Genomic DNA, 57,508 nt, shown 5'->3' with positions numbered 1-57,508 from the left:
CGGTGGTGATCTCGGCCGCGGTGAGCGCCTTGTTGTAGACGCGGACCTCGTCGATGAGGCCGCTGAAGTACTCACCCGAACCGCTGTTGCCGCCGATCCGCAACGGACTCGTCCCGGTACGCAGGTTGCCACCGGTCGGATTGGTGGCGACCTGCGTGCCGTTCACGAACATCCGCAACGTCGACCCGTCATACGTCGCCGCCACATGACTCCAGGTGTTCAACGGCAGGTTGCTCGCCGCCGGAGCATTGGCCCCCGATGAGGTGTAGATGAACGCCGCCGGGCCGCTGCTCCCGCTGCCCATGATCGCGTAGGCCAGATCGCTGCCGAACTCCTTCATCAGCACCGTCCGCCACCCCGAGACGCTGTCCGGCCGTACCCATGCCTCCAGGGTCATCCCGCCGGTCAGCCGCAGCGACGCGGAGTCGGCCACCGTCACCCAGCTCGACGTGCCGTTGAACGACAGCGCATGGCCGTACTTGCCGGCCGACCAGGTGGCCGCGGTGGCCGTGCCGTTGTTGCCGTTGCCGGAGGCGTCGGCGACGGCGGTGCCGTTGCCCGCGTTCATCCCGTAGGCGGCCACCAGCCCGCTGACCGTGGGCGGCTGGGTCACGACGGCCGACGCCTCGTTGGACGACGGGCTGGTGTTGCTGGACCCGTCGAAGGCCACGACGCGGTAGTAGTACGTGCCCGCCGCGACACCCGAGTCGGTGAACGACGTGCTCGCGGTCGAGCCCACCTGGTTGGCGCCGGACGGGGTGAACCCGGCGGTGGCGGACCTGTGGACGGTGTACCCGGTCACCCCCACGTTGTCGGTCGAGGCCGTCCAGGTCAGCTGGGCGCTGCCCGGACCGCCGGTCGCCGCCAGCGAGGCCGGTGCGGTGGGCGCCTGGGTGTCGGGCGGTCCCGGCTGGCCGACGGGGGTGTTCATGTCGGTGGTGATCTGCGCCGCGGTGAGCGCCTTGTTGTAGACGCGGACCTCGTCGATGAGGCCGCTGAAGTACTCACCCGAACCGCTGTTGCCGCCGATCCGCAACGGACTCGTCCCGGTACGCAGGTTGCCGCCCGTCGGGTTCGTGGCGACCTGCGTGCCGTTCACGAACATCCGCAACGTCGACCCGTCATACGTCGCCGCCACATGGCTCCAGGTGTTCAACGGCAGGTTGCTCGCCGCCGGCGCGTTGGCCCCCGACGAGGTGTAGATGAACGCCGCCGGGCCGCTGCTCCCGCTGCCCATGATCGCGTAGGCCAGATCGGCGCCGAACTCCTTCATCAGCACCGTCCGCCACCCGGAGACGCTCGTGGGCCGTACCCACGCCTCCAACGTCATCCCGCCGGTCAGCCGCAGCGACGTGGAGTCGGCCACCGTCACCCAGCTCGACGTGCCGTTGAACGACAGCGCCTGGCCGTACTTGCCGGTCACGTTCCACGCGGTGTTCGCGGCCGTGCCGTTGTTGCCCTTGCCGGAGGCGTCGGCGACGGCCGTGCCGCCGCCCTCGTCCATCGCGTAGGCGGCCACCAGGCCGTCCGGTGTCTGTGACCGCTGGTAGGTCGCGGTGTAGGTCGCCGCGGTGGCGGGCGCGGTGAGGTTGTGGCTGGCCGCGCCGCCGTCGGACCAGGAGGTGAACGTGTGGCTGAAGCCGTCGGCGCTCTGCGGCGAGGGCGCGGAGACCGAGTTGTGGGAGCCCACGATCACCGTCCGGGTGAAGGGGGCGACGGTCTGCTCGCTGTTGAAGCCGAGCTGCAGCCCGGTGGGCGCGGTCTGGAAGGTCAGGTTCACCGTCTTCGGCTGGAGGGTCACGCTCTTGGTGTCGGTGAGGCCGTGCGCGTCCGTCACGGTCAGCCTGAGCTCCAGATGAGCGGGGTATTCGTGGTCCGGAGCGGCGAAGGACCCGCTCGCGCCGGTGAACGTGGTGATCTCGTGCTCGTGGCAGGTGCCGGGGCAGTGATGCATGATCAGCTTCCAGGACATCCGCGACCCCGGGATCGTGCCGTCCTGGGCGTCCGTGCCGGTGCCGGAGAACGCGATCGTGTCCCCGACCGCCCAGGTGAGGGTGGCCGACGGGGAGTTGATGGTCGCGGTCGGCGCCGTGTTGCCCACGTTGACCGTGACGGTGGCGTCCCCCAGGCCGCCGCGCCCGTCGTCGGCGCGCAGCTTCACCACGTAGGAGCCCGGCTGGGTGTAGGTGAAGGACGGGGCGGCCGAGGTGGAGTCGTCGAAGTCGCCGTCGCCGTCCAGGTCCCACCGGAAGGTGAGCGGGTCGCCGTCGGCGTCCGCGGATCCGGCGGAGGTGAAGTTCACCGCGAGCGGCGCGTTGCCCGACGTGGCGCTCGCGCCGATGACCGCGGTCGGCGGGGTGTTGTTGTAGAGGTAGCGGATGATCTGCCCGTTGGTGAAGTCGACCGCGAAGAGGTCGCCGCCGGGGCCGGTCTGCAGCTCCACGGCGGGCATGCCCGAGTCGAACGTGGTGATGGTGGCCGGGTCGGGCAGGCCGTTGGCCCCCTTCGTCATGACCCAGACGCACGATCGGCTGTAGTCGGAGAAGAACATCGCGCCGTCGTAGGTGTCGGGGTAGGGGCCGCCGTTGTAGAAGGCCACGCCGCTGGAGGAGGAGCCGCCGGACGGGCACGGGTCGTTCGGCGCGGGCCTGGAGCCGTGGTTCCAGGAGAAGTACGGCTGGGCGTGCGCCGCGGCGCCTTCCGCGTAGAGGTTCTCGCAGAGGGTCAGGTTGAGGTTGTCGTAGCCGCCCTGCCTGGCGGCGCCTTCGTAGCAGGGCCAGCCGAAGTTCTTCACCGGGCCGGTGGGGTCGGCGATCCGGTTGATCTCCTCCCACGTGTTCCAGCCGACTTCACCGGCCCAGACCTCGCCGGTGCCCGGCCGGATGGTGAAACGGAACGGGTTGCGCTGGCCGTAGGCGATGATCCTGGCCACGTTGGGGTCGCTGCTGCCGGCGTTCGGGTTGCCGGGGGCGGCCGCGCCGGTGTTCGGGTCGATCCTGATGACGGTGCCGTTGAGTGCCGCGGGGTCGCCGCCGGTGCGCGGGTCCTGCGAGCGCAGCGCGCCGCCCTCGGCGGCCGGTGGGGTGAGCGCCGTGCCGACCGGCGACGGCGGGTCGCCGCACGGGTTGTCCGGGGTGACGTCGGAGCTGGTCAGGTTGTCCTGGCCGTAGTCGGCGAAGTTGAAGCTGGCACCGTCGCCGCCGCTGGCGTAGAGCATGCCGTCGGGGCCGAACTTGAGGTCGCCGACGGAGTGGCTGGGGTGCTGCTGGCACCAGTCGGTGATCAGCGGGGTCTCGGCGACCGAGCCTCCCGAGGGCGCCAGCGAGGATAAGCGCCCGGTGATGAGGCAGCCGTCGCCGGTGGCGCCGGGCGGGGTCGGGCAGGGGTCGGCGCTCACGCCCGTCGTGCCCCAGCGCGGCGCGGTGCCGCCGGGCACCGCGTCGTAGGCGTACAGGACGTAGATGCGCGGGTCGGCCGGGAAGTTCGGGTGCAGGGCCATGCCGAGCAGCCCGCGGTCCCAGAAGTTGTGCACCTGCGTGCGCAGGTCGGCGTAGATCGCCGGTGTGGTGTCGGTGATCGAGTCGAAGACCTTGATCAGGCCGCTCTTCTCGGCGACGAACACCCGGCCGTCCGAGGCGAACTCGATGTTGGTCGGGTTGGTCAGTCCGCTGAAGACGACCTGTCTCTGGAAGCTGCCCGGCAGCGCCTGCGCCGCGGACGGCGCGATGAGCGTCAGGCCGGTGGTGAGTAGCAGGACGGAAAGGAGCGCATGGCGAAGCCGCCTCAACACGAGAACCCCCCTTGAGCCGAAACTCCCCCGAGCCCTGAACTCGATCTATCGCACCGAATCAGGCGGAAGTCACGAGGGCTGTCCACAAGTGGACAGCCACGCGTACAGCAACCACCCCAGTTCGTACGGCCGGCACTCCCGATCGACGGCGACCGGCGGATAGATCCGGTCCAGCACGCCGAGGCGCATCCCCTGATGCACCCCCGTCGCCACGGCCCGCACCCCGCGCACCAGTTTGCGGGGATCCGCCCTGGCCTCCTTGCGCCACGTCAGAGCGAGCTCCTCGAGCACGAAGGACGGCCGCTCGATCATCCAGTCGAGGCCCTTGGAGATCTCCGCCACGTAGGCGGTGCCCCCCGCGTCGGCCAGGTCGAGCAGTGCCATCGGCCCCATCGACAGCTGATGGACGCTGTAGACCGGATAGCCCTCGACCACCGACCCGGTACGGGCGTCGTAGTGCCACCACCACTCCCCCTGCGGGCCCTGCGCGTGGCAGATGCCCTCCGCCACCTGCTCGGCCGCGCTCAACGCCTCGGCGTCGCCGGTGGCGGCGTGCAGCCTGGCCAGCGCCTGCAGCGGGTAGACCTGGTCGGCGAAGCAGCCGACGTGGGCGCGGTACCGGGGGACCAGCGCCCCCTTGCCGAGCGCGTGCGGGTAGAGCCGGTTGCCCGCCAGCCCGGCCAGCAGCCGCTCACGGGCGCGCTCGGCCCGGCCGTCGGTCACGCCGGCCGCGACCAGGGCGGCCAGCGCCCACGCCGCCTCGACGGTGTAGATCGGGCCGTCCGCGTCCAGCTCCGCGAGCCGGCTCAGCGCCAGATCCAGATCGGTGTGCCCGGCCTCGGCGGCCGCCCAGCAGATCAGCGCGGCGTCGCCGACCCCCGTCACCTCCGGCAGCCGTTTGATCAGGTTGCCCACCAGGTCGAGGAGGCTGTCACCGGCCAGGGCCGCCCGCTGCCGCTGCTCCGTCAGGGTCCCCACGCCGAGCGCGACGATCGCCGAGTAACGGATGCTGCGCCCTTCCGGCACCGCCGTCCACGTCCCGTCGTCGTTCTGGCGGCCCCGGCGGGTGAACACGAACTCGCCGTCGGCGTAGCCCGGCGGCAGCCCGCGCACGGACAGGTCCACCATGCCCGTCACGAAGTCCTGATGTCCGGAGCTCAGCAGAGCGATCCGGTGATCCGTCACGTCGTCTCCTCGATCCTGCGTTTGACACCGGCCCGCTCCCGGAGCACCAGGAGCAGGAATCTGCCGTTGGTCCGCACGTAGCGCGGACCGAGCCGCAACGGCTCCTGCAGCATGCGGTAGAGCCATTCCAGGCCCAGGCGCTGCCAGCGCACCGGCGCCCTGCGGGTGTGCCCGGCCAGCACGTCGAACGAGCCGCCCACGCCGTGGATGATCCGCGCCCGGGTGCTCTCGCCCCACTCGCGGATGAAGATCTCCTTCTTCGGCGAGGTGATGCCGAGGAACAGCAGGTCGGCCTGGGATTCGGCGATCTCGGCGGCGACCTCGGCCGAGTCCTCCACCGGGAAATATCCGTTGCGCGAACCGGCGATGCCCAGCCCGGGGTAGCGCAGCCGTACCTGTGCCAGCACGCGGGCCAGCACCTCGTCGGTCGCGCCCAGGAAATAGGCGCGGTAGCCGCGCCGGTGCCCCTCGGCCATCAGCTCCGTGAACAGGTCGATGCCCGCCACCCGCTCGGGAAGCCGGTGACCGAGCATCCGCGCCGCCCAGACCACCGCCTGCCCGTCGGCCAGCACGAGATCGCTGTCGACCACGGACTGCCGTAACGCGGCGTCCGTACGCATGTTGACCACCTTGGCGGCGTTCACCACGCCGATGGTGAGCCTCCTGTTCTCCGAGACCGCCGCCACGCACCGCGCGATCACCTGACGCATGGTGAGGGCGTCCAGTGTGGTGCCGAGTATGGTCTTCCTGGAGGCCTGCTCCGGCAACCTCGTCATCCATCCCCCTGGGTGTCCATGACATATCGGTTCCGGCTCCGGAAACGTGACATCACGGGAGGACCAGCTCGGTGAGCGTCGCGCGATGGTCCGTCCGGGGCATCCGCAGGGTCTGAAAGCTCCGGATCGCGATCCGGGGGTCGGCCAGCACATGATCGATGGCCACCTTCGGGAACAACCGCGGCTGCTGGTAATAGGGCCAGGTCATGGCCAGCCCCTTGCCGGTGACGTCGGCGGCGTCCCGGTAGCCGGTGGCGATCAGGTCGCGCAGCACCGCGTGGTCCAGGGTGGAGTTGAAGTCCCCGGCCAGCACCCGCAGGCGTCCTCCGGCGGGTGGCAGCGCCCGGATGCTCGACGCCCAGCACGCCGTACGCCAGCCCTCGGAGGGCGCGCACGCGTGGACCGCGACGAGGTCCACCTCCCGCCCGCCCGGCAGGGTGACGACGGCGGGAAGGTGGCGCGGGCTCTCCACGAAGGCGGGGGCCGCGATCGGCGCGTCCCCCGGCCGCAGCGGGTAACGCGAGTAGATCGCCGCTCCCTGGGAGTCCTCCCCCGGCAGGACGATCTTGTACGGCAGCAGCCGCCCCAGCCCGAGCTCCTCCACCCGTTGCCGCATCAGGTCGGTGAACTCCAGCAGGTGCAGCACGTCCGGCCGCTCGCGCTCGACCGCGTCGACCAGGTCGGGCGGCAGCACGGAAGAGTGCAGCAGGTTGACGGCCATCACCCGCAGCACCGGGCCGCCGGCGGGCGGGTTGCCCTCCGGGATCGCGCGCGGCAGCACGATGACCGCGAAGGCGACGGTCACGACGAGCGCGGCCGCCAGCAGCGCCCCGGAGCGTAAGAAGACCGCGAACCCCAGCGGCACCAGCGCGAGCACGGCCGCGTACGGCGTGAACGACACGAGCTGGGACCAGACGAACTTCGGCTCCCATCCGCACAGGCGCAGTCCCGCCCACCCGGCGAGGCCCGCGACCATGAGCCACAGCATCGAGTCCCTCAGACGACGCTGCACCGGCGTCCACGCATCAGCACCGGCCAGGCCGCGTGCAGCGCCGCCTGCCAGTGCCGGATCGGCTCCCCCCGGGCGTGCGCGAGCACGCTGTAGGCCGGCCGCTTGGCCGGGCGGGGGAAGGCCTCGCTGGTCACCGGGCGCACGCGGTCCGGGTCGGCGCCGAGCAGGCTGAAGATCTCCTTGGCGAACCCGCACCAGGTGGTCTCGCCCGCGCTGGTGCCGTGGTAGACGCCCGGCGGCAGGTCCGACCGGGCCAGCCGGACGAGATAGTCCGCCAGGTCGGCCGCCCAGGTCGGCTGGCCGTGCTGGTCGTCGACCACGTCGACCGTGGGCCGCTCGGCCGCCAGCCGGATCATGGTCGACACGAAGTTCGCGCCGCCCGCGCCGTAGAGCCAGGCGCTGCGCACCACGTAGTGCCCGTGCTCCAGCGCCGCGTACTCCCCGGCGAGCTTGGTCCGCCCGTACGCGTTGATCGGCCCCGTCGGCGCGTCCTCCGCGTACGGCACCACGCCGTCCCCGTCGAAGACGTAGTCGGTGGAGACGTGCACCAGCCGCGCCCCCGCCAGGTCGCAGGCCTCGGCCAGCCAGCGCACGGCATGCCCGTTGACCGCCAGCGCCTCCGCCTCGCTTGCCTCGGCGTCGTCCACCGCGGTCCAGCCGGCGCAGTTGATCACGACTCTCGGCCGGTAGGCGGACACGAAGTCACGCACCGCGCGCCTGTCGCACAGGTCCAGCTCGGCCCGCCCGAGCGCGAGCACCGGCTCTCCCGTCAATGCCGCCCTGTCCAGGACGTCCGCGGCGAGCATGCCGCCGGCGCCCGTGATGAGCCACCTCATGCCGCCTCCCGGCGCAACCGATCGATCACGAGGTCCACCGGTCCCGGTGCTCGGCGTACCAGCGGACGGTGTCCTTCAGCCCCTGCTCGAACGGGATCTCCGGCCGGTAGCCGAGCGCCCGCAGCTTCGCGTCGTCCATCGAGTACCTGCGGTCGTGGCCCTTGCGGTCCTCGACGTACTCGACCGCGTCCCAGCCCCTGCCACAGGCCTGGAGCAGGCGGCCGGTCAGCTCCTTGTTGGTCAGCTCGGCCGTGCCCGCGATGTTGTAGACCTCGCCCGGCTCCCCCTTCTCGGCGACCAGCCGGATGCCGGCGCAGTGGTCCGCGACGTGGATCCAGTCGCGGACGTTGCCGCCGTCGCCGTACAGGGGGACCTTCCGGCCGCGCATCAGGTTCGTCAGGAACAGCGGGATGAGCTTCTCCGGGTACTGTCCCGGCCCGTAGTTGTTGCCGCATCTGGTGATCGAGACGTTCAGGCCGTAGGTGATCGCGTAGGCCCGGGCGATCAGATCGCCGGCGGCCTTCGACGCCGCGTACGGCGAGCGCGGGCGCAGCGGCGCGTCCTCGTCCCACGAGCCGATGTCGATCGACCCGTACACCTCGTCGGTCGACACCTGGACCACCTTCGGCACCCCGGCCTCCAGGCACGCCTGGAGGAGGGTCTGGGTGCCCAGCGCGTTGGTGCGCATGAACTCGGCCGCGCCCTCGATCGAACGGTCCACGTGCGACTCGGCCGCGAAGTTCACCACGAGGTCGTGGCCGGGGACGACGCTCCTGAGCAGCTCGGCGTCGCAGATGTCCCCGTGCACGAACTCGTGCCGCACTCCCTCAAGGTTGGCCCGGTTGCCGGCATACGTGAGCTTGTCCAGCACCGTGACGTACATATCGTGCAGATTGCGGACGAAGTGCGAGCCGATGAAGCCCGCACCGCCCGTCACCAGGATCCGGGTCATGAACTGATCTGTACCTTGCTGTGATCGCCCAGCACGAGACGGTGGGCTCTGGGCGTGTTGGGCGCGGGGGTGACCTCGACGTCATGGCCGATCAGCGACGACTCGATGCGGCCGACCCCGGCGATGGAGGCCCTGGGCAGCACGATCGAATACTCGATCTCGCTGCCGGTGACGGCGCAGTCGGCGCCGATGGAGGTGAAGGGGCCGACGTAGCTGTCACGGATCCGCGCGCCGTGGCCGATGATCACCGGGCCGACGATCCTGGACCGCTCGACCACGGCCCCCTCCGCGACGACCACCCGGCCCACCAGCTCGCTGGCGTCGTCCACCTGCCCGCGTACGCTGGGCTCGACCGACTCCAGGACCAGCCGGTTGACCTCCAGCATGTCGGTGACGTTGCCGGTGTCCTTCCAGTAGCCGGAGATCACCGAGGACTCGACGCGCAGGCCCGCCTCGATCAGCCACTGGATCGCGTCGGTGATCTCCAGTTCGCCCCGCCACGACGGCTTGAGCTCGGCCACCGCCTCGTGGACGGCCGGGCTGAACAGGTAGACGCCGACCAGCGCCAGGTCGCTCTTGGGGCGGGCGGGCTTCTCCTCCAGGCCGACCACCCGGCCGGAGGCGTCGAGCTCGGCCACCCCGAACTGGCGCGGGTCGCCGACCCTGGTGAGCATGATCTGGGCGGCGGGCCGCTCGCGGGCGAACCTGTCCACCAGGTCGTTGATGCCGCCCACCACGAAGTTGTCGCCCAGGTACATGACGAAGTCCTCGTCGCCCAGGAACTCCCTGGCGATCAGCACGCCGTGCGCGAGCCCGAGCGGGGCCTCCTGTCGCAGGTACGTGACCTGCAGCCCGAAGGCCGAGCCGTCCCCCACGGCGGACTCGATCTCCGCGTGGGTGTCGCCGACCACCAGACCAAGCTCCCTGATCCCCGCCGCCGCGATCGCCTCCAGCCCGTAGAAGAGGACCGGCTTGTTCGCGACCGGCACCAGCTGCTTGGCCGAGGTGTGCGTGATGGGCCGGAGCCGTGTGCCCGACCCCCCGGCGAGCACGAGTGCTTTCACCGCTAGTAAGCCCCTTCTCCACGGGTGACGACGGACCAGGTCTTCCAGAGGATCTGCAGGTCGAGGATGAGCGACCAGTTCTCCACGTACCGCAGGTCGAGGCGTACGGACTCCTCCCAGCTCAGGTTGGAGCGGCCGCTGACCTGCCAGAGCCCGGTCATGCCCGGCTTGACCACCAGCCGGCGGCGGACGTCGGCGCCGTACTGGCCCACCTCCTCCGGCAGCGGCGGGCGGGGGCCGACCAGGGACATCTCTCCTCGGAGCACGTTCAGCAGCTGGGGCAGCTCGTCGAGCGAGTATTTCCGCAGGAAAGCGCCTACCCGCGTGATTCTTGGATCGTTCCTAATCTTGAAGAGCACGCCGTCGAACTCGTTCGCTTCCAGAAGTGCGCTCTTGAGCCGCTCCGCATCAACCACCATCGTACGAAATTTCACTACATGGAACTCTTTGCCGCCTTTGCCGACCCTGATCTGGTGGAACAGCGCCGGCCCCTGGCTGGTGAGGCGGATCACCAGCGCGATGGCCAGCAGCGGCAGCGCCAGGAGCAGCAGGGCGGCCGCCGCGACCAGGCGATCGAAGACGGTCTTCGCGACCTGCTTGGTGCCGTCGAACTCGGGGTGCTCCAGGTGCAGGAGCGGCATCCCCGCGACCGGCCTGATGCTGATACGCGGCCCGGCCACGTCCATGAGTGCGGGGGCCACGAAGAGGTCGGTGCGCGCGGTCTCCAGGCTCCAGGCCAGCCGGCGCAGCGCGGCTCCGTCCAGCTCCGGGCAGGCCAGCACGGCCACGGCGTCGGCCTGCACGCGCTCGACCACCGTGGCCACGTCGCCGAAGGAGCCGAGCACGGGGATGCCGTCGAGGTCGATGTCCATCGCGCTGTCCGGAAGGCAGGCTCCCACCACCTGCATTCCGTGGTGCGGCTGCCGCCTGAACTGCATCACCAGGTCGAGAATCGACTCCCGGTGCCCGACCGCGATCACCTGACGCATGTAGTCGCCCACCGCTCTCCTTCGGTGGAGACGCTTACGCATCCGGTAGCGGAAGTAGAGCGTGGACAGCAGCGCCAGCGGCAGCATCGCCATCACGAAGCTGCGGGCGACCGCGGTCTGCGTCGCGTAGGCCAGGATGGCGACGGTCGCCATCAGGCCGACACCGCCGTTGAAGACGGCCTTGAACTCGTCCGTTCCCTCGCCGTTGGCACGCTGCCGGTACGCGCCGCCCATCATGAGCGCGACGGGCCAGGCGACGATCAGGCCGAGTCCGAGCATGAACTCGACCCACGGAATGAACACCCCGGCGATGAGCCTGATGCTCAGCACGCATACGCATGCCAGCAGTGCGCATGTCGTATCACCGCCTAACAGGAGCCGTAGGTACGCGCGCGTCCAGATGCTCGACGCGCGGCGTGGCACGGCCCCGAGGAGCACGACAACGGACTCCCCAGTCCCCACCCTCATAGCACCACCCTGAGAACTCTTGTGCACCGCGATAACAGGACGTTCCTTGAACCACATGGGTTGACATGTCCCACGCACAATCAAGGGCGGCGGCCCCCACTAAAGAGTAAAGATCGATTCCGGTACGGGGAATAACGTCCAATGTCCACAATCGGACGAGGGCTCAGCAGCTGAAGGGCTTGACGGAACGATCCATAAGTGCAGCGGTCTAGCTGGCAAAATGTACGGTTTACGGTGGAATTTCGGCAGGTTGCCGCCGAATCAAGCCGCTAGTCGTACTCCAGATCCGGCAATGCGGACGGCGGGTCAGGACTGCGCCAGACGACCACAACCCCGTCACGCGCGGAGTCGGCGGCCAGGGCCAGCCGATCGAGGTCGAAGTCCGGCAGATAGCGCAGCCGCGCCAGGAAGGTGGCGTCCGTGGCCGAACGCGGCACGACACAACCGTCGCCGTCGCGGTCGAGCAGGATGTAGAGGACGTCCTCCCCGGCTTCGGCTTCGGTGACGACACGGACCTCCACCACGTCCTCCCAGGCGAGAGCCTCGACGCTACCGTCCGCGTAGTGACGGGTGACGCCCTCTTCCGTGACATATACGTAGGAGTCCGGCATCGGATTGCCGTGCATGGGCGCGATTCTTGCGAGTTCAGGGGCTGTCCCGCAAGGGTTCGCACACAATGGTGCGGTTGACCCCGTCAGTGACCGCCCCACGAGTGGCTGAGATGCGCGGCCACCGCCGCCCTGGCCGCGTCCTCCGGGCCGTCGGCGATGGCGTCGAGCAGCTCGCGATGCTCGCGCACCAGGACGTCCCGGTCCGTGTAGACCTCCCGGAGCCGCACCGTCCCGAGCCGCGTCTCCGCGGCCAGGACTCCGTAGAGCCGTTCGAGCCGGGGGCTCCCCACGGCCTCGATCAGCGCCTGGTGCATCGCCATGTGCTCGGCCACGCACTCCGACCAGGGCGCGTCGGCGGGCAGGGCCGCCATCCGGTGCAGTGCGGCCTCCGCCCCGGGAACCCGCTGCCCGGCCACGGCCTGCGCCATGAGGTCTTCGAGCGGCCTGCGGACGTACATGAGATCGTCGAGGTCCGAAAGCGTCACCTCAGGGACATAAGCGCTGCGGTTGCGCTCGCGTCTCAGCAGCCCCTCGTGGACGAGGCTCGCCAGCGCTTCCCGCACGGTCGGTCTGGCGACGCCGTACGAGGCGGCGATCTCCTGCTCGGGCAGCGGGGTGCCGGGCGGGATCTCGCCGGACAGCACCCTGCCGCGCAGGGCGTCGGCGAGCGCGCCGACGGTGGAGACGGGTCTGAGCGGCAACGTCACGGCTGCGACTCTAGCTCCCTTTCCGGCAGAAGCTCTTGCTCGCGTACTTTCTCCGGGATCGCCACGGCCACCAGGCTCAGCGCGAGGAGCACCAGGCCCGCGATCGAGATCGGGGCCAGCCGCTCGCCGAGCACCACCAGGCCGAGCAGCGCCGCGACGGCCGGCTCCGCCAGGGCCAGCGTGGCGGCCGTGGCCACCGGCGTGGTCCGCAGGCCCCTGCCGTACAGGAAATAGGACAGGGCCGTGGTGCCGAGGCCCAGGTAGACGACGGCGAGCAGCCCGCGCGGCTCGCCCATCCAGGCGACCCCGTTCGCCAGCAGGACGGGCAGCATGATCAGTGCCGCGCCGCCGAACATGACCCCCATGACCGCGTTGGACTCGGTCCCGCGGCCGATCGCCCGGGCCGCCATGACCGCGTAGAAGGCGTAGACCAGGCCGCCGAGCAGCGCGAACAGCACTCCCGAGACCGTCTGCCCGCCGGCCTCGGCCCCGCCTCCCACGATGACCGCGGCGCACCCGCAGATGGCCGCCGCAGTCGCCGCGGCCCACCGCCCGCTCGGCCGGTGACCGTGGAGGAGCCAGGACAGCAACCCCGTGAAGACGGGCCCGCTCCCGATCGCCACCACGGTGCCGATGGCGACCCCCGTGCGGCCGACGGCGGCGAAGAAGCAGAGCTGGTACGCGGCCACCGCGACGGCGGCCAGCAGCAGGCCCGGCCTGATCGCCTTCCTGACGCCGGCCCCGGCCACGAGCGCGAGCACCGTCCCCCCGATGACCAGCCGCGCGGCGGCCAGCGCGACGGAGTCGGCGGAGACGAGCAGTCCTGCCGTCCCGGCCGTGCCCCAGAGCACGGAGGCAGCGACAACGGCGAGTGGTCCGTTTCTCATGCTCGCCATTGTCTGACAATTAGACAATTTCGTCCAGTTGCTGGTCGATCAGCCGCCCCGCCGGGGCCACCACCTCCCCCGCGTAGTCGTCCAGCACGGCCAGGGCGTCATGGATGTCCGGCACGCTCTTGCGCGGGAGCTCGAACAGCGTCTCGTCCTCCGCGGTGATCGACCCCTCGATGTGGAAGGCGCCGGCGAAGACGGCGATGGAGATCTCGAAACGGACCTCGCGGCCGTCGGGCAGCGTGAGGCCGGTGCCGACGCGGGCGCCCGCGGGCGGGAGGAAATAGGAGAAGGGCTCGCTTCTGGCGAACGGGTGACGTAATTCCGCGAGCATCCCTGACGCCCGGCTCAGGGCTTCCAGGAGACCGGCTGCGGCCAGGCTCTCGCTGTCCACCAAGAAAGGGTAGATCAGCGGGGCGGTACGTGGCCATTCGTCCCGCTGTTGCCCCTGCACTAAGAGCGGTGCGGGTGGGCCAGCCGCACTCTCAGGAGGTCGTGTCGGAAGTAGTACAGGCCGCCCACTTTCCGGAACACACCTCGTTGGTAGCCGTCCTCCAGGAGCGCCGTCACATCCCATGGCAGCCGGCCGGTCGCGGCGAGCAAGATGCGCGCCACGACGAAGCTCGTGCGGGAAGTCTGCAGAATCGTCATGAAGACGACCACGGCCAGCGCCGCCAGGGCGAGCGCGTACGGCGAGGCGGCGGGCCCACCGATGATCCCGAGCGTGACGGCGAAAGAGAGGATCACCGCCTGAAGAGCGATCAGGGCAGGCGACAACACCGTGAGGGCCCAGAGCGCGGCCACCGCCGCGATGCCGCTCGCGGCACCGGCCGGCAGGCTGTCTCCCGCCGCGAGGTACCAGTGAACGGCGGCGAAGCACACCGCCGCGGCGGCCCATGCCCCCCACTGGCTCCTACGCTCCGGAACCGTGTTGGCGAAGGCGTAGTAACCCAAGATGCCCAGCGCCATGGCCGTACCTGCGATGGCGCCCAGAGAGGCGTCCGCCGCGAGGCCGAATGCCGCGCCGGTGCCCAGACCGGCCACGAGACCGGTGATCACGCTGCTCGCCACAGGCGCGACCCTGTCCCCCAAGGCCGCCCCGGAGATGCCCTGAGTGCGGAAATGCCGGGCGAGGAAGGTGAGCCACCTGTGCACGTCGTTCGCGCGCCAGGGCGAGCTCGGATGCCCTGACGGGTCCGAATAGAGCGCGGGAACGATCTGCGTCAGGAGGTGGGCCTCCACCTCACGCCTGCTCGTGAAGGCGAGCAGGTCGTCCGGGTCGGCGGCGCGCTCGGCGTAGGTGACCCGGGCCAGCGACAGGGCCAGAGGGGTGGAGAGCCCGCGGGCGAGCTCTCCGTCCGGATGCGCGGCCAGTTGCGCGAACACACCGTCCCACTCGGCGAGCCGGGCGGGCTTCGTGGTGACGGTCAGGTAGTCGCGGACGGCGACGGCGTCGAGCGGCCTGAGCTCGATCACGGCCGCGGCGGTCAGGACATCGGCCTCCCTGGAGTCGATGGTGGCCAGATATTCGCCGGTACGGCTGGTCAGGAGGACCGGACGAGTGGAGCCGAACGCGGCGTTGATCTTGGTCAGGGCTGTCTCGCGATCGGCTTGCCGCATCTCGTCGAGCCCGTCGAGGACGAGCAGCAGGCGGTCCGTGCCCAGAGGCTCGTCGAAGGCGTAGTCCTCGCGGAGGCGTGAGTAGATCCAGGCGCGCAGCGACTTGTCCGACGGACTCCAGGTCGACAGTCTCAGGATCACCGGCACGGGCGCGGCCGGGTCGCCTGACTTGTCGCGGGCCGCCAGGCAGGCCAGAACGAAGCGCATGACCAGGGAGGTCTTGCCGGCGCCCGGCTCGCCGAGCGCGACCAGGCGCATGCTGGGGAGCTTGGTGTGGAAGGTCTGGTAGAGATCGTCCAGGGTGCCGTCGAGGTCGACGGGTGTGTCGTCGCCCCCGATGACCCGCCAGTGATCGCTGACCGGCGGGCCGAGCGTGCGCCACGAGACGGGCAGCGGCTGCGGGTCGAGCAGGCGTTGCCGTAACTCCTCCGACTCCCACACCTGCCGGACCCTGGCGGCCAGCCGATCGGCGCGCGCGGCCTCGACGTCCGCCGCCGGCTCGGCCTCGTCGAGGGTGCCGAGGTCGCCCACTTCCTTGGCGCGCTGCCGTAACCAGCCGATCGAGGCCGCGGCGGCGACGAGGACGCTGACGGAGAAGCCCCCGACGCTGGCCCACCGGTCGGCGTTCTCCAGTCCCTCCGAGACGAAGAACACGGCCAGGGCGATGCAGCAGGACGGCACGAGCACGATCGTGGCGACCAGCGCCCACCAGTACCACCCACGAATGTCTGAGCGTGATCGCGCCACGCCGGCGTGCCTCCGGACCATCGTGCGGACAACGGGCTGCATGCTCGGAGCCATGGCAGGTGCCGCCATCGGGTCGAGCATGCATGCGGACAATAGCGCGACGCGGCCCGCTCAGCGTCACTCGCCGGTCTGGAGCGGGGGATCTGTGGCCAGGCGAGCGTGGCGTTCGACGTCGTGACGGACGCCGTCGTGACGGAGCTTGCCGCGTTCGATGCCCTCCGGCCGGAACCCGGCCTTCGTGGCGACCCGGCACGACGCCGGGTTGTTGACGCGGTGCCCCAGCTCCAGCCGGTAGAGCCCCAGCTCGCCGAACGCCCACCGGGCCAGCTCCCCGGTGGCCGCCGCGGCGATGCCGCGCCCCCTGGCCTCGGGCAGGACCCAGTAGGACACCCAGCCGTTGTCGTGCTCGTCGAGGCGGGACACCGCGACGTTTCCGACCACCTGCTCACCCTCGGGGCCCTCGACCGTGACGGCGAACGCGTGGCCCACCCCCTGCCAGGCGGTGATCCACCCGGCGGCGTCCTTGAGCGTGACGACAGGCCAGGACGCCTGCGTCCGCAGGTCCGGCGCCCGGAAGGCCCTCAGCACGACCGGCGCGTCGTCCGCCCGCCACTCCCGCAACCGAACGCGCACAACGCCCACAATGCCCGACATTACCCGTAATGCACCTATAACGCGCCCTGCCCGATTTGATGCGCGGCCTCGAACTCGGCGACCATCGCCTTCGGCGCGGTCAGACACCAGGCCTCGGCCACCAGCTCGAACAGCTCGTCAGAGTCGATCTTGTCGAGGTGCACCACCACCCAGCCGAACCGCCCGGCCGTGAACTGCACCTCGAACACCTCGGGCCGCTCGGCCACCAGCGCGATCTGCTCCTCGATCGTGGCCTTGAGCCCGACGGTCTCGGTCGCCTCCCACAGGTAGCCGAAGCCCTTGTCGCGGACCTTGAGACCGATCCACTCGCCGCCGTGGCTCATGCGGACCCCGGGCAGCTCGTCCAGCAACTGGAGGAACTCATCGACGCTCACACCCATGCCCGCCTGTCTACCAAACCCGACCGACAGTTCCGACCGCGGCCCCGAGGGCGGCGTTCCCGATAACGTGATGCCGATGGCCGACACACGTACCAAACTGCTCGATGCCGCGCTGGAGACGCTCAAGGAGCACGGCATCGCCGGCGTCTCCGCCCGTACGATCGCCGCGGCGGCGGGCGTCAACCAGGCCCTCGTCTTCTACCACTTCGGCAGTGTCGACCAGCTCCTCGCGGCCGCCGTCGAGCACGGCTCCAAGCAGCGCATCGCCCTCTACCGCGCCCGCTTCGCCGCCGTCACCACCCTCCGCGAGCTCCTCGACCTCGGCCGCGCGCTGCACGCGGAGGAGCGGGCGGAGGGCACCGTCGCCGCCCTCGCGCAGGTCCTCGCGGGCGGCCAGACCGATCCCAAACTCGCACCGGCCACCACCACCGGCCTCAACCTGTGGATCGAGGAGGTCGAGCAGGCCCTGGGGAGGGTGCTGGCCAAGTCGCCGCTGGCGGAGTTCGTGGACGTGGCGGGCCTGGCCAAGGCCACGGCGGCGGCGTTCGTGGGCCTGGAGCTGTACGAGGGAGTGGACCCGGACGGTGCGAACCAGGCGTTCGACGCCCTGGAGAGCCTGGCGGGCCTGGTGACGGCCCTGGAGGACATGGGCCCCCTCGTACGCCGCGCCGCCCGGGCCAAGCTGCGCCGTCACTCGTAGTAGCGCACCTCCAGCACGTTGCCGTCGGGGTCGGGGAAGAACATCGTCTCGGGGGCGATGCCCTGCGCGCCGAAGGAGTTGACGCCGGAGCCCGTGATCTCGACCCCGTGCCGCTTCAGCCTGACCTGCAGCTCGTCGAAATCCTCCTTTCCGACGGCCAGGCAGAAGTGATTGATCGGATGCCCGGCGCTGCCCTTGACCCCGGTGCCCTCGTCCACTCCCATGGAGGCGTCATACGCCATCAGGTCGAGGATGGTCTCGGCCGAGATCCGTACACTCGGAAACGCCGTCTTTCCCTCGCGAAACGCCTCGACCCGCACCCCCGGCAGGCCGATAACCTGCTCGTAGAAATGCAGGGAATCGAGCTGGTCGGAGACCCAGCAGACGAGATGGTCCAGCCGCACGTCCATGCATACCTCCGCTTCTGCCGCCCCGAATCCCCCTGTCCACCTGCGGTTCCATGGTTGGACGGTGATTCAGCGGCCGATACCGGCCTGCGCCGCACTCATTTCATAATGAAAGATCCGGATGACAGCGAAGTAAACACGGCAGGTCCGGCGGCGACCGCACCGCGCCAATTGAGAAATGCGAATCCGGTGCGGATGCTCCGCGCAGAAGTGTGGACGCGGGGCCAACGCGGCGGTGGCGGTGACCGCCGCGACCCTGGCCGGCGGGGTGGTCCTCGTCTCGTCCCCCGCGCACGCCGCCGGCTGGACCTGCAGCGCGAATTGGGACACGAGATCGTTCAACCTGCCGAAGCGGTTCGACAAGTTCGTGGTGCAGGTGCGCCTCGAGCGCGACGACCGGGCTCGCCAGCCAGTCGTGCGATCTCACCGATGAGATCAACAACGAGGAGGTCAGGGTCCTGCCGGACGGCACCGAGGTGGGTGACGAGCCCGAGCAGGAGCCGGCGTCCGCCAGCGGGCCCAGCCGGAGCAGGTAGCGCTCCATCAGCACACCGTGGATGATCGCGCTGACCACGCCGGCGCGCAGCTCGGCGTCCATGCCGGGGATGACCGCCGTGAACTGGCCGAGCCTGCGGATGGCCGCGGCGCGGAAGTCCTCGGCGGCGTCGGCGTGGGTGAGCATCGAGCGCAGCACGGCCAGCGAGGCGACCGGCTCGCCGACCAGCCGCTTGTGGAGCAGGGCGAGCAGAGCGTCGGCGACCTCGTCGGGCGTGCCGGGCGCCAGCTCGTCGGGGGGCAGTTTCGCGGCCTGCGAGAACCGGCCCCGTGAGGTCGTCGAACGCGTGTTGCGGGCGGGCCTGGCGCAGGACTACGAAACGGTCCTCGGCCTGATGGCGCCCGACGGCCACCTCGAATGGCCGTACCGGCCGCCCGGGGTGCCGGCCCGGCTGGAGGCCCGCGCCTCTCTGCCATGACGCCAGGCCGGCTGATCGCCAAGGGACGGTGATCAAGCCTCGACTATCCTCACGTCGGGGAGCTGGTTCCGCTGGAGGTCGCCGGTGAGTTCTGAAGGTCTGACGCGGGCCAGGTTCCGCCTTCTCGGCCCGGTGGAGCTCCAGACCGATACCGGACACGTCGTCCTGACCGGCAAGCAGGGGGCGTTGCTGACGATCCTGCTGCTGAGCGCCAACCGCGTGGTGTCCGTCCAGCGGCTGGCGGAGTCGCTGTGGGGCGAGCCGCTGCCGAATTCCCCTTCCTCCCGCGTCAGGATGCTGATCTCCGACCTCAGGAAGACGTGCGCCGCCGCGGGGGACGAGCTGATCCGTACGCAGCGGCCCGGGTACGTCGTGCGGCTGGCACCCGACCAGCTCGATCTGGCCAGGTTCCTCGACGGTGTGGCGCGGGCCCGCAAGGCGGCGACCGCAGGTGACCCGGAGACCGCGGTGACCCGCTACGACGAGGCGCTGGGACTATGGCACGGGGCGCCGCTGGTGGGGATCGACGGCTCCTTCGTCCCGGCGGAAGTGGCCAGGCTCGAGGAGCTGCGGCTGGAAGCGATGGAGGAGCGGGGCTCGGCCATGCTCGCGACGGGCAGGCACGCCGAAGCCGTCACCGAGCTCACCGCGGTCGTCGCGGACCATCCCCTGCGCGAGTCGGCGCACGGTCAGCTCATGCTCGCGCTGCACCGCAGCGGCCGGCGCGCCGACGCCCTGGCGGTCTACCGGAGACTGCGCGAACGGATCAGCGAGGAGCTGGGGCTGGAGCCCGAACGCGATCTGCAACAGCTTCACCAGCGGATCCTCACCTCCGACAGCACGCCGGAACCCCAGCCACGTCCGGTGCTCTCGCCGATCCCCCGGCAGTTGCCCGCTCCGCCACCGCACTTCGTCGGCCGCGAACGCGAACGCGCCGAGCTGGACCGCCTCGCCCGCGACCGGACCAGGAACAGCGTGGCCATCGCCGCCATCAGCGCCACCGGGGGAATGGGGAAGACCTCGCTGGCCCTGCACTGGGCGCACGACAACAGCGACCTCTTCCCCGACGGCCAGCTCTACGTCAACCTCCACGGGTTCGACCCGGGCAGCGACCCCCTGCCGGCCCATGTGGCGCTGCGCCATTTCCTCGGCTCTCTCGGTGTCCCGGCGGCGGCCATCCCGGCCGGCGAGGAGGCTCAGGCCGGGTTCTACCGGTCGCTGGTCGCCGACCGCCGCCTGCTCGTCGTCCTCGACAACGCCCGCGACGTGGCGCAGGTCGAGCCGCTGCTGCCCGGCAGCCCCGGCTGCGTCGTCGTGATCACCAGCCGCAACCGCCTCCCGGGCCTGAACGCCACCCGCGGCGCGAGCCTGATCGGGTTGGACGCCCTCACGCCCGCCGAGACGCGCCGCCTGCTGGGCCACCACCTGGGCGAATCGAGGATCGGCGCGGATCCCGACAGCGCGGCCGCCCTCGTGGAGCACAGCGGCGGCCTCCCTCTCGCGATCAGCGTGCTCTCCGCGCGCGCGGCCATGCACCCCGGCTTCCCCCTGTCGGTCCTCGCCGAGGAGCTGAGCAGCCCCGCCACCCGCCTCGACGCCCTGCAGACCGGTGATCTGAACGCGGACCTGCGGGCCGCGTTCAAGTCCTCGTACGAGGCCCTCCACCCCGGCACCGCCCGGCTGTTCGCGCTGCTGGGTCTGGCGCCGTGGCCGGACATCAGCCTGCGGTCGGCCGCCGCGCTCGCCGGCCTGCCCGCCTCCCGCACCAGGGTGTCGCTGCGGCACCTCGAAGCCGCCAACCTGATCCAGCAGCACCGTCCCGGGCGGTATCGCACGCATGACCTGGTCCGCCTCTACTCCGCCGAACGCGCGCAGTCCGACCTGCCCGATCACGAGCGGGCGGAGGCGCTGACCCGCCTGGTCGACGCCTACGTGCTCACCGCGTGCGCCGGCGACCGGCTGCTGAACCCCAACCGTCCCTTCGCCGCGCGGATCTCCGGCGAGGCCGCGCGGGAGGAGTTCGAGGACGCCGCGTCGGCCTGGGCGTGGTTCGAGGACGAGCAGTCCAGCCTCATCGCCGTTCAGCGGCACGCCGAGAGGCTGGGCCTGGACGCGGCCGTCTGGCGGCTGGCGTGGGCGATGGACACGTACCACAAGCGGTGCCAGCACGAGCTGCGCACCCGGTCCTGGGAGACGGCCCTGGCCGCCGCCGAGCGGCTGGGCCAGCCGGGCCCCCGGGCCTTCTCCCATTGGTATCTGGGGTACGCCTACGCGCAGGACTCCCGGGCCGACGACGGCCTGGAGCACCTGCTGCTCGCGTTCGAGCTGTTCGAGCAGGAGGAGGACCTCGCCGGGCAGGCGCACACCAGCCACACCCTCGGGTTCGCCTGGCTGGAGCGGGGAGCACCCGAGCGCGCGCTCCCGCACGTGGAGAACGCCCTGCGCCTCCAGCGCGAACTCCGAGACCCCCTCTGGGAGGCCAACGCGCTCAGCGCCGCCGGCTGGTGCCACGCCAAGCTCGGCCACTACCCGCAGGCGCGGTCGTACTGCGAGCAGGCTCTGGAGCTGTTCCAGAAGCACGAGGACCTGAACGGCGAATCCGCCACCCTCGACAGCCTCGGCTACATCGCCCACTGGGCGGGACAACATGACCAGGCGCTCGATTACTACGGCCGATGCCTCGAACTACGCGAGGAACTCGGCAACGCCTACCAGCGCGCCGACACCCTCGTCCGCATCGGCGACGTCCACCACGAAACGGGCCGGCCCGCCGCCGCCCGCGACGCCTGGCAGCGAGCGCTCGATCTCTACCACAAGCAGCACCGCGCGGTCGAAGCCGGGAACGTCCAGGAGAAGATCAGGCGCCTTGCCGCACCGCCTTCCGCTCCAGCCGGACCCTCAGGTCACGCGGCACCAGCAGACCGCTGAAGTCGGGCACCATCGCCTGCTCCTGCGTCCGCGCCAGGTTCATGCCGCTGACCAGCCAGGCCGTCGCCAACGTCAGCTGCATCATGCCGAGCTGGGTCCCCACGCACACCCTCGGCCCGGCGCCGAAGGGCAGGTAGGTGTGCCTGACGGGCGCGGCACGAGGCTCCAGCCACCGTTCCGGCACCAGCTGGTCGGGGTCGGACCACCAGCGCGGATCGCGATGCAGCCGATACAGGCTGAACAGCACCTGATCCCCCGTCTTGAGACGCCACCCGTCGAGCTCGGTGTCGTGACGTACGGTCCTGCCGATCAGCCAGGTCGGCGGCCACAGCCTGAGCACCTCCTTGACGAACGCCTCGGTGTACGGCAGGTCCCCCATGACCGGGACCTCGCCGGCCGGCGCGGCCTCGGCCTCCAGCCGGGCCAGCACGTCGGGTCGCGTGCTGAGCTCGTACACGATCCAGGTGAGCGCGGCGGCCGGGACGCCCAGGGCGGCCAGCATGATCCCGCGCAGGAACCGCTCGATCTGCAGGTCGGACAGCTGCTGATCGCCCGGGGCGAGCAGCACGCCGAGGAGGTCCTGGGCGGCGGAGTCCCCGGCCAAGCGGCGGCGGCGCACGATGTCGGTCATGAGCGCCAGGAGCCGCTTGCGGGAGCGGGCGAAGCGCCGCACCTTGCGCGACGGCCACCACGGCGGGAGCTGCAGCGAGTCACGCGACAGGGGGTCGATGGCCGCGACGCTCTCGGCCAGCGTCTCCGGCACGCCTTCCGCGTCCGCGCTCAGGCAGAAGTCGGCGGTCGCCCGGCCGAAGAAGTCGGCCATCGTGGCGAGCACGTCGATGTCCCCGTCACCGACGGTCTTGAGGAAGATCTCCCGCAGGCGTTCGGCGTGCGCCTGCGCGACCCTCCTGTGCAGCCCCTGCCAGCCGGCGCGGCGGGTCGTCGTCCACAGCTCGGCGTCGGCCGCCATCCGCTCGGTGTCCGTGTTTCCCGCCAGCGGCGAATTCTCGGCCAGGAAGTCTCGGTTGGTCCTGGTGAGCAACGCATGCACCTGATCCGGTGAGGACACCACGATGGTGCGGGCGTCGAACGAGAAGACGTCCCCGTATTCACGGTGACACCGTTCCAGGAAACCGTTCCTGTCCCGGTCGTACTCCTCGGTGTTGCCGAACAACCAGTGCCCTCGGGGCCCGGGGGGCCGCTCCGAACCAGGTGCGTGCGTCACTCGTCGGCCCTCTTAGTTCCAGAAGTTCCAGTAGGTGTACATGCCTCCCATGCGGACCCGGCCCACGAGGCGGACGGTTGCGTGTCGGATGTGCTTCATGCGTTACCTCCGTAGCGCGACTGACGTCACTGACCACGATCGATCACGGGGCGCATGATCTCCGCATGAAACCCGCCTGCCCGCCACCGTCACCACAGGTAATGGTATAGTTACGGTCAGCTATGGAAGTCGTCAGCGGATTGCCGTGTCACGTGGCTTGCGTGATGGACGGAAACGGGCGGTGGGCCGCGCAGCGATCGCTGCCGCGCACCGCGGGCCACGAGGCGGCGGAGGCCGCCGTCGTGGACATCATCGAGGAGGCGCGTTCGGCCGGCATCAGGTGGTTGAGCCTGTACGCCTTCTCCACCGAAAACTGGCGGAGGCCGGCGGGCGAGGTCGACATCCTGATGAGGCTCGTGCGCCGGGCCATCCGCAAGCACGCACCGGCGTTGCACGCGCGGGGCGTCCGGTGCAGGTTCCTGGGCATGTCCGATCCGCGGATCCCACCCACCCTGGTCCGCGACATCACCGACCTGATGACGCTCACCAGCGACAACAGGCAGATGACACTGACGGTCGCCTTCGATCACGGCGGGCGCCGCGACATCGTGGAGGCCGCCCGCTCGCTGATCCGCGCCGACGTGCCGGCCGAGCAGGTCACCGAGGCCACCTTCGCCCGGCATCTCCCCTACTCCGACACGCCGGATGTGGACCTGGTCATCCGCACCTCCGGAGAGCAACGCATCTCCAACTTCATGCTCTGGCAAGTGGCCTACGCCGAGTGGGTCTTCCCGCAGGTGCTGTGGCCGGACTTCCGCGCGACCCACCTCTGGGAATGCCTTGACGCCTACCGATCGCGCCAGCGCCGGTTCGGCGATGTCCGTCAGTCGACCGCCGCCACGGGAGAGGAATCTCGATGAGCCAGAGCACCGCCGATGCCTTCGGGCCGGACTCGATGCTGCGCCGCCTCGTCAACGACGCGCGGTGGGGCCTCGCGGTGACCCGCGCCACGGTTCTGGAGGCCGCGCATCCGCAGATCGGCGCCGCGTTGATCGAAAACTCGACGTTCGTGGCGCATCCGTGGCGGCGGCTGCGCAACACCTTGGTGAGCATGCAGCGCGTGCTCAACCCTGACCAGCACGTCCGCACCCGGGAGGCGACCCGCCTCAACCGCCTGCACGCCCGCATGTCGGGCACCGACCCGCAAGGCCGTCCCTACGACGGAAAGGACGCCGAAGCCCGCGCCTGGGTGGTGGCGACCCTGTTCGAATCGACGGTGACGATGTACCGGCTGAGCGGCGAGTCGCTCGACGGACCCGCGCTCGAACGGCTCTATGCCGAGTTCCGTGCGTTCCTGGCCCTGATCGAGGGCGACAGCGACCGGCTCCCCGCGACGGTGCGGGAGTTCTGGTCCTACTACGACGACATGATCGACCACCGCCTGGAGAGCACCGAGGCCGTGCGCGTCATCCTCTACCGGCTCTTCGCCAACGTGCCCGCACCGCCCCTGCTGCGCAACCATCCCGCGGTGTGGGCCGCGGGCCGGACCGTGGCGGGCCCCGTAGCCGCCGCGATCACCATCGCGTCGCTGCCGGAGCCCTTCTGCCGGCGGGTCGCCCTGCCCGACCTCCCGGGGGCGCGGGCGCTCATGCACGGGGCGTACCTCACCGCCGGAATCGCCACCCGCGTGCTCCCGGACGGCTGGGTGGACGTCAACTCGCTCGTGAGCCTGCTGGATCCCGGCCACGACGGTGGTTCCGGGCCATGGCAGACCGTACGCCGCAAGGCCGGCCAGGTCGCGGCCATGGTCAGGCTCATCACCCCGGCCCCCGACGACGTCAACCCGACCACCCGCTCGGCCGACCGGTTCTTCACCGAGGTCCTGGACCAGACGGGCGACGGCTACCTCACCTGGCCCGACCTGGCGGCCATGGCAAGAGAGCTCGCCACCCGGCTCGACCTGGACGAACAGGACGAGGAGCGGCTCTACAACGCCTACGCCACCTGGTGGCGGGAGTTGCAGACCAATCTCGACACCGACGGCGACGGGCGCGTCACACGACAGGAATACGCCGCCTCGGCCGTCTCGCTGCCCGGCTCAGGGTTGATCAAGGTCGCCGACGTGCTGTTCGACGTCACCGACGGCGACGACGACCAGGCGATCGACGCGCAGGAGTTCCAGAGCTTGTTCCGCACGGCCTTCCACCGCGATCTGGCCGGCGGAGCCGACGCCTACTCGCGCGGCGCCTTCGTCAGGCAGTTCCTGTCCTTCATGTCGGGGCAGCGGCACTCGGTCGCCTACGACTCCCTCCTGTCCTAGCTTCGATCAACGGCGGAACAGGACGTCGAGTTCGCTGAAGTCCAGCGAGCCGTCCAGCGCCGTGAGACCTCCCGTGCCGAGCAGCTCCGCGGCGGCTCGCCGGGTCGCGGCGTACGCGGCCTGGGCCAACCCGGTGCCCAGGCTGACCCTGCGTACCCCGGCCTGCGCGAGCTCGGTGACACTCGGCCCACCCGCGACGGCCATCGCGTTGACCGGCAGCGGCGATGCCGCGCAGAGGGTGTTCAGCGCGTCCAGGTCGAGCAGGCCAGGAACGAAGATGCCGTCGGCTCCCGCCTCCGCGTAGGCCTCCGTCCGCTCCAGCACCTCGCCCAGCCGCCCGTCCGGTGCACCGATCCCGAACAGGAAGACGTCGGTACGGGCGTTGACGAACAGTTCCGGCAGGGCCGTGGCGGCCGCGGCCTCCCTGGCGGCGCGCAGCCTGGCGCTCTGCTCGGCCACGTCGAACAGAGGACCGCCGACGGCCGTGGAGTCCTCCAGATTGACGCCCACCGCCCCGGCCTCGACCACCGCCCGCACGGTCGCGGCGACATCCGCCGGATCCGGCCCGTACCCTCCCTCCACGTCGACCGTCACCGGCACGTCGACGGAGTCCACGATGCGCCGCGCGGCCTCCACCATCTCGCCCCGGCCGAGCCGCTGCCCGTCCCCGCGGCCCAGCGACCACGAGACGCCACCGCTGGTCGTGGCGATCGCCGTGGCGCCGGCCGCGGCGATGACGGCCGCGCTGGCGGCGTCCCAGGCGTTGGGCAGCACCAGCACGGGCTCGGTGCTCAGGGCTCGGAACTGCCGCGCCTTCCGCTGAGTCGCGGCATCGACGGAGGAGGAGATGAACATGACTGCCTTTCGCGTTGTCCTGCTTCCGGGATACTGCTGGGCAGAGGGTCGAGGATCCACTGATTAAGCTGAGACCGAATCATGGAGGCGGCATGAAGGCGCGGCTCGCCTTCTCGGTGAACGATCTGGCCGAGACCCGGTTCGCCGTCTCGCCCATGTGGGAAGTCGTCACCAGCGTCAGAGCGCTGGCCGCCGCGGTCGTGCCGCGCCCGCACCGCAACTGGGCCGACCAGGTACGCCCCCGGCTCGCCGCCGCGGGCCTCGATCGCGGCTGGCTGGCCGACATGATCCCGCCCAGCGGCCACCTCCCCGACTTCCTCAACCCGGCGCCGACGACCTCCTCTCCCGGCCTTGCCGACGAGCTGGCCGCCATCGAGGCCACCGACCCCGAGCAGGTACGGCAGGACGTCGATCGCCTGGCCGCAGAGCGCGACGGCGCTCTGCCCTCCCGGCTGCGGAGCCTTCACCGCACCCCGCAGAGCTGCCTGCCCCGGATCGTGGCGGAGATCGAGGTCTACTGGGGGCTGGCGATAGCGCCCTACTGGGCCAGGATCCGCTCGGTCCTGGAGGCGGACATCTTCCACCGGGGGCGCCAGGTGGCCGAGCAGGGCACGGCCCAGGCGCTGGACGAGCTGCACCACACGGTGCGTTGGGCCGGCGGCAGCCTCCACCTGGTAGAGCGGCACTGCGCCATCACCAGGATCGAGACCGGGGCCGGGCTGCTCCTGGTGCCGTCGGTCTTCGCCTGGCCGCGGGTGCTGACCCGCTCCGTCGCGCCCGAACCACCGCAGCTGGCCTACCCGGCGCGCGGGATCGGCCTGTTGTGGGAGCGCCGGACACATACGCACATGGAAGCCCTCGCCGCCGTGATCGGCCGGTCCCGGGCGTTGATCCTGGCCGAACTGGACACCCCCGCCTCGACCACCGAACTCGCCCAACGGTCGGGCCTTTCCGCGGCGGGCGTCTCCCAGCACCTCACCGCCCTGCGGGCCGCCGGCCTGACCAGCACTCACCGAGCGGGCCGTTCGGTCCTCTACGCCCGCACCGGCCTCGCCGACGCCCTGCTCACGGCGCAGGCGTGAAACCCCGCGCTCCCGCGTCAGCGCTGTGCGGTGCGGAGGTGGATGCGTTCGCCCTGCTTCCCGAAGAGGCTGAGCACTTCGACGCTGCCACGCCCGGCAGCGCCGAACCAGTGCGGAATCTGACAGTCGAACTCGGCCGCTTCGCCCGCTCCCATGATGAAGTCGTGGTCAGCCAGTCTCACGCGAAGCCGTCCGCGGAGCACGTAGAGCCATTCGTAGCCTGCGTGGGTCCGCAGGTGGGGCTGTTCGTCGTGCGCCGGAATGGTCATCTTGTACGCGCGTGGTTCGCCCTGATGCCGCGACAACGGGATCAGCACCCGGCCGTCCTTCCCGGTGGGCTGCTGCGGCACGCGCGGATCGAGAATCCGGGGTGCGGCGACGATCTCGTCGAGGGGGATGCCCAGCGCCGCGGTGATCGGAAGGAGCAGCTCAAGGCTCGGTTTGCGCTGAGCTGATTCGAGCCGGGACAACGTGCTGGTCGAGATGCCGGTGGCGCGCGCGAGGTCGGCCAGGCTGACGCCCTTCTTCTCGCGGGCACGTCGCAGCCGAGGGGCGATCTGCTCGATCACCCCGCTGACGCTCGGTTGCTGTTCCACGGGACGCAGTCAATCAACGTGTCCCGGAATCGGCAACGAAGTTTGTCGATTCCGGGACAGGCTCCCGATCCTCTTCGCATGAACGCAACAACGGATTCGACGCTACGGGACGCGATCGTCATCGGCGGTGGAGCCGCCGGGCTGCCGGCCGGGAACGTGGTCAACCCCCGGGCGCAGGTCGTCACCGCCGCGGGCGCCGCCGCCGCCATCGGCATGACCTCCTGGCTGCTGGAACGAGAGCTGCCCGCTGCCGTGGGTGCGATCTGATGGGCGGCATCACCGCGTCCGCGGAGACGTCCCGGAGCACTCCCTCCGACAGGTTGCCCGCCGGCGTGTACCTGCTCGCTTTCAGCCTGTTCGCGATGGGAAGTGCCGAGTTCCTGCTGGCCGGCGTACTGCCTGCCGTGGCCGCCGATCTGGACGTCACACTCTCTTCAGCCGGATTCCTGATCACTGCGTTCGCGCTGGGTGTCGTGATCGGCGGGCCACCGTTCGCCATGCTGAGTCTGCATTGGCCTCGCCGTACCGCGTTGGTGGCAACCCAGGGCCTCTTCGCCGCCGGCGTCGTCGTCGGGCTGCTGGGCGACTACCAGGTCCTGCTGCTGACGAGGGTGGTTTCGGGGATCGCCTACGCGGGCTTCTTCGCCGTCGCGTCGGTGACCGCGATCAGCCTGGTGACACCGGGCCGGAACGCCCGCGCCGCCGGAGTCGTGGTCAGCGGGCTCAGCGCGGCAATGGTCGTCGGCGGTCCCGCAGGCACGCTGCTCAGCCACTTCGTCCAATGGCGCGGCGGCTTCTGGGCCGTCGTCGTCCTGACGGCCGCCGGGATCATCGGCTGCCTCCTCGGACTCCCCGCCACCGCCCCGGACACCCGCCGGCCCAGCGTCTCGCGAGAGCTCGCCACGATGCGGAAACCGATGCTCTGGAGCATGTACGCGATCACGATCCTGACCACCGCGGCGTACATGATCACGTTCAACTATCTGAGCGCCATGCTCGCCGAGATCACCGCCGTCCCCGAGGTCTGGATCCCGGCGATCCTCGCGCTCTTCGGGGTCGGCGCCTTCGTCGGCCTGTCCATCGGCGGCCGCGTCTCCGACCGGCGCCCCCACCTCGCGCTCCTCACCGGCGCAGCCGCGATCGTGATCCTTTCGGTCGTGATGGCTGTCGTGATCCAGCAGGTCTGGGCGGTGGTGCCCACGGTCTTCCTGATCGGCGTCGCCGCGTTCGTGCTGAACCCCGCCGTCTACGGACGCGTCTTCGCCATCGCAGCCGGCGCGCCGACCCTCGCCGGCGCCACCACCGTGTCGGCATTCCAGCTCGGCATCAGCATCACCCCCGTGTTCGCGGCCGCCTCACTCACACGAGGGGCCGCTCTCACATCGGTCTGCCTGATCGGGGCCGGCCTCGCCGCGACCGCCGTACCGTTCATCCTCCTGGACCGGACGCGGCAGGCCCGCTCGACGCAACGCGCGGTGGCGGACCCAAGGTCAGCCGCCATCCGTTCGGCCCACCACGAGGTGGCGACGACCCGGACGGATCCTGATGGGGACCACCGGTGACCCTGCGTCTCATCGCTTCCGTGAGGCGCACGGCCTGACGGGCCTTCGATCGGTGCTCAGCCCACAAGTCGATGGCCTCTTAGAGATCAGGATCAGCAACGACGGCATGCTGCCTGCGCAGATACCGCCGGCCCAGGACCCCGTACCAGATCATGACGGGCAGGTGGAGCGCATACCCGAGCTGTTCCAGCGCCCCCGTAGGGCCGGCGATCCCGGTCGTCCACGGAAGCACGACCGCGGCCAGGCCGCTGAGTGCGGCGATCAGGCCGGTGACACGAAGCCCGGCGGGCATCGGGAGGCCCACTGCGCCGGCGACGGTGGCGGCGACCCACAGCAGCCCGGCCAGATTGACCGCCCATTTGGCGGTGTGCAGGACGGCCAAGGCCACTGTGGCGGCCGCCGGGGTGGTCGGGCGGGCGGCCAGCTGGGTCAGTGCCAGGTTTCCGGCGTCATGAAGCAGGCCCGCCAGCCCGGCGCCGGTCAGCAGGCCACCGGCGAGCGTCACCAGATACGGTCTTGACGTCTCGGCCGGGCGAGCGGCCATCACCAGTCCGGCCGCGGCCAGTGCCAGCCAGCCCAGCACGTCGAAGGCCAGCTCGGTCAGGTGCAGCCCGACCTGCTCGCGTACCGCGTCCAGCGCGGCACCGGGGTCGGACGGATTCAGGGTCAACCCCGATGGCACCACGATGGCCGTACCGGCGATCATGGCTGTCAGCGAGGTCAGCAGCAGCACACCGGTGAGCCGGCGCCGAGGGTTCGGATCGGTCATAGACCGTGACGGTAGAACCCTGACGCTGGGACAAAGTCAACATGCCAGGAGAGGGGGACGCCATGTGGCGGATCGGGCGACTGGCGCGCATGGCCGGCGTATCCGAACGGACCCTGCGCCACTACGACAAGATCGGGCTGCTGGTTCCCGCCGCGGTCGACCGCACCACCGGCTACCGCTGGTACGGCGTGACTGAGTTGTCCCGGCTCGAACGCATCCGCGGGCTGCAGCGTCTCGGCCTGCCGCTGCGCCAGATCGCCGATCTGCTGGACGCTCCCGAGGCACAGGTGCGGCAGGCGCTCACCGAGATCGTGGCGAACATCAGGCGTGACATCGCCACGCTGGCCGCGACCGCGGCTCACGCCGAGGACCACCTCGCCGTGCCGATGTCGATCCTGCCTCAGCAGACCGCGGTGGACTCGCGCCGACTCCGCGTCCGCCGCATGCGCCTCGACCATCCCGCCGAACTGGCCGCCGTCTGCCCGGCACCACCGGCGGCCCTGCTGACCTGGCTTCGCGGGGAGCCGACGGGCGCGTTCGCCGTCGCGGTGACCACCGACGGCGCCGGCGAGCAGCTCTTCCTGCCTGCCCGCACTGTCGTACGAGCCGTCGTTCCGCCCTCGGCAGGGGTGGTCCGCGCCGGGCAGGACCTCTTCGGCTGGCTGCACCGCCACCGCCTGGAGGTCACCGGTCCCACCGTGGAGGAGCACCTCATCGACGGCGACGGCGCTCACGCCATCGTCCTTGAGGTGACCGTGAACTCACGGCGGTGCACCCGCGCCGCTTGACCGTTCCTCGCTGTCGCCGGATGACCGGTCAGGCGGTGACGTGCTCGCCTCAGCACCACTCCGTACTTCCGGTCCGCCGGGCACAGGCCCCACTGCTTGGAGTCCTCCGAGCGGCGATGGTCTCCCCGCAGCACCAGCATGCCCGGCGGCACGCGGCGCCGGCACGATCCCGATCACCAGTGCCGCCGCGCCGGAGGCGTGGTCGCCGCTCTCACGGATCCGGCCGTCCTGCACGACGACGATCCGGTCGGCCCGGCGGACGGCGCCGAGCCGGTGGGAGACCAGGACGCCGGTGGAGCCCGCGCGCAGCTCCCGCAGCCGGTGGCTGCGGCTGTACCTGTCAGAGGACGTCAGGTACGGCTGACAGCATGGGCCGCACATCTCGCGAAAAGGAGTTGGCTGGATGAGCTGCACCGAGAAGACCCTGGTAGAACTCGAGCAGCGGATGCTGGACGCGGACGCTGCCTATGACGAGACATTTTTCCAGGAGCACTGCGCCGACGACTTCGTAGCCATGGGACATTACGGAATCGTGTCCAGGCAGCAGGTTCTCGACATGTACGTCAAGGGAAGCGGCAATCCGGAACGGTACAACCGAGCACACGATGTCGTGGTCAAGCCGCTCGGCGACGCAGGAGCCGTGGTGGCCTACAAACTGACGAGCACCATCGGCGATGAGACGTCCACATGGCATGCGTCGACGGTCTACCGCCGTACCTCCGAGGGCTGGCGCGTCGTCCTCCTCCACCAGACACCCATGTAGGGTGCGGCACGCAGTCTCAGACGGGGACCACCTGCACTGCTTTCCCGCACAGTTCGCTCATGTCGTCCGCGTCAGGCGTCAGAACGATGGCAGGACGCACCGAGCGCAGTGCGGTGGCCGCGACCACAGCGTCTATGGCGTACTTGTGACCGTGCAGGCGGGCATCCCGGAGAAGCTCGATCGCTCGCGACGAGATGTCCTCGGTCACCGGCTCGATCTTCAGGCGGGACAGATACCACCTGAGACGATCGCTTTTGACACGGACGTCTTGCGCCTCAATCGGTGTCATGGCGCTGACCACGACCCGAAAGTCGTTGTCCTGCGCCTCCCGTACGAACGCTGTCACCCGCTGATCGGCCTCGCACCACTTCACGAGCCCTTCGCAGTCGAGAACGACGGTGCCCGCGCTCAACCTGCTTCGTGCGCGCGCCATCCGTCCTCCTCCTGGAGTTCAGGCGCCGACTTGACGTGGCGGAACAACTCCGCCGCCTCATCACGCAATGCCCGTGGGATCGGCCCAGAAGCGGCCTCGTTCGCCTGCAGGGCCTCCTCCAGGAGATCCCGCTCGATCTGGCGCTCCACAGCGGCATCGACGTAGGCGGAAAACCCGCGGGCCCCGACTCGCTCTCGGACGGCGCGAATGTTGCCCGCTCTCAGAGACACACTGACCTTGGCGGCCGGCCCGTCGCCCGGGGCGAAGTCTCGCTCTGGCATGCTCACAAGCTCAATTTACTACTCGAAGTAGCAAAATTCCGGTCCTTGCTCTGCGCGCGAGGACCGGCCCCCAACGTCGGACCGTCCGGCGAGCTGCCGCTTGCGACGTCCTGCCGAAGGAGCTCGCCGTGCCACAGGCAAGGCAAATATTTTAAGTACCTTTACTAATAAATTCACGCGTGTGATACTCGCCTCTCAGCAACCCTCACAGAAGAGGATCACATGCGCCGACGAATGATCACCGTCATCATCGTTGCCTTGTGCGCGGTCCCCGCCGTGGCTCCGGCAGGCTCGGCGACCGCCGCCGAAGTGTTCTTCCAGGACACCGGAACGCTGACCGGCTGGAGCAACTACCCACAAGAGCCCCAGAAGCAAGGCGTGATCCGTACGGTCAGCAGCCCCGTGTACAAGGGGACCACCGCCATCGAGGCGCAGCAGACGTACCTCGACGAAGGCGGCGGGTACCACTCCGAGACCGTCCAGAACCGGACCCAGGCCGTGGGCCAGGACCGCTACTACGGACAGGCCATCTACCTGCCGCCGAACTGGCAGTTCCACAACCAGAACGTCACCTTCCAGCAGTGGTCGCCAGAGGATCCGGAAGGGCCCTGGGAGCTGATGTTCGTACAGAACGACGAACTCCGGATCGGCGGCTCGGGCGGTTTCGCCGCCACACTCGACAAGATCACAAACCTTCGTGGCACGTGGATCCGGATCGTCACCCGCCTGAAGTTCCACAGCACCGCGGGAGCCTTCGAGGTCTGGGTCAACGGGCGGAAGGTGTGGAGCAGGACCGGCGTCGCAGTGCTGCCCAAGACATCGCAGACGATCCGCTGGTCGTCAGGCATCTACTGCACGGCTTGGCGGAACGGGACGCCCGCCGGCCCGCGCGTACTGTCGATCTACCACGACCACGCCAGGATCGCGTCCTCCTACTCCTTGGCAGAGCCCGCCAACTGGTGACGCATCGACGCCATACCCGGCCCGGGGGCCAGGAGCCGAGCGCGACCGGCCCCCGGGCGTCGGCGATGTCGCGGCCCCCCTCGGGCACGGTGACGATCGCGGCCCACTCGGCGCCGAATCAGACCTCCGATCAATAAGCGTCACCATGTGTCGCATATTTCAGGACATATCCCGAGCTCGTATGCAAAACATGCGCTGCTAGCAGGGCATACCTGGTGGATATTGATGGATTTTGTAGGTTTCTTATCTATTAATCGCCTCTTGACGATAAGAAACACCCAATGTTAACTGCGCGTGACATGCCACTTCCTAACCCCCCAAAGGTGAGCATGGTGAAGAGGTTGTTACGCTCCCTCCCCCTGGTGGCGCTCCTCGGCGCGTTGCTGTCCGGGACGCCCGCGCTGGCCTCGCCGACCGACGCCGCGTTCGACCAGTCCACGGGAACGCTGGACGTCGACTACGCGGGCTACCTGTCCAAGCACGACATCGTCTACAACAGGCCCAACACCAACCCGCTGTACGGCATGACCGTGGGCAACGGCCGTACCGGAGCGATGGTCTGGAGTCAGAACGGACTGACCATGCAGACCTCGGGCGTGGACCTGTCCCAGCAGTCCGCGTTCGCGGCGGGGCTGGTCAACCTGGCCACCAGCCCGGGCATGGACACCGGATACACCACCTTCCAGCAACGGCTGTCCCTGTACGACGGCACCCTCACCACCAAGTACGACTCGAACCGCACCGTCACCGTCATGGGGTCGCCGAACTCCGAGGTGATGGGCATCCACGTGGACGACAGCCGCACCGGTGTCTCCAACGTGGCCCTGAACCTGAGCATGTGGGACACGGCGAACCTCCCGAACAGCGGCGACGTGCCCGACCTGAACGCCTGGAAGACCGTCTCCACCTTCGCCGACGCGAACGCGGCCGGCCTGAGCCGGGGGCAGACCGACGCCAACGGGTTCGGCTACACGCTGGCCGCCACGGTCGAGGGCGCGAGCTACTCCACCCAGGTCGTCGACTCCCGCACGGTACGGCTCACCATCACGCCCACCTCCAGCTACACGATCTGGTTCACCGCGGCCGGCCGGGTCAACGCCCCCAACCGCGACTCGGTGGCGCAGGCCCGCAACCAGCTCGCCGCCGTGAAGTCCACCGGGTACGCGACCACGATCACCAACTACCGCAACTGGTGGCACTCCTTCTGGGCCAAGTCGTTCGTCCAGTATTCCGGCCTGTCCGGCGACGCGGACTACATGGAGAACGTCTATTACCTGTCCACGTACATGATCGCCGCGGGCGGCTACGGCAACTACCCGTCCCACTTCATCAACGGCGTCTTCAGGGCGACCCAGGACAACACGAAGTGGAGCAACGCGTACTGGTACTGGAACCAACGCGACGTCTACCTGTCCTTCCTCGCCTCCAACCATCCCGACCTCATCGACAGGCACAACAACCTGTACGCCAGGAACTACAACGCCCTGAAGTCGTACACCCAGACGCGGTACAACGTGGACGGCCTGTGGGTGCCGGAGACCATGGGCTGGGACGGCAACGCGCGCGGCACGATCAACAGCGACTACACCAAGAACATCCTGTCGACCGGCTACGAGGCCGCGTACAGCATGTACCTGCGGTACCGGTACACCAACGACGCGAACTACCTGCGCGACGTGGCCTACCCGTTCATGCGCGAGACGGCGAAGTTCTACTCGGCCATGCTCTCCCACGACACGGCCACGAACACGTACTACATGGCCAACTCCAACTCGCACGAGACGTACTGGAACGTCCGCAACGCGATCACCGATTTGGCCGCCGTGCGCAGCATCTTCCCCCTGACGATCCAGGTCAGCGAGCAGCTCGGGGTGGACGCGGGGCTGCGGTCCACGTGGCAGAATGTGCTCGACCACCTGGTGCCCTACGTGGTCTCGAACGGTGCCTACCAACCGCACCAGCCGCCGATCTCGCAGACCAGGAACAACGAGAACGTCTCCGCCGAGCTGATCTGGCCGTACGACATGACGGGGATCGGCTTCCCCGACCACCAGACCGCGGTCAACACCTGGAACCAGCGGCCCTTCCCCTACGGCAACGTGTGGTCCAACGACGCCGTGCAGGCCGCCCGGCTGGGCCTCGGCGACCAGGCGTACAACGGCATGAAGACCATGCTGCAGAAGTACCAGAACTACCCGAACGGCATGACGAACAACACCAACGGCGTCTTCGAGTACCTCGGCGTGCACCTCACGGCCCTCAACGAGTCGCTCATGCAGAGCTACAACGGCAAGATCCGGGTGTTCCCCGCCGTTCCGGCCGACTCCTCGTTCGCCGGCAAGTTCACCCTGCTGGCCAAGGACGGCTTCCTGATCAGCTCCGAGCGGGAGGCCGGCGAGATCAAGTACGTCGGCATGAAGAGCGTGCACGGCAAGCAGGCGACCGTGGTCAACCCGTGGGGCACCCAGCAGGTCCGCGTCCGCCGTACCTCCGACAACGCGACCATCACGACGAGCTCGAGCGCGGAGATCGGCTTCGCCACCGCCGCCGGGTCCGTCTACGTCGTGGAGCGCACTGCCAAGCCGCTCAGCTCGTACGCCACCACCCGGCTCACCGGCGCCGCCAACCAGGGCGTGAAGTCCCTGAGCGGCACCGCCTCCACCCTGGGCCTCCCGACCGGGTCAGCGCCGTCCGGCACGATCAGCCTGCGCTCGCGCGCCAACAACATGTACGTGACCGCGGAGAACGCCGGAGCCCAGCCCTTGATCGCCAACCGCACGACCGTCGGCGGCTGGGAACAGTTCGACCGCACCGACCTCGGCAACGGCAACGTCGCCCTCAAGGCCAGGGCGAACGGCAAATACGTCACCGCCGAAAGCGCCGGGGCGCAACCGCTCATCGCCAACCGGGACGCCATCGGCCCCTGGGAGACCTTCCAGCAGATCAACAATCCCGACGGCACGATCAGCCTCAAAGCCCAGGCCAACGGCAAATACGTGTGCGCCGACAACGCCGGATCCTCAGCGCTCATCGCCAACCGCGACGCCATCGGCCCCTGGGAATCCTTCGACCTGATCACCAACTGATGATCACCCCACTCGTTCGCTGAACCACAGGTCGTAGACCGCATGGCACTCGCTCAGCGCGCCGGGCGGGGCCAGGCGATCGAGGCCCAGGATCCAGCCATCTCCGCAGGCCTACGCCTCACCGGACGTCGGCCCGCTCCCGGCACGGGTGGCGGCTCACAACCTGGAGCGATCCACGGTGAAGAGCCGGGGAATCGGGGGTTACACGATCTTGACGGCCAGGTCACGGGCATGCATAACATGTATGTAGGCGGCGAGAACGGCGGTGTTTCCTCCGGCCGTCGTGGTCCGCCCGTCGCGCCGGAAGGACACGTACATGCAGGAACCACTCAGCTCCGAACCCTGGAGGCAGTGGCACAGCGGACTTGAGCTGGACCGGTCATGGCCGTCGCCTGCGAGCGGGATAGAGGTCAACAGAGCGGAGCTCAAGAAGCGCTCGGCGCGAATCGTCACGGACGACCTCAGCTCGACGCCACCCATCAGCGACGAAATGTATTCGCCGCTGTCCGGGGAGTCCACGCCGAGCGCGGCCTTCGGGCACTACGTCTCGGAGGTCGTCTGGGGTGCCTACAGCGGCCATTCCGTCGCGAAAATCGATCTGGACGGCGCATGGGCATCCGCAGACAGGATGCAGGAGGCGCTCGATCGGAAGTTCGAAAGCCTCCGAGATCAGTTGGAGACGTTCTTCCGGTCCTACGCCGGCTTCGGCCAGCTCGTGTACGCCGCCGCCCTGAACTACGACGCGGCTGAGGGAATGTTCAACCGCCAAATGGGCAAGCTGCGGAACATCGTCAACGGGCAGCAGGATCCGGGCCGTTCCCGGTCCCCCTCTGATATCGAGCGGTGGCGCGAGGAGGACGTCTCGACCAACAACGCGGCCGGCGTCAGGAAATTCTTCGAGCGGAGTCGTCCGCGGATTCTCCTGGACCTCGGCGTGGTGTGTCAGAACTCCGCCGATTGGATGGCCGATTTGGCGGCCACCATCGAGGGGCACTCGGAGGCGCTGGCCAAGGTATGGGGCAGCCAGGCCGCGGAGCTGTGCCAGCAGGCGCTCAGGAAGCTGCACGGCACCGCGAAGACGCTCGCCTACGACGCAGGCCGGACGGGCGACGTGCTTCTCTCGTTCGGCGAACTCTACTGGCGGTACAAGGAGAACTGCGCCAGTGCCGTCGGCGACTTCGAGGTTGACGACCTGTGGGAGTGGGCCGGCGGCGAGGACAACGAGGACGACGAGCGCGCCCGCCAGTACCTGCGCGAGTTCAACCAGCAGATGGGCTTCTGGTACAACATGATCCCCGCGAACGCCGAGATGCTGCTGCCCCAGATCGAGTACGTCGAAGCCCTTGACCCCAAGGAGTCGGGGATCGAGATCCTCAAGAGGCAGCTGCGGGAGCCCTATCCGTACGTCGGGTAGTGAGGATTCCCAGTCACTCCATGCAGAGCTGAGGCGCGTTCACGCCCGGCTCATGTCGTACGCGGCGGCCAAGTCACAGGCAAGCTCCACACACCCCCGAAGGACATCACCCCCGGCCCACCGCCCGGACGAGCCTGAGATCAAGCCTCGTCACCTCACCCACCAGGGGTACCCGTACCAGCGGTCTTTCCGCTCATCGTCGGTGTCCGGCAGCGCGCTCTACTCGACGAGCGACGCGAGGATCTCACAGAAGACGCTCCTAACCGGTACGGACGCGCGCACTGCTCCAAGACACCCCGGTACCTGACCGCGCAACCAGCCAGTAGAGCGGGCACCGATGATTTCCGGGCGGCAGCGTCGTCTAAAGCATCAGCGACAGGCCACAGACGCCGCGGCCACGCGAGCGCTGCGACCCGGGACACGCACGTCCCCCCTAGCAAGCACGGTCCCCACGACCCGAGACCACGGAGTTCTGATCATGCGGAAGCTGATAGCAACAGTGTTCAACTACTCCCTCGACGGCCTTCTCGCCGACGAGGACACCGAGTTCTGGAAGTTCTGCTTCGGCCTGCCCGAAAACCGTGAGCCCGACGCCCCGGCGCACCTCGACTTTCTCCGGAGCGCCTACGCGCACATCATGGGCCGCACCGCCTACGAGGGCATGGCCAGGGGCATGACAACGTCCACCGACCACCCGTTCGCTGACATCCTGAACGCCGGGCGCAAGGTCGTCTTCTCCCGGACCCTGAAGACGGCCGACTGGGCCAACACCACCATCGCCGCCGGTGACACGGCAGAAGAGATCGACAAGCTCAGGCTGGGCGGCGACGGCCACATCATAGTCTGGGGCGGCGTCAGCCTCTGGCGGTCGCTCATGCGGCTCGACCTGATCGACGAACTCCGGCTGAGCATGTTCCCCTACGTCGCAGGCGAGGGCACCCGGCTGTTCGACGGCGTCCCCAAGTCCTACCCACTCGACCTGGTCTCCAGCACCGCCTCCAGCAACGGGATCGTATATCTGCAGTACCGCCGACACCGCTGACCCAGCGACCGGACATGCACAACGAGCGGCAGTCACGCGAGCGCCGCTACCTGCCCGAGGGGTCCACGACCCAACTCAAACCAACCAGCGACACCGGCGGCATCGCCGCGACCTCGAAGCCCATTACTCCTCGGGACCTTGCCCGAACCCTGGATCGTCGATCGCCCGGGTCGGCACGCGGTGCCCGACCCGCTCTCCCGCCGCCGTCCGGGACCGGCCCCCAGGCCGCACGCCCGGACGGCGGGCGGGCGGCCGGAGGGCCGGGAGTGCGGCGGCGCGCCGCGCCGCCCAACGCGCGAGTCGATGTCGACGTCCCTCACCAAGCCCCTGTATACAGACGGGGCCGCGTCGGCGGCACGCCCGCTCGGAGTGCGGGACGGAGCCCTCGCGCCCAAACGCCAAACCACCCATTCCCGCAACGGCATCCGGCAGGTGGCGTGGAGCCGCCACCGCCTTCGGCGTTCGAGATCAGTGATGAATCCGTAGGTTCCGGGTCCGAGCCCCGGACTCCCTGCCACCCCACACCCCATCCGGCCCAGCGACAGCCTCGTCGTCGCTCGCCCGGTCCACCCGCCATTTGGGCTCGCTCAGCCGATGATGCCGCTCGCATCCGGCAGAACAGCCCGGCGTCCTCCCGCTGGGGCCTCCGCGGGCAGGTCAGGACCCTGCAACGATCAGTAGCTCACGATAATCGTCAGTTGTGAGAAGGGCCCAAAATGTGCCCGATTCGTCCTGATTTTTGTTCGCGAATCGGTCTAGAACTGATTTAATCCCCAAGTTGATCTCTAGGAGGGCTGTGGCGTGACGGAGCCGAAGAGTCCGAGCATGGGGCGTAGAGCGTTGTGGGGCACCGCCGCAGGACTGGCGGGTGCCGCCATGATCGCGAAGACCCCGTCTGCGGCGGCGGAGACGGCCCCGCTGGACTGGTTCAATGTCAAGAACTACGGGGCGCTCGGCAACGGGGCCGATGACGACACCCCGAAGATCCAGGCCGCGATCGATGCGGCGGTGGCCGCTGGAGGCGGAACCGTGTACTTCCCCGCGGGGGCGTACGCGGTCACCCCGACGGCCGGCGGCCCGGCCTTGTCCATCGGCGGCAACGGAATCCGACTGGTCGGCGCGAGCAGCAAGGCCTCCACGCTGGTCAAGAAGGCGAACGGCATCCTGTTGCGTATGTCCGGAGCCCCAACCGACACGAGCGGGTCGAAACATCGGCGCTACTGTTCGATCGAAAACCTCGGGTTCAACGGCAATGGCAAGACCGGGTTGCTGCTCGAGCTTTACTACAATGACAACTCCTACTTTCGTGATGTTTTCATGTCGAGCAACAACGACCTGTGCATCGACGCCGTCGAGTTCTGGGACTCCAGGTTCTACAATCTGGTGATCGAGGAGAGCACCGGCACAGCGAACAGCACTACTCAGCCCAACGTGTGGCTTCGAAACTCCTCGGCCATGACCGGCTGGGGATACAGTGCCGACAATGTCAACCAGATCCATTTCATCGGATGCCGCATGGAGGCATTCGGCACCGGCGCCTTGTGGATCACCCAGGGCACCGCGAAGAACAATAATCCCAACGGGATCTATCTGACGGACTGCAAATTCGAAACCTCCAGGATGCAGGGCGGCCCTCATCTGAAGGTCGACGCGTCCTGCAGGCATGTCTATGCGTCCAATATCTATGCTTACGCGGGTGGTTTTGCCTCCGGGTATTCCACTGCGCAGAACATCATCGCCTGGGCGGGAAGCGCCGGCGCCCTGGAGAACGTGCTGATCGCCAACGGTTCGTCGGCGGCGACGGTCAACTCCGGGATCGATCTCTACTCCGGCTCCGGCTCGACCGCCGTCCTGCGTAACGTCGTGGGGCGCTACTCCACAAAGCCGACCGGCTCTCACATTTACTACGAAGCCTCAAGCACCGGCGATTTCCGGGTGGAGAACTGCTACGCGAACACCGGAGGGCAGTCCGGCGGTACCATCCCGACCAAGAACCAGCCCAACCCGCCGCTGCGGATGGTCGCGGGCGCGGTCAGCGACGCCTCGTTCACGCACACCCCGGTCGACGGGACACTTGCGGTCGACTCGACCAACAGGCGCCTCTACGTACGAGTGGGCGGCAAGTGGCTGTCGACGGCGCTGAGTTAGCGGCGGCCGGTCGGGATCCTGCGGCCGGAGACGCGTCCGTCCAAGTTGGCGGCATGCCGCAGGACAGGCCGGCCTGGCGTTCTGGAGCCGAAGTGGAGGTAAATCGGGTCACCTGACGGCGGACGGGACGATGTCGATGGCCTCGATCGACACGGCGGGGCGGAAGGTAAGGAAGGGACGCTCGTCGGTGTCGTTGAGGTCGGTCGTGACGACCCGCTCGGGCGAAGATCCCGGACGCACGACCCGGCCATCGGTGATGGCGAGGTAGCCGCTGAAGTTCCGCCTGGTGAAGCGGCGCTCGCTTCCGGTCGGGACGTCGATCGCGATGAGTGGGCTCTCGTCGTCGGGCTCCGGGTAGACGATGAGTTCCCGGTCGGACGTCCAGACGGAGTGCGCCCCGGGCAGGGCGACCCGATCCTCGTGGACGCCGATCACCTTGCCGGAAAGGTCGAGGACGACGGTGGTGATGACGTCGTCCAGCGTCAGATAGGTGGCGGCGAGGAGTCGCCCGTCCGGGGACCAGCTGATGGCGTCCTCCTGCCAGTAGCCCTCGGCCGACCAGAGCGGCTGCCGGGCGTCGGTGGCGGTCTCGATCAGCACGATGCCGGCGATCTCGTCGCCCACGCCGGGGATTCCGGGTCCGTTCGACAGGTCGGCCAGGACGGCGATCCGGCTGGCGTCCGGTGAGAGCGCCGCCCGCACGAAACCATCCGAGACGAACTCCTGCCGCGCTCCGGTGGCGAGCTCGTGCAGCACCACCCGCGTGGGTCCGGCGCCGTCGTCCTGCCGCGACAGGAACACCAGCCGGGTCCCGTCGGACGACAGCGACACCGTATTGCGGGAGAGGTGGGCCGGGAGCCCCGGGACGGTCACGAACTCGTCGCTGTCGGCGTCCAGCACGAGTACGGCGTCCCGATCGAGGCCATGAGCCGCGACGACCATCCGAGCCGCCCGCACCGGCCGTGAAACCGGCGCGTCGAATGCGATTTCCCACGACCGGTGGACGACCACGATGCCTCCCAAGAGCGGATCCGAACCGCAGCATAGTCAATGATCACGGAACGTGGTGATTCGAGATCTGCCGCAAGCCGATCTTCATGGTGTACCGTCCCGCTGCGATATTTATGTCCTATTTATCCGAGGTGAATGCATGCGGCGTCTCTGCGTGATTATGGCGTGTGTGCTCGTGGCGTCACTGTTAGGACCCGTCCAAGAGACATTAACGGCCAGAATGGCGGCAGCGGCGACCGCGGCCGCTGCCCAGTGCCCCCCGAACAGCAACGACTGGTCGAACGCCGGCAGAGGTGACAAACGCTGCGTGTTCAACCGCATGTACGCCACCCGCCGCCGCATCAACAACAACTTCTGCCTGACCGCCCGTCCCGCGCTCGGCACCTACATCTACCAGCAGCCCAACGAGTGCAGCGCCGGCGGCGGCATCGAGTCCATCGGGCAGGCGCGCGCCATCAAGTACCTGAACGACCACCTCGGCGTCCCGCCGCCCGCACAGCCCGGCGCGGTCATCAACCCGGACGTCCAGTGGGAGACGTACCTCAACAACGGCCGCGATCGGCCCGACATCGTCTACTACGACCGGATCGGCACCAGCTTCGCCGAGGTGGTCGAGGCCAAGGTCAAGGGCAACCCGGACTATGAGGGCTGGGCACGCCAGGTCGGCCGGTACGTCTCGGCTATCGCCGCCAACGGCGTCAACGGCGTCCGCGCCGGGTCGGTCCTCGACCGCTGGGGCGGGTACGAGGACTGGTTCCAGGTCTACGGCAAGGAAAAGACGTGCCCGCTCGGTGGCGGCGCCAAGGGGTTCCAGCTGTCCACCTACAGGGCCACCTCGCCGGCCTCCGGCCTCCTGGACATCCGGGAGGTGAAGAAGGAGCGCAAGTGCGAGAGGCAGAAGGACCCGGCGGATCCCAACAGCCCGCCCGCCAAGATCCCGGTCGTGGACGAGGACGACGACGACTTCAAGTGGGAGCCCCCGGACTACCTTCTGCCGCTGATCAGGGGCATCCGGACCGTCGGGCCGACCACGCTCGCCGAGGACATCGGCGCCTATGGCAGCGTCGAGCTCGCCGCGGCCGAGCTGACCGCTGAGATCGAGCTGTTCCTCGCCAGCCAGGCGGGCCGGGCGTTCCTGATCGACGCCGGCTTCATCACGGTCGAGGCGGCATTGGCGCTCGGCGTTGTGGCGCTGGTCGGCCTCATCCTGTGGTGGTATTTCACCCACCACGGCAGTCTGGTGAAGGGCGAACCGCACTTCACCACCCCGGACGGCCTGGGCTACGACCTGCAGTCCGTCGGCGAGTTCATCCTCGCCCAGTCCGACAGGTGGAACCTGGAGATCCAGGGCCGGCTCAGCCCCGCCAGCGGCGGCAGGGACGTTTCGGTGATGTTCGACGCCGCGATGGAGGCCGGCGACCACCTGGTCGAGTTCCACGAGGACGACCTGTACATCGACAACGAGAAGCGCACGCTCGACACCGGCAAGCTCCTCTACCTGGGCAAGAACGCGTTCATCCTGCGCAAGGACGACAAGTGGGCTGTCATGTTCGACGGCGTGGCCGGCCCGGCCCTGTCCTGGAGGAGGGGCGCCGCCAGCCTCTACGTGCCGCCGACCCCCGACAGTGACCTCGTGGGCCTGCTCGGCGACGCCGACGGCAACCCGAAGAACGACCTGCGGCTGCGGGACGGCACCCAGTTGCCCGCCAACGCCTCGCCGACCGTGCTGCACAGCAGCTTCGCCGACTCCTGGCGGATCGACGACAACGAGTCGCTGTTCACCTACGGTCCGGGCCAGAGCACCGCGACCTTCACCAACAAATCGTTCCCGGCCAAGATCGTCTCGGTCGCCGACCTGACGCCCGAGCAGGTCCAGCTGGCGACCACGCAGTGCGAGGCGAACGGCGTCCCGGCGGGCCTCCAGTTCAACGACTGCATCCTGGACATCGCGCTCACGGCGGACACCTCGTTCGCGAAGGCCGCCGCCGAGCAGACGAAACCCATCCTCGACCCGACGGCGCAGACCGTCAACGAGGACGGGGACCTGGCGATCGACTTCCAGGGGGCGCTCAGCTCGAACGTGCGGCCGTCGCGGGTGTCGGCCGATCCGGCGGTGAGCACGTTCGCAGGGCCGTTCAGCGGGACGGATTCGTACCGGTTCTACGCGCAGGCGCTACCGTCTCACAAGAGCGGGACGCTGAGCTTCGACCTGCTGGCCGTCGGCGACTGGGCGTCCGACTCCGACACCGAGACGGTCCAGGTCGAGACCGACCGCGGCACCCCGTACACGATCACGCCGAGTACGCTGACGCCCGTCGCGACCGGGAAACTGGCGACCGGCCTGCCGTGGGCCAAATACCGGATCACGATGCCGGTCACCCACAACAAGAGCCAGATCGAGTTCAAGACCACGGCCACCGGGGTGGCGGGCATCTCGAACCAGGCGTTCGGGATCGACAACGTCAACCTCGACCTGGACGTCACGCCGCCACAGACGTTCACGGTGTCGCTGCCGTTCACGGCCTCGGACGGCGTCCCGGCCGCGGGAGCGGGCAACCTGGAGACCGAGGTCGCGCGCGACGAGTACCAGTTCACACTGGGCCAGCCGGGTTCGATCTTCGTCGACGCGCAGGAGTGCCCGGGGCTCTGGTTCAACTGGGAGCTGTTCAACGCCGCGGGCGCGAGCGTCGCCACCAACTCTCTGTGCGGTGGCAAGCGCCTCGACGGCCTCGCGGCGGGCGCGTACCGGCTACGCGTCTCACCGCACGAGGACGAGTTCGGCGCCTACAAGCTCAGCGTGAGCACGATCGCGCCCGACGTCGTCAAGACCGCGGCGATCGGCGGGCCGAAGGTGTCGCTGGCGACCACCCAGCCGGGCCAGTACGGCACCTGGACGTTCGCCGGAACAGCCGGCCAGAAGGTCTCCTTCGAGTTCACCGACGGCACCCTGAGTTCGAGCAGCGACGCCACCCTGCGGGTGAAGCGACCCGACGGGACCGTCCTGGCGTCGCAGAGCTGCGGCAAGACCTGCTTCATCGACACCGAGACCCTGCCTGTCACCGGCACCTACTCGGTGGTGTGGGATCCGAAGGACGCCAAGACCGGCTCGCTCGCGCTGCAACTGTTCGAGGTGACCGACCTCACCGGGACGGTCGCGCTCGGAGCGCCCTCCACACTGACGAGCACGGTTCCCGGGCAGGACGCGTACTGGTCGTTCGCCGGTAAGGCCGGGCAGCGGATCGCGTTCGGGGTCAGCGGGCTGACCAGCTCCGCCTACGCCTCGGTCCGCAAACCGGACGGAACGCCGCTGTACGGGTCCACCTACTGCTCGACGGCCTGCGCCTTCAACACCATCACGCTTCCCGCGGACGGCACCTACACGATCGTCGTCGATCCGACCGTCGCGCGGCCGGGGCCGATGACGGCGGGGGTGATCGCGGGCGATGTCACCGGCTCCCTGACCGTCGGCGGGGCACCGGTCAAGCTGACCACCACCGGGCCGGGGCAGAACGCCACCTGGTCGTTCGCCGGGACGGCCGGTCAGCGCATCGCGTTCGTCCTGACGGGCGGGACGTGGGACAACAACGGGTACGCACGCGCCTCGGTGCGCAACCCCGACGGATCGGACCTGTTCAAGCCGACCTACTGCAAGGCGTCGTGCACGTTCGACACGGTCACGCTGCCGGTGACCGGGACCTACACGGTGGTCGCCGACCCGTACGGGGCGGCCGTGGGCTCGATCTCCGCGCAGGTCACCGCGGGCGACGTCACCGGCTCCCTGACCGCCGGCGGGGCACCGGTCAAGCTGACCACCACCGGGCCAGGGCAGAACGCCAGCTGGACGTTCGCCGGGACGGCCGGTCAGCGCATCGCGTTCGTCCTGACGGGCGGGACGTGGGACAACAACGGGTACGCACGCGCCTCGGTGCGCAATCCCGACGGATCGGACCTGTTCAAGCCGACCTACTGCCAGCCGTCGTGCGCGTTCGACACCTCCACGCTGCCGGAGACCGGAACGTACACGGTGGTCGCGGACCCGTATGGAACGGCCGTGGGCTCGATCTCCGCGCAGGTCGTCGCGGGCGACGTCACCGGGACGCTCACGCCGGGCGGCGCCGCGGTCAAGCTGACCACCACCGAGCCGGGGCAGAACCCGACCTGGTCGTTGGCAGGAAAGTCCGGGCAACGGATCTCGATCACGATCTCGGGCGGAACGTTCACCAGCGCGCAGGCGTCGGTGCTCGGACCGGACGGTTCGGTCTTCCTGCCGAAGAAGTCCTGCTCCACCTCTTGTTTCTTCGATGCGACCGTACTGCCGGCGGACGGCGCCTACCAGGTGGTGGTCGACCCGTCCGGCATCTACACCGGCTCGGCCTCAGCCCAGGTGAACCTCGTGGCGCAGGACGTGGCGGCGCAGGTCACCGTCGGGGGGCCGGCGTCCACGCTGACGACCACGATCGCCGGACAGCACGGCGTGTGGACGTTCGCCGGGACCGAGGGCCAGCAGGTGTCGTTCAACTTCACCGGTTCGACGTTCACCTCCAGCTCGGACATCAAGGTCAAGGTCAAGAAGCCGGATGGAACCGACCTGGTCGCCGACACCCGCTGCGGCACCAACTGCCTGCTCGAGCCGACTGTGCTGCCGGTGAGCGGTACCTACACGGTCGAGCTCAACCCGCAGAACGCCAAGACGGGTTCGCTGGCCCTGCAGCTCTACACGGTGACTCACCTGACCGGCAGCGTCCTCGTCGGAGGCGCCGCGTCCAGCCTCACGACGACGACGCCGGGCCAGAACGGAACCTGGTCCTTCTCCGGCACCTCGGGCCAGCTCGTCTCGTTCAACTTCACCGACGCCAACTTCGCCAGTACGACCGGCGCTCGGGTGACGGTGAAGAAGCCTGACGGCTCCGTGCTGGTGGCGGCCACCTACTGCGGTCGCAACTGCTTCCTGGAACCGATTGCTCTTCCGGTCGCGGGTACCTACACGGTGGAATTCGACCCGCAGGATGGGAATGTCGGAAAGCTGACCGCTCAGCTCTACTCGATCACCCACCTGAGCGGCAACGTCACGGTCGGAGGCGCCGCGTCCAGCCTCACGACGACGACGCCGGGCCAGAACGGAACCTGGTCCTTCTCCGGCACCTCGGGCCAGCTCGTCTCGTTCAACTTCACCGACGCCAGCTTCGCCAACAGCACCGGCGCCCAGGTGACGGTGAAGAAGCCTGACGCCACCGTGCTGGTGGCGGCCACCTACTGCGGCCGCAACTGCTTCCTCGACCCGGTGGCCCTGCCGGCCACGGGCACCTACACCGTCGAATTCAACCCGCGAGACGAACAGGTGGGCAAGCTGACGCTGAGGACCTACTCGGTCGCCGACCTCTCTCCGGTGAGCATCACCATCGGTGGTGCCACCTCGACCCTGACCACCATGACCCCAGGCCAGAACGGAACCTGGACCTTCAACGGCACCGCCAACCAGAAGGTGACCTTCACCTTCACCAACTCCAGTTTCGGCAGCTCCATCGACGTCCAGGTATCGGTGAAGAAGCCCGACGGCACCGCATTGGTCTCCCCCACCTATTGCGGCCGCAACTGCACCATCTCCGCGACGACTCTGCCCGCCACGGGCACCTACACCATCCTCTTCGACCCCAAGGCCGAAAAGACCGGCGCCCTGACCGTCAAACTCGCGCTGGCGAGCTAGATCGGCACGACGAACCGGCGGCGTGGGCTCGGTGGTGAAAGCCACCGAACCCACGCCGCCGTGGCTTTGGGATACCGCTCAAGAAGAGCCTGGAGCCCTGGTCTCGTCGGGCTCCTGCGGGCCGGATCACCCGTACGGGCACTGCGCTATCTCAGCAGGTCTACGCCTCACCGGACGTCAGCCCGACCGGGCAGGAGACCCCGGTCCCGCCGATGCCGCAGTAGCCGTTCGGGTTCTTGAACAGGTACTGCTGGTGATAGTCCTCCGCGTAGTGGAACGGGCCCGCGGGGGCCAGCTCGGTGGTGATCTCGCCGTAGCCCGCCTGCTTCAGGACCCCCTGGTACGCGTCCCGCGACGCCTCCGCGGCCTTCTGCTGCTCCGGTGAGTGGTAGTAGATCGCCGACCGGTACTGCGTGCCCACGTCGTTGCCCTGGCGCATGCCCTGGGTCGGGTCGTGGGCCTCCCAGAAGACCTTCAGGAGCTCCTCGTACGACACCTTCGCCGGGTCGAAGGCCACCCTGACGGCCTCCGTGTGACCCGTGAGGCCGCTGCAGACCTCCTCGTACGTCGGGTTGGGCGTGTAGCCGCCCTGGTATCCGACCGCCGTCGTGACCACCCCAGGCGTCTGCCAGAACTTGCGCTCCGCGCCCCAGAAGCAGCCGAGGCCGAAGTCGGCGATCTCGAGGCCCTCGGGCGGGGTGAGGGGGGCGTCGAGGACCGCGTGGCGCGACGGGATCGGCATGGGGTCCGGGCGGCCGGGGAGGGCGTCCTCGGGTCGGACCATCGATGTCTTGTTGCCGCCGAACAGCCAGCCCATGGCACTACCTCCAGTAGGTCTCGTCCCAGAGTACATAGGCTCTAACGCTTTAGGAGCTCTACACATTTCCGTATAGTGAGAGGCATTTGTGTTTAAAGGTGGTAATGCCCGAAGATGGGGTTCATGCCTGACCTTCGGCGCGGTGTCTTGTTCGGGATCGCCGCCTACACGATGTGGGGGCTGTTCCCCCTCTACTGGCCGCTCCTCAAGCCTTCCGGAGCCGTTGAGATCCTCGCCCACCGGATGGTGTGGTCGCTGGTCGCCGTCGCGGCCGTGCTGGCGGTGCGCAGGCACTGGTCCTGGTTCCGCCCGCTGCTCAAGCAGCCCATGAAGCTGGGCCTGCTGGTGCTGGCGGCCATGGTCGTGACCCTCAACTGGGGCACCTACATCTACGCCGTCAACAGCGGGCACGTCGTCGAGAGCGCCCTGGGCTACTTCATCAACCCGCTCGTCAACGTGCTGTTCGGGGTGGTGCTGCTGCGGGAGCGGCTGCGGCCGATGCAGTGGGTGGCCGTCGGGTTCGGGGCCCTGGCGGTGCTGGTGCTGACGTTCGACTACGGGCGGCTGCCGTGGATCGCGCTGACGCTGGCCCTGAGCTTCGGCGTGTACGGGCTGCTGAAGAAGCGGGCCAACGTGCCGGCCACCGAGGGCCTCGCGATCGAGACCCTGGTGCTGATCCTCCCGGCGCTCGGCTACATCTTCTTCCTGCACGCCGGCGGGCAGGGGACGTTCGCCGACCAGGGCCTCGGGCACGCCCTGCTGCTGATCGGCGGTGGGATCGGCACCGCCATCCCGCTGATCTGCTTCGGGGCGGCGGCCATCCGGGTGCCGCTCAGCACCATGGGGCTGCTGCAGTACATCGCGCCGGTCCTGCAGTTCGCGTGCGGTGTGCTGATCGCCAAGGAGACCATGCCGTCCAGCCGGTGGATCGGCTTCTCGATCGTCTGGCTGGCCCTGGCGATCTTCACGTACGACGGCTTCAGGACGGCTCGCGCCGCGAAGCGGGTCAGGAAATCAGCCGGAACGCTGGACCACGTAGTCACATAGCGCCAAAAATGCGGACCTGGCGGGGATGTCGGGAAGGCCGGAGATGTCGGCGCGGGCGCGGTCCACCCAGGATTCCAGCTCCGCCCGCGCCTGGGCCATCGCCGGGTCGGCGCGGAGCAGGCTCAGCGCCTCGTCCACATCCTCCTCGGCCACCGGACCCGCCAGCAGCTCACGCAGCCGCGACGGCTCCTCCGACGCCAGAGCGTACAGAACCGGGAGGGTCCTGATCCCCTCCCGCAGGTCGGTCCCCGGCGTCTTGCCCGACTGGGCGCCGGAGGAGGCCACGTCCAGCAGGTCGTCACCGAGCTGCCAGGCCACCCCGACGGCCTCACAGGCGCGGCTGAGACGCTCCTCGACGTCCGCGGGCGCGCCGGACAGCAGCGCGCCGAAGCGGCCGGAGGCGGCGATCAGGGAGCCGGTCTTGTCGGCGAGCACGCTCAGGTAGTGGCCGATCGGGTCCTCGCCGTCGCGCGGGCCGACGGTCTCGCGGATCTGCCCCTGGACGAGGCGGGAGAACGTCTGAGCCTGGATGCGGATCAGCTCGGGACCGAGGTCCGCGAGGAGGTCGGACGCCTGGGCGAACAGATAGTCGCCGGTGAGGATGGCCACGGTGTTGTCCCACCGGGCGTTGGCGGACGGGGAGCCCCGGCGGACCGGGGCCTCGTCCATGACGTCGTCGTGGTAGAGCGAACCCAGGTGGGTCAGCTCGATCACCACCGCGCCGGGCACGACCCCCGGCGCGGACGGGTCGCCGAACTGCGCGGCCAGCAGCAGCATCAGCGTGCGGAACCGCTTGCCGCCGGCCTCGATGAGGTGCTTGGACGCCTCCGTGACGAAGGCGTCCTCGCTCTCCACCGACGAACGCAGGAGCTTCTCTACCGCGGCCAGTCCGGTGGCCACGTCCTGCGCCAGCCGTTCGTCCTCGATGGGAAGGTCAACCACGGGAGGCGCAGACATACGAGATCCCCTTATCTGATGAACAGGCTGTGTGCGGCGTCGTTGGCGACACCGAGCACGGACTCCGGGTAGAGCCCCACTCCTACGGTAACCAGCAACGAAACGGCGATGACGGCCACGGTCCCCATACTGGGCACCGCGATCGCCGGGCCGTCGGCCGCCGGCTCGCTGAAGAACATCAGCACGATCACGCGGACGTAGAAGAACGCGGCGATGGCCGAGGCCACCACACCCACCACGACCAGGCCGGCCATCCAGCCACCCATCGAGTCGCCGGGCTGCGTGCCACTGTTCAGAGCGGCGGCGAAGACGGCGTACTTGCCGAAGAAGCCGCTCGTGAGCGGGATGCCGGCGAAGGCCAGCAGGAAGAAGGCGAACACCCCGGCCAGCACCGGCGCGCGCTTGCCGAGCCCGGCCCAGCGCGACAGGTGACCGGCCTCGCCGCCAGGGTCGCGTACGAGCGTGACCACCGCGAACGCGCCGACCGTCGTGATGCCGTAGACCGCCAGGTAGAACAGGATCGCCTTGAGGGAGACCGCGTTCTGCTCGGCGGAGCCGAACGTGGCCATCACGCCGACGAGCAGGAAGCCCGCGTGCGCGATGGACGAGTACGCCAGCATCCTCTTGATCTCGGTCTGCGTGATCGCCAGGATCGAGCCGACGATCATGGTCAGGGCGGCGACGCCCCAGATGATCGGCCGCCAGTTCCAGTCGAGGTTACCCAGACCCACCCAGAACACCCGCAGCACGGCGCCCATGGCCGCCACCAGCGTGCCGGAGGCCATGAGAGCGGTGATGGGCGTCGGAGCGCCCTGGTAGACGTCCGGCTTCCAGGCGTGGAACGGCGCCGCACCGATCTTGAACAGCAGGCCCACGCCGAGCAGCGCGAGACCGAGCATCAGGATCGGGTCGAGCGTGGCGCTCCTGGCCATGGCCTCGTTGATGCCCGGCAGCGAGACGGTGCCGGCGAAGCCGTACACCATCGCGGTGCCGTACAGGAAGAAGGCCGAGGAGAACGCGCCCAGCAGGAAGTACTTCATGGACGCCTCCTGCGAGAGCAGGCGACGCCGTCGGGCCAGGCCGCACAGCAGGTAGAGCGGCAGCGACATGACCTCGAGGCCCACGAACATCATCAGCAGGTCGTGGGCGGCCGGGAAGAGCAGCATGCCGCCGACCGCGAACAGCACCAGCGGGTACACCTCGGTGTGCCCGCCGCCCGTGGCCTCGGCCTCCTCCTCGTCGGCGCTGCCGGGCACGGCGGCGGCCGAGGCGACGAAGTGGCCCTCGTCGTTGATCAGCAGCACGCACACGAACGACAGGACGAGGATGACGCCCCAGATGAACAGCGCGGGCCCGTCCACCGCGACCGCGCCCATGGCGACCGGCGCGGTGGGCACGTTGCCGCGCAGCACCTGGACGAGCACCAGGGCGAACGCGCCGAACAGGCTCAGCAGGGTGAGCGGGACGTGGATCGACTTACGCAGGTATCGCGGCGCGAACGCCTCGACGAGCACTCCGATGACGGCCGCGCCGAACACCACCAGCAGCGGCGCCAGCGTGCCGTACTCGATCGTCGGCGCTGGGATGGAGTTCACTGACCTGTCCCCTTCTCAGCGATGGTGGAGGTGGGCACCTTCACGTTGGTCAGCGTCTGGTGCACCGACGGGTTGATCACGTCCAGCAGCGGCTTGGGGAAGAAGCCGAAGCCGATGATCAGGGCGACCAGCGGGGCCAGCACCCAGATCTCGCGGGCGTTCAGGTCCTTGAACGCCTTGACCGGCTCGGCCGTCGGCCCGTTCATGGTCCGCTGGACCATCCACAGGATGTAGACGGCGGCGAGGACGACCGCCACCGCGGCGACCACCGCGGCCACCGTCAGGGCGCCCGACCCGTGGGCCTGGCTGGAGTACGTGCCGACCATGACCATGAACTCGCTCACGAACGAGGAGAGCCCCGGCAGCGAGAGACCGGCCAGACCGGCGACCAGGAAGAAGCCCGCGAGCACCGGCGCGACGCTCTGCACGCCTCCGTAGTCCCCGATGAACGGCGAGCCGCGCCTGGCGATCAGGAAGCCCGCGGCCAGGAACAGCGCGCCGGTGGCGAAGCCGTGGTTGACCATGTAGAGGGCCGCGCCGGACTGGGCGACCGACGACATGGCGAACACGCCGAGCACGATGAACCCGAAGTGCGAGATCGACGTGTACGCGATGAGGCGCTTCATGTCGGTCTGCCCGATGGCCACGATGGCGCCGTAGATGATGCTGATGACCGCCAGTACGACGATCGGCATCGTGAACGCCTTGGCCGCGTCGGGGAACAGCTCCAGGCAGAAGCGGAGCATCCCGAACGTGCCGACCTTGTCCAGCACGCCCACCAGCAGCACGGCGGCACCGGCCGGAGCCTGCGCGGCCGCGTCGGGCAGCCAGGTGTGCACCGGCCAGAGCGGCGCCTTGATCGCGAAGGCGATGAAGAAGCCCGCGAACAGCCACTTCTGCATGGCCGGGTCCTGCACGACCCCGATCAGCTCGGGGAACATGAAGGTCTTGCTGCCGCCGACCACGTAGAGCCCGATGACCGCGACCAGCATGAGCAGGCCGCCGAACAGCGAGTACAGCAGGAACTTGACGGCCGCGTAGGACCGCTGGGCGCCGCCGTACGACCCGATCATGAAGTACATCGGGATCAGCATGGCTTCGAAGAACACGTAGAAGAGGAAGATGTCGGTCGCCGCGAAGACGCCGATCATCATCGTCTCGAGCACCAGCAGCAGCGAGAAGTACGTCTTCACCGACCGCTTGGGCGTGATGAGCGTGCCGTCGGCGGTCTTGACGCCGTCGGCGTCGTGCCAGGAGGCCAGCACCACGATCGGCACCAGCACCACCGAGAGCGCGATCAGCACGAGCGCGACGCCGTCCACGCCGACCCCGAACTTCACGCCGAAGCTCGGGATCCAGTTGTACTCGGCGGTGAACTGGAAGCGCGGACCGGCCGGCTTGAACCCGGCGGCCATGACACCCGTGAGGACCAGCGTCAGCAGCGAGACCAGCAGGGTGACCTGCTTGGCCAGCTTGTCACTGCCCTTGGGAAGCAGGGCCACCACGATGGCGCCCACCACGGGCACCGCCATGAGTATCGGAAGCCAGGGTGACATCAGAGGTTCCCAACGAGGAGCAGGGCGCCGGTCAGCAGGGCGGCACCGATGAAGATGGACAGCGCGTACGTTCTGGCGAAGCCCGTCTGGAGCCTCCGCAGGCGCCCCGAAGTGCCCCCGATGCCCGCGGCCAGGCCGTTGACCAGCCCGTCGATGCCGCGGTTGTCGAAGAACACCGCGATGCGGGTCAGCCACTGGCCGGGGCGCATGAAGAGCGACTCGTTGAGCGCGTCACCGTAGAGGTCACGGCGGGCGAACGTGGTGAGGAACGACCCGCGCGGCTGCACGACGGGCACCTCGGCCCGGCCGTACCTCATCCAGGCGAAGGCCGCGCCGACCGCGACGAGCGCGAGCGTGGCGAGACCTGCCGGGCTGGTGGCGTGGAACGAGGGCAGCTCCTCCGGCCGGCCGACGGCCGGGGCGAGGAACATCATGAGGCGGTTGCTCAGGATGAGGTAGCCGCCCAGCCCGATCGAGCCGATCGACAGGATGATCAGCGGCCAGGTCATGACGGCCGGCGACTCGTGCGGGTGCGCGTCCTCGGCCCAGCGCTTCTCGCCGAAGAAGGTCATGAAGACCATCCGCGACATGTAGAAGCCGGTGATGCCCGCGCCCAGGACGGCCAGCCAGCCGAGGACCGGGCTGTGCTCGACCGCGGTCTCGATGATGCCGTCCTTGGTGAAGTAACCGGACAGCAGCGGGAACCCGATGATCGCCAGGTAGCCGATGAAGAACGTCACGAAGGTGATCGGCATGACCTTGCGCAGCCCGCCGTACTTCCGCATGTCCACTTCGTCGTTCATGCCGTGCATGACCGAACCGGCGCCGAGGAACATGTCGGCCTTGAAGAAGCCGTGCGTGATCAGGTGACCGATCGCGAACGCGTACCCCGCGGGGCCGAGGCCCGCGCCGAGCATCATGTAGCCGATCTGCGACATCGTCGAACCGGCCAGGCCCTTCTTGATGTCGTCCTTCGCGCAACCGATGATCGCACCGGCGAGCAGCGTGGCCGCGCCGACGATGGTGACGGCGAGTGCCGCGCCCGAGCCCTCGGGGAAGAAGAACGCCCCCGAGCGGACCACCAGGTAGACGCCGGCGGTGACCATGGTCGCGGCGTGGATCAGGGCCGACACGGGGGTCGGGCCCTCCATGGCGTCCAGGAGCCAGGACTGCAGCGGGAGCTGGGCGGACTTGCCGCACGCGCCGAGGAGCAGCAGCAGGCCGATGGCCAGCATGGTGCCGTTCTCCTGGCCCGGCGTGATCTGCTCGCCGAGGCTCTTGAAGGTCAGCGTGCCGAACGTGGTCCAGATGACGAACATGCCGACCAGCAGGCCGAAGTCACCGACGCGGTTGACGACGAACGCCTTCTTCGCCGCGACCGCCGCCGACGGCTTGAACTGCCAGAACCCGATCAGCAGGTACGACGCCAGACCGACGCCCTCCCAGCCGATGAACAGGCCCACGTAGTTGTCGGACAGCACCAGCAGGAGCATCGCGGAGACGAACAGGTTCAGGTATCCGAAGAACCTGCGCCGGTGCTCGTCGTGCGACATGTAGCCGATCGAGTAGATGTGGATCAGCGAACCCACACCGGTGATCAACAGCGCGAAGCTGATCGACAGCGGGTCGATCAGCAGCCCCATCTTCACCAGGCCGGGGATGAAGTCGTAGAGCTCGACCGCCCTCCGGCGCTGCTCTTCCCCGAACCCGACGAGCTCGAAGAACGCCAGCACCGCCACGACGAACGAGGCGAGGGACATGGCCACGCCCAGCAGATGGCCCCAGCGGTTGGTGAACCGGCCCAGCACCAGCAGGATGGCCGCCCCCACGAGAGGGAGGGCGATCATCAGCCAGGAGACCCCGATCACGCCGCCGGTGTGCTGGATGATCTCAACAGGAGATTCCACCAGTCACCTCTTAGTACTTCAGCAGGTTGGCGTCGTCGACCGACGCGGACCTGCGGGTTCGGAAGATCGTCACGATGATGGCCAGGCCGACCACGACCTCGGCCGCGGCCACCACCATCACGAAGAACGCGATGATCTGGCCCTCCAGGTTGCCGACCTGCCTGGAGAAGGTGACGAAGGCGAGGTTGCAGGCGTTGAGCATGAGCTCCACGCACATGAACACCACGATCGCGTTGCGCCGGATCAGCACACCCAGAGCGCCGATGGCGAACAACAGGCCGGACAGGACGAGGTAGTGCGTCGTCACTTGGTCACCTCATTGTTCTGCTCGCTGTCATCCCGCTCGATGGCGTGCTCCTCGGCGTCTTCCTCGGCCGTGTGCTTGATGGCATCGGCGAGCTTCGGGTCGGCCGGCAGGTGGTCGTGCTCCACGTCGTACCGGGCGATGTACCGGTTGACCGAGGACGGAGCGACCGACCCGTCGGGCAGCAGCGCCGGCATGTCGATGGCGTTGCTCCTGGCGTAGGTGCCGGGGCCGGGCAGCGCCGAGGGCTGGTCGCCGAGGAACCTGGCGCGGGCCAGGTCCTTCTGCGTCGGCTTCTCGGCGAGCCGCTCGCGGTGCGCCAGCACCATCGCGCCCAGCGCCGCCGTGATCAGCAGCGCCGAGGTGATCTCGAACGCGAACACGTACTTGGTGAACAGCAGCAGCGCGATCGAGCGGATGTAGCCGCCCTGCGCCGTGGCCTGCGCCAGCCCCGCCTGGTCGGCGAAGATCGCGTTGCCGAAGGCCAGGACGACCAGCACCAGGAAGCCGAGGGCCGCGAGAGAGGCCCAGACGCGCTGGCCCTTCAGCGTCTCGACGAAGGAGTCGGAGGAGTCGACGCCCACCAGCATGAGCACGAACAGGAACAGCATCATGATCGCGCCGGTGTAGACGATGATCTGCACCGCGGCCAGGAAGGGCGCGTCCTGCACGGCGTACAGGACCGCGAGGGAGAGCATCACCGTGCCGAGCATCAGCGCGGAGTACACGGCCTTCCTGTTGAAGACCATGCCGAGCGCAGCGCCGACGGACACGACGGCGAGCACCCAGAACGTGACGGTCTCACCCATTGGTCCGCCCCAGCCGGTAGTAGTCCTCTTCGGTCTCACCGAGCCGCATGGGGTGCGGGGGCTGCTCCATGCCCTGGGTCAGGGGCGCGAGCAGCATCTCCTTGGTGAAGATGAGGCTCTCGCGGGAGGTGTCGGCGAGCTCGTACTCGTTGGTCATGGTGAGCGCCCGGGTCGGGCAGGCCTCGATGCACAGACCGCAGAGGATGCACCGCAGATAGTTGATCTGGTACGTGCGCCCGTAACGCTCACCCGGCGAGAACCGCTCCTCGTCGGTGTTGTCCGCGCCCTCGACCAAGATCGCGTCGGCCGGACACGCCCAGGCGCACAGCTCGCAGCCGACGCACTTCTCCAGCCCGTCAGGCCAGCGGTTGAGCTGGTGACGCCCGTGGAAGCGAGGAGCCGTCGGCTTCTTCTCCTCCGGGTAGTTCGTCGTGACGGGCTTCTTGAACATCGTGTGGAAGGTGACCCCGAAGCCCTTGACGGGGTTCAGCCAATCAGTTAGTCCCACTGGGAATCTCCTTGTGCTGCACCCCGTGGTAGTGCGGCAGATCGAGCGGCGGCACCGGGAAGCCACCTGCCGTCGGCTCTTCGGACAGTTCCTCGAACTCGGCCTCGACCTGGGCCTTCTGGGCCTCCTTGCGCCGCTGGTTGACGGTGTCGAACCGCATCCAGATGGCCAGCCCGCCGATCACGATGATCCCGGTGACCACGAGGGCGATCATCCGGGACTCCTCGTTGAGCATCA

Annotated in this window: 49 protein-coding genes and 1 pseudogene (1 of these 50 cut by a window edge); 17 read left to right on the top strand and 33 right to left on the bottom strand. The window is 68.9% G+C overall.

Annotated features, from left to right (window positions below; all coding sequences use genetic code 11):
- The 15 genes from ACWEPL_RS25455 to ACWEPL_RS25385 all read right to left on the bottom strand — a co-directional run.
- Positions 1–3,790, bottom strand: the 5' portion of a protein-coding gene (locus ACWEPL_RS25455) for a LamG-like jellyroll fold domain-containing protein (protein WP_452437631.1). The gene continues 23 nt to the left of window position 1, outside the view; only the first 3,790 of its 3,813 coding nucleotides appear in the window; it begins with the start codon at positions 3,788–3,790; its stop codon lies beyond the left edge, outside the window.
- A gap of 69 nt (positions 3,791–3,859) precedes the next feature.
- Positions 3,860–4,975 carry a hypothetical protein gene (locus ACWEPL_RS25450; protein ID WP_452437630.1) on the bottom strand — a complete coding sequence of 372 codons (1,116 nt, stop codon included), beginning with the start codon at positions 4,973–4,975 and terminating at the stop codon, positions 3,860–3,862.
- Complete coding sequence (locus ACWEPL_RS25445) at positions 4,972–5,751, bottom strand: WecB/TagA/CpsF family glycosyltransferase (RefSeq protein WP_452437629.1); 780 nt, start codon at positions 5,749–5,751, stop codon at positions 4,972–4,974. Before ACWEPL_RS25445 ends, ACWEPL_RS25450 begins: the two co-directional genes overlap by 4 nt.
- A 52-nt stretch (positions 5,752–5,803) precedes the next feature.
- Positions 5,804–6,763 (bottom strand): endonuclease/exonuclease/phosphatase family protein, encoded by a 960-nt coding sequence (locus tag ACWEPL_RS25440; RefSeq protein WP_363981180.1) that lies wholly within the window; start codon positions 6,761–6,763, stop codon positions 5,804–5,806.
- Complete coding sequence (rfbD, locus tag ACWEPL_RS25435) at positions 6,748–7,599, bottom strand: dTDP-4-dehydrorhamnose reductase (RefSeq protein WP_452437628.1); 852 nt, start codon at positions 7,597–7,599, stop codon at positions 6,748–6,750. Before rfbD ends, ACWEPL_RS25440 begins: the two co-directional genes overlap by 16 nt.
- A 25-nt stretch (positions 7,600–7,624) precedes the next feature.
- Positions 7,625–8,551, bottom strand: a complete 927-nt coding sequence (gene rfbB / locus ACWEPL_RS25430) for a dTDP-glucose 4,6-dehydratase (protein WP_452437627.1) — start codon at positions 8,549–8,551, stop codon at positions 7,625–7,627.
- Positions 8,548–9,615 (bottom strand): glucose-1-phosphate thymidylyltransferase, encoded by a 1,068-nt coding sequence (locus tag ACWEPL_RS25425; protein ID WP_350733503.1) that lies wholly within the window; start codon positions 9,613–9,615, stop codon positions 8,548–8,550. Before ACWEPL_RS25425 ends, rfbB begins: the two co-directional genes overlap by 4 nt.
- Positions 9,616–9,617: 2 nt before the next feature.
- Positions 9,618–11,072: a sugar transferase gene (locus tag ACWEPL_RS25420; protein ID WP_363981170.1), complete on the bottom strand. Its 1,455-nt coding sequence runs from the start codon at positions 11,070–11,072 to the stop codon at positions 9,618–9,620.
- A 269-nt stretch (positions 11,073–11,341) separates the two neighbouring features.
- Positions 11,342–11,698, bottom strand: coding sequence for a hypothetical protein (locus ACWEPL_RS25415; protein ID WP_350733499.1), 357 nt, complete (start codon positions 11,696–11,698; stop codon positions 11,342–11,344).
- A gap of 68 nt (positions 11,699–11,766) precedes the next feature.
- Positions 11,767–12,390 (bottom strand): GntR family transcriptional regulator, encoded by a 624-nt coding sequence (locus ACWEPL_RS25410; protein ID WP_363981166.1) that lies wholly within the window; start codon positions 12,388–12,390, stop codon positions 11,767–11,769.
- On the bottom strand, positions 12,387–13,277 hold the full coding sequence (locus tag ACWEPL_RS25405) for a DMT family transporter (RefSeq protein ID WP_452437626.1): 891 nt from the start codon (positions 13,275–13,277) through the stop codon (positions 12,387–12,389). The genes ACWEPL_RS25410 and ACWEPL_RS25405 overlap by 4 nt, the downstream gene beginning before the upstream one ends.
- Positions 13,278–13,296: 19 nt before the next feature.
- On the bottom strand, positions 13,297–13,674 hold the full coding sequence (locus ACWEPL_RS25400; RefSeq protein ID WP_363981160.1) for a hypothetical protein: 378 nt from the start codon (positions 13,672–13,674) through the stop codon (positions 13,297–13,299).
- Positions 13,675–13,733: 59 nt separating this feature from the next.
- Complete coding sequence (locus tag ACWEPL_RS25395) at positions 13,734–15,689, bottom strand: NACHT domain-containing protein (RefSeq protein WP_452437625.1); 1,956 nt, start codon at positions 15,687–15,689, stop codon at positions 13,734–13,736.
- A 75-nt stretch (positions 15,690–15,764) separates the two neighbouring features.
- Positions 15,765–16,280: a GNAT family N-acetyltransferase gene (locus ACWEPL_RS25390; protein ID WP_363981154.1), complete on the bottom strand. Its 516-nt coding sequence runs from the start codon at positions 16,278–16,280 to the stop codon at positions 15,765–15,767.
- Positions 16,281–16,315: 35 nt separating this feature from the next.
- Positions 16,316–16,681: an MmcQ/YjbR family DNA-binding protein gene (locus ACWEPL_RS25385; RefSeq protein WP_350733490.1), complete on the bottom strand. Its 366-nt coding sequence runs from the start codon at positions 16,679–16,681 to the stop codon at positions 16,316–16,318.
- A gap of 76 nt (positions 16,682–16,757) precedes the next feature.
- Here ACWEPL_RS25385 and ACWEPL_RS25380 point away from each other — a divergent pair, with 76 nt between their 5' ends.
- The gene (locus ACWEPL_RS25380) at positions 16,758–17,381 is read left to right on the top strand and encodes a TetR/AcrR family transcriptional regulator (protein WP_452437624.1); all 624 of its coding nucleotides are present in this window, start codon (positions 16,758–16,760) and stop codon (positions 17,379–17,381) included.
- On the opposite strand, the gene ACWEPL_RS25375 is transcribed toward ACWEPL_RS25380, so the two are convergent.
- Together ACWEPL_RS25375 and ACWEPL_RS25370 are read right to left on the bottom strand one after the other, a co-directional pair.
- Positions 17,372–17,791 (bottom strand): VOC family protein, encoded by a 420-nt coding sequence (locus ACWEPL_RS25375; protein ID WP_452437623.1) that lies wholly within the window; start codon positions 17,789–17,791, stop codon positions 17,372–17,374. The genes ACWEPL_RS25380 and ACWEPL_RS25375 overlap by 10 nt on opposite strands.
- Positions 17,792–17,891: 100 nt before the next feature.
- Positions 17,892–18,470, bottom strand: a complete 579-nt coding sequence (locus ACWEPL_RS25370; RefSeq protein ID WP_452437622.1) for a TetR/AcrR family transcriptional regulator — start codon at positions 18,468–18,470, stop codon at positions 17,892–17,894.
- Between ACWEPL_RS25370 and ACWEPL_RS25365 the strand changes: the two genes are divergently transcribed.
- Both ACWEPL_RS25365 and ACWEPL_RS25360 read left to right on the top strand, forming a co-directional pair.
- Entirely contained in the window at positions 18,463–18,762 is a 300-nt protein-coding gene (locus tag ACWEPL_RS25365; protein ID WP_452437621.1) for a hypothetical protein, read from the top strand. The two genes, ACWEPL_RS25370 and ACWEPL_RS25365, sit on opposite strands and share 8 nt — an antisense overlap.
- A gap of 84 nt (positions 18,763–18,846) precedes the next feature.
- On the top strand, positions 18,847–21,690 hold the full coding sequence (locus ACWEPL_RS25360; RefSeq protein WP_452437620.1) for a BTAD domain-containing putative transcriptional regulator: 2,844 nt from the start codon (positions 18,847–18,849) through the stop codon (positions 21,688–21,690).
- On the opposite strand, the gene ACWEPL_RS25355 is transcribed toward ACWEPL_RS25360, so the two are convergent.
- Positions 21,620–22,915 carry a cytochrome P450 gene (locus tag ACWEPL_RS25355; protein ID WP_452437619.1) on the bottom strand — a complete coding sequence of 432 codons (1,296 nt, stop codon included), beginning with the start codon at positions 22,913–22,915 and terminating at the stop codon, positions 21,620–21,622. The two genes, ACWEPL_RS25360 and ACWEPL_RS25355, sit on opposite strands and share 71 nt — an antisense overlap.
- Positions 22,916–23,136: 221 nt before the next feature.
- On the opposite strand from ACWEPL_RS25355, the gene uppS reads away from it, so the two are divergent.
- Together uppS and ACWEPL_RS25345 are read left to right on the top strand one after the other, a co-directional pair.
- Positions 23,137–23,874, top strand: coding sequence for a polyprenyl diphosphate synthase (gene uppS, locus ACWEPL_RS25350; RefSeq protein WP_363981132.1), 738 nt, complete (start codon positions 23,137–23,139; stop codon positions 23,872–23,874).
- The gene (locus ACWEPL_RS25345) at positions 23,871–25,274 is read left to right on the top strand and encodes an oxygenase MpaB family protein (protein WP_452437618.1); all 1,404 of its coding nucleotides are present in this window, start codon (positions 23,871–23,873) and stop codon (positions 25,272–25,274) included. Before uppS ends, ACWEPL_RS25345 begins: the two co-directional genes overlap by 4 nt.
- A gap of 6 nt (positions 25,275–25,280) precedes the next feature.
- On the opposite strand, the gene ACWEPL_RS25340 is transcribed toward ACWEPL_RS25345, so the two are convergent.
- Positions 25,281–26,129: an isocitrate lyase/PEP mutase family protein gene (locus tag ACWEPL_RS25340; RefSeq protein WP_452437617.1), complete on the bottom strand. Its 849-nt coding sequence runs from the start codon at positions 26,127–26,129 to the stop codon at positions 25,281–25,283.
- A gap of 92 nt (positions 26,130–26,221) precedes the next feature.
- Between ACWEPL_RS25340 and ACWEPL_RS25335 the strand changes: the two genes are divergently transcribed.
- Positions 26,222–27,211 carry a DUF5937 family protein gene (locus tag ACWEPL_RS25335; protein ID WP_452437616.1) on the top strand — a complete coding sequence of 330 codons (990 nt, stop codon included), beginning with the start codon at positions 26,222–26,224 and terminating at the stop codon, positions 27,209–27,211.
- A gap of 17 nt (positions 27,212–27,228) precedes the next feature.
- Here the strand turns inward: ACWEPL_RS25335 and ACWEPL_RS25330 are convergent, their stop codons facing one another.
- Positions 27,229–27,780, bottom strand: coding sequence for a helix-turn-helix domain-containing protein (locus ACWEPL_RS25330; protein ID WP_452437615.1), 552 nt, complete (start codon positions 27,778–27,780; stop codon positions 27,229–27,231).
- Positions 27,781–27,885: 105 nt separating this feature from the next.
- On the opposite strand from ACWEPL_RS25330, the gene ACWEPL_RS25325 reads away from it, so the two are divergent.
- On the top strand, positions 27,886–28,074 hold the full coding sequence (locus tag ACWEPL_RS25325) for a hypothetical protein (RefSeq protein WP_452437614.1): 189 nt from the start codon (positions 27,886–27,888) through the stop codon (positions 28,072–28,074).
- On the top strand, positions 28,074–29,369 hold the full coding sequence (locus ACWEPL_RS25320) for an MFS transporter (protein ID WP_452437613.1): 1,296 nt from the start codon (positions 28,074–28,076) through the stop codon (positions 29,367–29,369). Before ACWEPL_RS25325 ends, ACWEPL_RS25320 begins: the two co-directional genes overlap by 1 nt.
- Before the next feature lie 79 nt (positions 29,370–29,448).
- Here the strand turns inward: ACWEPL_RS25320 and ACWEPL_RS25315 are convergent, their stop codons facing one another.
- Entirely contained in the window at positions 29,449–30,138 is a 690-nt protein-coding gene (locus ACWEPL_RS25315; protein ID WP_452437612.1) for a hypothetical protein, read from the bottom strand.
- 41 nt (positions 30,139–30,179) lie between these two features.
- Between ACWEPL_RS25315 and ACWEPL_RS25310 the strand changes: the two genes are divergently transcribed.
- Complete coding sequence (locus ACWEPL_RS25310; protein WP_452437611.1) at positions 30,180–30,926, top strand: MerR family transcriptional regulator; 747 nt, start codon at positions 30,180–30,182, stop codon at positions 30,924–30,926.
- A gap of 403 nt (positions 30,927–31,329) precedes the next feature.
- On the top strand, positions 31,330–31,689 hold the full coding sequence (locus tag ACWEPL_RS25305) for a DUF4440 domain-containing protein (RefSeq protein ID WP_452437610.1): 360 nt from the start codon (positions 31,330–31,332) through the stop codon (positions 31,687–31,689).
- A 16-nt stretch (positions 31,690–31,705) separates the two neighbouring features.
- Here ACWEPL_RS25305 and ACWEPL_RS25300 read toward each other — a convergent pair whose 3' ends face one another.
- Complete coding sequence (locus tag ACWEPL_RS25300; RefSeq protein ID WP_452437609.1) at positions 31,706–32,122, bottom strand: DNA-binding protein; 417 nt, start codon at positions 32,120–32,122, stop codon at positions 31,706–31,708.
- On the bottom strand, positions 32,098–32,409 hold the full coding sequence (locus ACWEPL_RS25295) for a hypothetical protein (RefSeq protein WP_452437608.1): 312 nt from the start codon (positions 32,407–32,409) through the stop codon (positions 32,098–32,100). Before ACWEPL_RS25295 ends, ACWEPL_RS25300 begins: the two co-directional genes overlap by 25 nt.
- Positions 32,410–32,625: 216 nt before the next feature.
- On the opposite strand from ACWEPL_RS25295, the gene ACWEPL_RS25290 reads away from it, so the two are divergent.
- From ACWEPL_RS25290 to ACWEPL_RS25270, 5 genes are all read left to right on the top strand, one after another.
- Complete coding sequence (locus ACWEPL_RS25290; protein WP_452437607.1) at positions 32,626–33,366, top strand: polysaccharide lyase; 741 nt, start codon at positions 32,626–32,628, stop codon at positions 33,364–33,366.
- A 329-nt stretch (positions 33,367–33,695) separates the two neighbouring features.
- Entirely contained in the window at positions 33,696–36,452 is a 2,757-nt protein-coding gene (locus ACWEPL_RS25285; RefSeq protein WP_452437606.1) for a glycosyl hydrolase family 95 catalytic domain-containing protein, read from the top strand.
- Between the two features lie 316 nt (positions 36,453–36,768).
- Positions 36,769–37,866 carry a hypothetical protein gene (locus ACWEPL_RS25280; protein WP_363981093.1) on the top strand — a complete coding sequence of 366 codons (1,098 nt, stop codon included), beginning with the start codon at positions 36,769–36,771 and terminating at the stop codon, positions 37,864–37,866.
- 478 nt (positions 37,867–38,344) lie between these two features.
- Positions 38,345–38,908, top strand: a complete 564-nt coding sequence (locus tag ACWEPL_RS25275) for a dihydrofolate reductase family protein (protein WP_452437605.1) — start codon at positions 38,345–38,347, stop codon at positions 38,906–38,908.
- Positions 38,909–39,784: 876 nt separating this feature from the next.
- Positions 39,785–41,056 carry a glycosyl hydrolase family 28-related protein gene (locus ACWEPL_RS25270; protein WP_452437604.1) on the top strand — a complete coding sequence of 424 codons (1,272 nt, stop codon included), beginning with the start codon at positions 39,785–39,787 and terminating at the stop codon, positions 41,054–41,056.
- A gap of 108 nt (positions 41,057–41,164) precedes the next feature.
- Here ACWEPL_RS25270 and ACWEPL_RS25265 read toward each other — a convergent pair whose 3' ends face one another.
- A complete protein-coding gene (locus ACWEPL_RS25265) occupies positions 41,165–41,998 on the bottom strand; it encodes a hypothetical protein (protein WP_452437603.1) in 834 nt (277 codons plus the stop codon).
- Between the two features lie 376 nt (positions 41,999–42,374).
- Here ACWEPL_RS25265 and ACWEPL_RS25260 point away from each other — a divergent pair, with 376 nt between their 5' ends.
- Positions 42,375–47,771, top strand: a complete 5,397-nt coding sequence (locus tag ACWEPL_RS25260; protein ID WP_452437602.1) for a VWD domain-containing protein — start codon at positions 42,375–42,377, stop codon at positions 47,769–47,771.
- 160 nt (positions 47,772–47,931) lie between these two features.
- Here ACWEPL_RS25260 and msrA read toward each other — a convergent pair whose 3' ends face one another.
- Positions 47,932–48,588 carry a peptide-methionine (S)-S-oxide reductase MsrA gene (gene msrA / locus ACWEPL_RS25255; RefSeq protein ID WP_452437601.1) on the bottom strand — a complete coding sequence of 219 codons (657 nt, stop codon included), beginning with the start codon at positions 48,586–48,588 and terminating at the stop codon, positions 47,932–47,934.
- Between the two features lie 123 nt (positions 48,589–48,711).
- On the opposite strand from msrA, the gene rarD reads away from it, so the two are divergent.
- Positions 48,712–49,635: an EamA family transporter RarD gene (gene rarD / locus ACWEPL_RS25250; protein ID WP_363985814.1), complete on the top strand. Its 924-nt coding sequence runs from the start codon at positions 48,712–48,714 to the stop codon at positions 49,633–49,635.
- Here rarD and ACWEPL_RS25245 read toward each other — a convergent pair.
- The 8 genes and pseudogenes from ACWEPL_RS25245 to ACWEPL_RS25210 all read right to left on the bottom strand — a co-directional run.
- Positions 49,603–50,592 (bottom strand): polyprenyl synthetase family protein, encoded by a 990-nt coding sequence (locus tag ACWEPL_RS25245; RefSeq protein WP_452437600.1) that lies wholly within the window; start codon positions 50,590–50,592, stop codon positions 49,603–49,605. The two genes, rarD and ACWEPL_RS25245, sit on opposite strands and share 33 nt — an antisense overlap.
- A gap of 11 nt (positions 50,593–50,603) precedes the next feature.
- Positions 50,604–52,187, bottom strand: a complete 1,584-nt coding sequence (gene nuoN, locus ACWEPL_RS25240; RefSeq protein ID WP_350733445.1) for an NADH-quinone oxidoreductase subunit NuoN — start codon at positions 52,185–52,187, stop codon at positions 50,604–50,606.
- Positions 52,184–53,743 carry an NADH-quinone oxidoreductase subunit M gene (locus ACWEPL_RS25235; protein WP_363985818.1) on the bottom strand — a complete coding sequence of 520 codons (1,560 nt, stop codon included), beginning with the start codon at positions 53,741–53,743 and terminating at the stop codon, positions 52,184–52,186. The genes nuoN and ACWEPL_RS25235 overlap by 4 nt, the downstream gene beginning before the upstream one ends.
- Positions 53,743–55,590: an NADH-quinone oxidoreductase subunit L gene (nuoL, locus tag ACWEPL_RS25230; RefSeq protein ID WP_363985823.1), complete on the bottom strand. Its 1,848-nt coding sequence runs from the start codon at positions 55,588–55,590 to the stop codon at positions 53,743–53,745. Before nuoL ends, ACWEPL_RS25235 begins: the two co-directional genes overlap by 1 nt.
- A 70-nt stretch (positions 55,591–55,660) precedes the next feature.
- Positions 55,661–55,957 (bottom strand): NADH-quinone oxidoreductase subunit NuoK, encoded by a 297-nt coding sequence (gene nuoK / locus ACWEPL_RS25225; RefSeq protein ID WP_185069996.1) that lies wholly within the window; start codon positions 55,955–55,957, stop codon positions 55,661–55,663.
- Complete coding sequence (locus ACWEPL_RS25220) at positions 55,954–56,763, bottom strand: NADH-quinone oxidoreductase subunit J (RefSeq protein ID WP_452437599.1); 810 nt, start codon at positions 56,761–56,763, stop codon at positions 55,954–55,956. The genes nuoK and ACWEPL_RS25220 overlap by 4 nt, the downstream gene beginning before the upstream one ends.
- On the bottom strand, positions 56,756–57,271 hold the full coding sequence (nuoI, locus tag ACWEPL_RS25215; RefSeq protein ID WP_363985821.1) for an NADH-quinone oxidoreductase subunit NuoI: 516 nt from the start codon (positions 57,269–57,271) through the stop codon (positions 56,756–56,758). The genes ACWEPL_RS25220 and nuoI overlap by 8 nt, the downstream gene beginning before the upstream one ends.
- A pseudogene (locus ACWEPL_RS25210) lies at positions 57,258–57,508 on the bottom strand (NADH-quinone oxidoreductase subunit NuoH); the annotation flags it as partial. The gene nuoI and the pseudogene ACWEPL_RS25210, both read right to left, overlap by 14 nt.

The organism is Nonomuraea sp. NPDC004186 (assembly GCF_053603495.1).
The sequence above is the reverse complement of the archived record's forward strand: the minus strand, read 5'-3'. Positions and strand labels throughout refer to the sequence as shown.

What these genes read in the sequence shown, in the direction of transcription:
- ACWEPL_RS25445 (WP_452437629.1), bottom strand. Translation starts at nt 5,751, where the DNA reads ATGACGAGGTTGCCGGAGCAGGCCTCCAGGAAGACCATACTCGGCACC.
- rfbD (WP_452437628.1), bottom strand. Translation starts at nt 7,599, where the DNA reads ATGAGGTGGCTCATCACGGGCGCCGGCGGCATGCTCGCCGCGGACGTC.
- rfbB (WP_452437627.1), bottom strand. Translation starts at nt 8,551, where the DNA reads ATGACCCGGATCCTGGTGACGGGCGGTGCGGGCTTCATCGGCTCGCAC.
- ACWEPL_RS25420 (WP_363981170.1), bottom strand. Translation starts at nt 11,072, where the DNA reads ATGAGGGTGGGGACTGGGGAGTCCGTTGTCGTGCTCCTCGGGGCCGTG.
- ACWEPL_RS25415 (WP_350733499.1), bottom strand. Translation starts at nt 11,698, where the DNA reads ATGCACGGCAATCCGATGCCGGACTCCTACGTATATGTCACGGAAGAG.
- ACWEPL_RS25405 (WP_452437626.1), bottom strand. Translation starts at nt 13,277, where the DNA reads ATGAGAAACGGACCACTCGCCGTTGTCGCTGCCTCCGTGCTCTGGGGC.
- ACWEPL_RS25395 (WP_452437625.1), bottom strand. Translation starts at nt 15,689, where the DNA reads ATGCAGCCCGTTGTCCGCACGATGGTCCGGAGGCACGCCGGCGTGGCG.
- ACWEPL_RS25385 (WP_350733490.1), bottom strand. Translation starts at nt 16,681, where the DNA reads ATGGGTGTGAGCGTCGATGAGTTCCTCCAGTTGCTGGACGAGCTGCCC.
- ACWEPL_RS25380 (WP_452437624.1), top strand. Translation starts at nt 16,758, where the DNA reads ATGGCCGACACACGTACCAAACTGCTCGATGCCGCGCTGGAGACGCTC.
- ACWEPL_RS25375 (WP_452437623.1), bottom strand. Translation starts at nt 17,791, where the DNA reads ATGGACGTGCGGCTGGACCATCTCGTCTGCTGGGTCTCCGACCAGCTC.
- ACWEPL_RS25370 (WP_452437622.1), bottom strand. Translation starts at nt 18,470, where the DNA reads ATGCTCACCCACGCCGACGCCGCCGAGGACTTCCGCGCCGCGGCCATC.
- uppS (WP_363981132.1), top strand. Translation starts at nt 23,137, where the DNA reads ATGGAAGTCGTCAGCGGATTGCCGTGTCACGTGGCTTGCGTGATGGAC.
- ACWEPL_RS25345 (WP_452437618.1), top strand. Translation starts at nt 23,871, where the DNA reads ATGAGCCAGAGCACCGCCGATGCCTTCGGGCCGGACTCGATGCTGCGC.
- ACWEPL_RS25340 (WP_452437617.1), bottom strand. Translation starts at nt 26,129, where the DNA reads ATGTTCATCTCCTCCTCCGTCGATGCCGCGACTCAGCGGAAGGCGCGG.
- ACWEPL_RS25335 (WP_452437616.1), top strand. Translation starts at nt 26,222, where the DNA reads ATGAAGGCGCGGCTCGCCTTCTCGGTGAACGATCTGGCCGAGACCCGG.
- ACWEPL_RS25325 (WP_452437614.1), top strand. Translation starts at nt 27,886, where the DNA reads ATGAACGCAACAACGGATTCGACGCTACGGGACGCGATCGTCATCGGC.
- ACWEPL_RS25320 (WP_452437613.1), top strand. Translation starts at nt 28,074, where the DNA reads ATGGGCGGCATCACCGCGTCCGCGGAGACGTCCCGGAGCACTCCCTCC.
- ACWEPL_RS25315 (WP_452437612.1), bottom strand. Translation starts at nt 30,138, where the DNA reads ATGACCGATCCGAACCCTCGGCGCCGGCTCACCGGTGTGCTGCTGCTG.
- ACWEPL_RS25310 (WP_452437611.1), top strand. Translation starts at nt 30,180, where the DNA reads ATGCCAGGAGAGGGGGACGCCATGTGGCGGATCGGGCGACTGGCGCGC.
- ACWEPL_RS25305 (WP_452437610.1), top strand. Translation starts at nt 31,330, where the DNA reads ATGAGCTGCACCGAGAAGACCCTGGTAGAACTCGAGCAGCGGATGCTG.
- ACWEPL_RS25300 (WP_452437609.1), bottom strand. Translation starts at nt 32,122, where the DNA reads ATGGCGCGCGCACGAAGCAGGTTGAGCGCGGGCACCGTCGTTCTCGAC.
- ACWEPL_RS25290 (WP_452437607.1), top strand. Translation starts at nt 32,626, where the DNA reads ATGCGCCGACGAATGATCACCGTCATCATCGTTGCCTTGTGCGCGGTC.
- ACWEPL_RS25285 (WP_452437606.1), top strand. Translation starts at nt 33,696, where the DNA reads ATGGTGAAGAGGTTGTTACGCTCCCTCCCCCTGGTGGCGCTCCTCGGC.
- ACWEPL_RS25280 (WP_363981093.1), top strand. Translation starts at nt 36,769, where the DNA reads ATGCAGGAACCACTCAGCTCCGAACCCTGGAGGCAGTGGCACAGCGGA.
- ACWEPL_RS25275 (WP_452437605.1), top strand. Translation starts at nt 38,345, where the DNA reads ATGCGGAAGCTGATAGCAACAGTGTTCAACTACTCCCTCGACGGCCTT.
- ACWEPL_RS25270 (WP_452437604.1), top strand. Translation starts at nt 39,785, where the DNA reads ATGATCGCGAAGACCCCGTCTGCGGCGGCGGAGACGGCCCCGCTGGAC.
- ACWEPL_RS25265 (WP_452437603.1), bottom strand. Translation starts at nt 41,998, where the DNA reads ATGGTCGTCGCGGCTCATGGCCTCGATCGGGACGCCGTACTCGTGCTG.
- msrA (WP_452437601.1), bottom strand. Translation starts at nt 48,588, where the DNA reads ATGGGCTGGCTGTTCGGCGGCAACAAGACATCGATGGTCCGACCCGAG.
- rarD (WP_363985814.1), top strand. Translation starts at nt 48,712, where the DNA reads ATGCCTGACCTTCGGCGCGGTGTCTTGTTCGGGATCGCCGCCTACACG.
- ACWEPL_RS25245 (WP_452437600.1), bottom strand. Translation starts at nt 50,592, where the DNA reads ATGTCTGCGCCTCCCGTGGTTGACCTTCCCATCGAGGACGAACGGCTG.
- ACWEPL_RS25235 (WP_363985818.1), bottom strand. Translation starts at nt 53,743, where the DNA reads ATGTCACCCTGGCTTCCGATACTCATGGCGGTGCCCGTGGTGGGCGCC.
- nuoL (WP_363985823.1), bottom strand. Translation starts at nt 55,590, where the DNA reads ATGATCGCCCTCCCTCTCGTGGGGGCGGCCATCCTGCTGGTGCTGGGC.
- ACWEPL_RS25220 (WP_452437599.1), bottom strand. Translation starts at nt 56,763, where the DNA reads ATGGGTGAGACCGTCACGTTCTGGGTGCTCGCCGTCGTGTCCGTCGGC.